Below are 49,257 nucleotides of genomic sequence, written 5' to 3'. Positions count from 1 at the left end.
TTTGGGTTTGGGTTTGGGTTTGGGTTTGGGTTTGGGTTTGGGTTTGGGTTTGGGTTTGGGTTTGGGTTTGGGTTTGGGTTTGGGTTTGGGTTTGGGTTTTATTTCGAATTAAGATTTTAGTCTTTTAGGTTTTGGCCTGGGTGTTGACCTTGAGGAGGCATCACAAACGCCGAGGCAAAAGCGTTTTCCAGGGCGAGCCGCAGGGATGCGGCGAGAGGGCGCGCTGAGCCGGGAGCGAATCGCGTCCGGTCCGTCAGGAAAACGCTTTTGCTGAGGGAACCCGCCTTTGGCGGGCGGTTGTGTTTGCCGGATAGCGCGGGTGCAGGGCCGGGGCGACTGCCGGCCCTGCTCGGGCTGCCTTCAGGCAGAACGAAATGGCCTTTGACCTGGCCTTTGACCTGGCCTTTGACCTGGCCTTTGACCTGGCCTTTAAGCGGCCTGCCTGCAAGGCAGAACGAAATGGCATTTGACCTGGCCTCTAAGCGGCCTGCCTGCAAGGCAAAACGAAATAGCCGTTGACCTCAAGACATTGACCTTAAGAAGCCGCCTGCAAGGCTAAAAGCCGCCCGCTTCCGGGCAAATCCCCCGCGGAATTTCTTCCGCGATTCCCCCTTCTTCTGTGCTACATCAATGAACCGGCATTTAGCGTAAAAACCACTACATCCAGGTACAAAATATTCATTACCCTCTACATATTGATATTCTCTGAGGGAACAACATGATCAGCGTGGTAATTAAACGCGACGGCTGCCGGGTGCCTTTTGATGCGCAGCGTATTGTGCAGGCGGTGAATGCGGCGGCGCAGGCGGCGGCGGTGAATGACAACGATTATGCACAGCAACTGGCGGCGCAGGTGGCAACGACGATCGCGCAACAGGCTGAAGTCGATATCCATGAGATTCAACGGGCGGTGGAAAATGCGCTGATGAGCGGCCCTTATCCCCAGCTGGCGCGCTGCTACATCGAATACCGCCACGACCGGGATCGCGCGCGCGAACAGCGCAGCAAGCTGAGCCAGGCGATTCGTGGGCTGGTGGAACAGAGCGATCCGGCGCTGCTCAACGAAAATGCCAACAAAGACAGCAAGGTAATCCCTACCCAGCGCGATCTGCTGGCGGGCATCGTCGCCAAACATTATGCGCAACAGCATTTGCTGCCGCCGTCGATCGTGGCCGCCCATCAGCGCGGCGAAATTCATTATCACGATCTCGACTATTCGCCCTTCTTTCCGATGTTCAACTGCATGCTGATCGATCTGAAAGGCATGCTTACGCAGGGCTTCAGGATGGGCAACGCGGATATCGCGCCGCCAAAATCGATCGCCACCGCTACGGCGGTGACTGCACAAATTATCGCGCAGGTCGCCAGCCATATTTATGGCGGCACCACGCTGAATCGCATCGACGAAGTGCTGGCGCCTTATGTCGACATCAGCCTGCAAAAACATCGTCTGACCGCACAACAGTGGCAGGTCGCGGACGTCGAAGGCTACGCGCGCGCCTGCACCGAAAAAGAGTGTTATGACGCGTTCCAGTCGCTGGAATATGAGGTCAATACGCTGCATACCGCCAACGGCCAGACGCCGTTTGTCACCTTCGGCTTCGGTCTCGGCACCAGCTGGGCGGCGCGGCTGGTCCAGCAGTCGATCCTGAAAAATCGTCTGGCCGGGCTGGGCAGTAATCACAAAACGGCGGTGTTTCCGAAGCTGGTGTTTGCCCTGCGCGACGGCGTTAATCTGCGTCCACAGGATGCTAATTACGACATCAAACAGCTGGCGTTGCAGTGTGCCAGCAGGCGCATGTATCCCGATATTCTTAACTACGATCAGGTGGTTAAGGTCACCGGTTCTTTTAAAACGCCAATGGGCTGCCGCAGCTTTCTGGGCGTGTTTGAACAGGATGGCGAGCGGGTGCACGATGGCCGTAATAATATCGGCGTGGTGAGCCTGAATCTGCCGCGCATTGCCCTTGAGGCCGCGGGCGATGAGGCGCACTTCTGGCAGGTGCTTGATGTCCGTTTGCAGGTGGCCAAACAGGCGCTGCTGACGCGCATTGCCCGGCTGGAAAACACCAAAGCGCGGGTAGCACCAATTCTGTATATGTCCGGCGCCTGTGGCGTCAGATTGCAGCCCGACGACGATATTGCGGAGATCTTCAAACATGGCCGCGCCTCGATTTCGCTGGGTTATATCGGCCTGCATGAAACCATCAATGCGCTGAGCGGCGGCAAGCACCACCTTTACGATGATGCGGCGCTGCGCGCTAAAGCGGTGGCGATCGTCAGCCGGTTACGCGAGGCGGTCGATGCGTGGAAAGCGGAAACCGGCTACGGCTTCAGCCTCTACAGCACACCGAGTGAAAACCTCTGTGACCGCTTCTGTCGGCTGGACGCGGCGGAATTTGGCGTGGTGCCGGGCGTCACGGATAAAGGGTATTACACCAATAGCTTTCATCTCGACGTCGAAAAACGGGTCAATCCCTATGACAAAATCGACTTTGAGGCCGCCTATCCGCCGATCGCCAACGGCGGCTTTATCTGTTACGGCGAATACCCGAATCTACGCCACAACCTCAAGGCACTGGAAGATGTCTGGGATTATAGCTACAGCCGCGTGCCCTATTACGGCACCAATACACCGGTGGATGAGTGTTATCTCTGCGGTTTCAGCGGCGAATTTACCTGCACCAGCAAGGGCTTTACCTGCCCGCAGTGCGGCAATCACGATGCAGCGAAGGTCTCAGTGATCCGGCGCGTGTGCGGCTATCTCGGCAGCCCGGATGCGCGACCTTTTAACGCCGGTAAGCAGGAAGAAGTGCGGCGTCGGGTGAAACATCTCTGATGAATATTCACGCTTATTACGACGTGGATGTGGTCAACGGACCGGGCACGCGTTGCACGCTGTTTGTTGCCGGTTGCGAGCATCAGTGTCCCGGCTGCTACAACCAGCGCACCTGGCGGCTGGATAGCGGCCAGCCGTGGAATGCGCAGTGGGAGCAGCGCGTTATCGACGACCTGCTGGATACGCGCATTTGCCGTCAGGGATTATCGCTCTCCGGCGGCGATCCGCTGCATCCGGCCAACGTCGCATCGGTGCTGGCGCTGGTGCGGCGGGTGCGCGCTGAATGCACGGGCAAAGATATCTGGCTGTGGACCGGCTACCGGCTGGCGGAGCTAAATTCCGCTCAGCGCGAGGTTGCCGCCGAGCTGGATGTGCTGATTGACGGCAAGTTTGTCGCGGCGGAAAAAGATGCCACGCTGATCTGGCGCGGCAGTGGAAATCAGATCATTCACTATCTGCGCTGATCGCGCGGGATCTGTGCCGATTCCACCACCGTAACCGGTTCTGTAGCGGGCGTGAACGCCTGTTGCCACATTGCCCGCGCCACATCTCGCGCGGCGACGGCTCGCCAGTTGCCGGGCAGCAGAGAAAACAGGGGTGCCATCAGCGATTCACCGCGCCGCTGCTCGTCGCGCTCGCCTAACAGCAGCGATGGCCGGATCAACGTCAGTCGTGGCCAGCCCTGCTGACGCAGGCTGTTTTCCATTTCACCTTTCACCCGGTTATAGAAAAATGGCGATCGGCTGTTGGCCAGATGCGCGCTGACCACCAGCATGTGCGTGGCTCCCAGCCGCCGACCGGTCAGCGCCGTATCGACCACCAGCGTGTAATCCACATGCACAAACGCGGGCTTGCTGCCGGCCCGCTTCAGCGTGGTGCCCAGACAGCAAAACACCTGATCCAGCGGTTGGTCCAGCGGCCGCAGCACGTCGGTTAAGTCCGCTTCGACCGGATTGGTCACCTTGCGCATCACTGGTAATGGGCGGCGCGTGGGCGCAATAATTTCGCTGATACGCGGATCGTCAATCAGCAGGCGCAGCAGCTCGCCGCCGACCAGCCCGGTTGCTCCGGTGAGTAACACTCGACTCATCATTTTCCTCTTTTGCCGCGTGATTTGCGTGCGTCATCAACATGTTAACAATCTGTAAATAAGCGTTTTTACAGGTAATTTCTGCCGGTTCCCTTGATTTTTCAGCATGCTCTACCAGAATTGATCCGGTATCCCACATTTTGAAGGAGGAAAAAATGAGCAAGAAAATAGCGGTCTTAATCACCGATGAATTTGAAGACTCAGAATTTACCTCACCTGCTGAAGCCTATACCAAAGCAGGCCATGAAGTGGTAACGATTGAAATGCAGGCCGGTAAAACCGTGACCGGCAAACAGGGCAAAGCAGAAGTGAAAATCGATAAAGATATCGATCACGTCAGCGTCGATGAGTTTGATGCGCTGCTGTTGCCAGGCGGTCATTCACCGGACAGCCTGCGTGGCGACGATCGCTTTGTTGATTTCACCAAAGACTTTATCGCCAGCGGCAAGCCGATTTTCGCGATTTGTCATGGCCCCCAGCTGTTGATCAGCGCGGGCGGCGTGCGCGGTCGTAAGATGACCAGCGTGAAGGCGATTGCGGTGGATCTGCGCAATGCCGGTGCCGATTTCTATGATAAAGAGGTGGTGGTCGATAAGGAGACGCTGGTTACCAGCCGTACCCCGGATGACCTGCCCGCATTTAATCGCGAATCACTGCGCATTCTCAGCGCGGTGTAACCGCTTCAGCGCATGCCGGGTTCGCCCGGCATCGCTACTCAATCGCCCTCTCGCTTTCCTCGCGTTGCCAGGCAATTTTACTGCCGAATCCCAACTTGTTATCGGTCATTTTCAGTTCCCGCAGCCGGATCTCCCACAGCGGTGCAGAGGCTTTGCGTGCCACCGGAAAACGCTGGCAATAGGCTTCACGCGCGGCAATTTCCGCCTCGCCGCTGAGCAGCGCGATATCGCCGGTGTACTGAATCCCTTTGATCAGCAGCACGCTTTTCGGCTGGCCGTTAATGGTGCCGGCGACGCGCGGCTGTTGCAGCAGCATCGCGCCGTGACGCGTATGCGTTTCGGTCATCAGCCACAGCGCCATGGTTGGCTCGTTGAACACATAAAAGCAGTTGGCGCACCAGAGATCGTCGTCGGTAGCGCAGCACAGCGACAACACATGCTGTTTTTTCAGATAGCGTGCAAGATGAGCAAAATCGGACACAATTTTTTCCACTGGTTGTAAGAAGCGCTTTGCCAGCCTGCGCCGCCGCTCGTTAGAATGGCGGCGACTTAACAGGGAAGCGATGATGGACAAAGCCTGGCATCTTTATATTGTGCAAACCGCTCGCGGTGCGCTTTACACCGGCATCACGGTGGATGTGCCGCGTCGGGTACAGCAGCATCAAAACGGCACCGGTGCGCGCGCGCTACGCGGCAAGGGGCCGCTGACGCTGGTTTTTCATGGCGAAGCGGGCGATCGCGCCAGCGCCTCGCGGCTGGAATATCGGGTGAAACAACTGACGCGTCCGCAGAAGATGGCGCTGGTCAACAGCCAGCCAGCCGATCTGCCCGCCTGGCTTATGCAATTCGGTTAAAGGGTGCGGCGTACTCGACTAAGCCGCCCTGTCCGGCAAACGGATCATCGGCAATTTTGCGTACCTGAAACGTCGCTTCGGTGCCGGGCCAGCGGCAGTGCAGCTGATAGCGCGCCGCCGGTTCAAAACCATAACGACCAAACCATGCCGGATCGCCGAGTACCACCACCGCGTTGTAGCTAAAGTCACTGAGGGTATCCAGCCCTTCAAACAGCATTTGCTTACCCCAGCCCTGGCGACGAACGCTTTCATCTACCGCCAGCGGCGCGAGGCCAACCCAGTTGAGATCTTCACCACCGAGCGTCACCGGGCTGAAGGCAGCGTAGCCCATCACCTGCCCTTCATCATCCGTCGCCACTACGCCAAGCGTCAGCAGACCATCCTCACGCAGCTGCTGCACCAGCTCAGCCTCAGCTGACGTGGCAAAACAGCGACGCAGCAGGCTGTCGATTCCGGCAGCGTCAACACCAATTTCGGTACGAATTAACATGAGTTACCTGCGCGAGCCATACCGGCGTTCGCGTCCTCTGTCAAAGCGGTTTTATTACGTCCTGCCAAAACAAGATGCTTGCCATGCGGCAGCGCATCCACATCAGTGGCATCCATCCCAGGTTTACCATAAAGCCGACGCCGGTAGGGGGTTGAATTACCGGACGCCGTTGAAAGAATAGCGTATTTGGGTCAGCTTTTCGCGTTGCAATAAGATCGGCATAGCAGCAGCATGAGCCAGCCGCCATTTTTACAATACGGTGAACGATGTGCCCGACGGGTTGTATATTTTGCCATATTACCGGAGAGTAAATGGCTGCTGGATCAACAAAACGGTGATTTCCCAGCTATCTGGAGGAGTGATGGAGAGTTCGCAGAGTCGTTATTCAAAGAAGCTGGCGGCGCTGGGCTGGCTGGAGCACGCTTTTCTGCCTGCCGGAACGCCGCCGCCTGAGGCCTGCGCGTTCGCTCATCAGCGCCACAGCGCGGTTGCCGTAGAGGCTGAGCAGGCTTTTCCGCCTAAATCGGTGGACGCTGATGCGATTATCAGCCGTAGCGAACGGGCGGTAGCGGTCTATACCGCTGATTGTTTACCGGTGCTGATTGCCGATAATCGTCATCATCAGGTGGCGGCGGTGCATGCCGGATTGCAGGGCGCGCTGGCAGGCGTGCTGTTCAGCGCGGTAGAGGATTTACTCAGCCAGGGTTCCCGACCAGAAGATTTATGGGTGGCGATCGGTCCGGCAATCTTACCCTGCTGTTACGAGCTGGGTGAAGATCGGCTAGCGGTGATTCAGGCCAATCCGCGTTTGCAACAGCCTGTGCGCTGGCATCGTGACCGCCCGCTGAATGCGCTGGCGGTGCGTCCACAGGCGGCGCCGCAGCAGCAGGGCATCTGGTTTGATCTGCCGCATCTGGGCAAACAGATGCTGGAGCAGCAGGGCATTCTTGCAGCACAGATCGATCTGCTCGACGTCTGCACCTACTGCATGGCCGAACCGCGCTCGAGCTACCGGTACAACAGCCATCACGGCACCGGTTACACCTCGCGCTACGCCTGGATTCGCCGCAAATCCTGACGCGTTATACGCCTGGCATCAGATCGTTACTGTATTTAAACAGCTCGGAATCGGAGCGCAGGCCAAGCTTCTTCAGCGCAGATTGCTTCTGACCGCTGACCGTTTTACGACTGCGCTTAAACTTGATGGCAATCTGCGACACGCTTAGCCCATCCAGATAACAGCGCACCACTTCCACTTCGCGCGGGCTGAGCAGCTTGACCTTTTCATACATCATGCCGCTGGTTTTTACCCCCAGCGTTTCATGAATGGCATCCTCATTGACCACGTAGAGGTTTTCAATTTCGTAGGCCAGGCCCGGCGACAGAAAAATGCGGCCGTTTGCTACCTGACGAATCGCCTGGAAAATATCGGCCATATTATGGCTTTTGCCAATAAATCCGCTGACACCGGCGCTGAGCACCATTTTAACGATCGCCGGGCTTTCCAGCGACGACGAAATTAATATGCGCAGCCGCGGATAATGGCTGCGCAGCTGTTTAATCAGCGCCAGGCCATCCAGCTCTTTTTCACCTAATAAAAAGTCCAGCACTAATACATCGACCGGCTCTTTTTTTAATTCCGCAAACAGTTCTACGCTTGATCCCCATGCGCCCATTAATTCCATATCGGGTTCGGCTTTAATACAAATATCGAACGCGGTACGAATCATTGGATGATCGTCTAACAATGCAATGCGCAATGGATTATTAAGTACTCGTTTCATCAGTACTTCCTTTTCAGTCCTTGATGTTGATTCATCACATAAGATAATGACCTGATATATTGCAATTTCTTGCAATAACAGCCTGTATTACTTATTTTCTTTTTTATATCGAGCTACCGGCGAGCCACGGAATTAACTGACCGGCGGAAGCATTGCCACGGAAAATAGCGGCATAGCCGTCGTAGCGATTGCTGACTTCACTGATCCGGTTATTGTGGTAATCCGTTTCAGCACCCAACACATCCAGTAGTGTACGGCGTCCCAGGTGATACCACTGGTCGAAAAAGTCGAGTCGGATCCGATCCGATTCCACGGTTAAATTGCTGTACAGCTCGGCGCGATCGAGCATGGCATGCGCATCCTGATCGGCTTTGCGAATGCGGTTTTCATACTCCAGCCGCATCTCGCGCATCTGCTGCAGGCTGGTTTCAGCACGCTGCACCGCCGCCCGTTCTGACGCGCGGTTTGAACCGCCGCGGAACAGCGGCCAGCTGACGTTCAGACCGGTCTGCCACGCCTGCTGATTGCCCAGCTGATCTTCCTGCGTGCTTTTGGAAACCGTCCAGTTGAGCTTCGGCATTGCTGAGGCTTTTACCGCATCGATCTCCTTCTGCGCGGCACGTGCTTCGGCCTGCGCGCGCTGAATCGCCGGGTGATCTTCCAGACGTTGCAGCAGGCGCGCCAGATTGGCGGGCTGTAAATTCCAGCGCGGCGTTTGCGGCAAAGGCACCTGCGTTTCGCCCAGCAGGCGATGCAGGGTTATTTCCGCATCGCGCGCCCGCGATACGGCGCTGTCGAGCAGACTCTGCGCCTGTAACAGTCTGCTGCGCGCCTGCGTCAGCTCGCTGCGTCGGCCCTGGTCCGCCTTTACAATGCCGCTGAGCATGGTGGCCAGCTCGTTCATGCGCGCCACATAGCTTTTGCTCAACTCAATAACCTGACGTTCTTTGGTCAATGTAATCAGTGCGTTACTCACCTGCAATGCCACATCTTCCTGCTGGGCGATGATCGCCTGCTGGCTGGCGGTTAACGTCTCCTGACGGCTGGCAATGGTGCTGGCGGTCTGACCAAAGTCATACAGGTTGGTTGCCATATTGATGCCAAATGCCGGCATGCTCGACTGCTTGCTGCGCTGCCCATCACCGAACTGCAAAGAAGGCGACTGGGCATTCACATCCAGCTGCGGCCAGCGCTGGCCTTTGGCTTCATCCACGTTGGCTTCCGCCATCGAACTTTGCGCTTTAACCGCCATCAACTGCGGGTTAATGCTCCACGCCTGACGCACCGCGCGCATAAAAATCTGCTGCAGCTGAGCTTCAGACGGCCCCGCCACCGTGCGGCCCGGCGTCGGCAGCGTGGCCGGGAGCGCGGCGTAATCGGTTAACGTTGGCTCACGACGATACGGTGTGACACTTTGCTGGCCTGTGGTGGGTAGCGTTTTCGTGCTCTGCGGTTCCACCTTGCGGAAAACAATGACCTCTTCGTCGTTGTTTTCCTGCTGCAGAAAGCCGCCGCGCGTCGCCGCCGGTGCGCTACGGGTCAGATAACCGGCATTATTGTTGCTGGCTGTCTTGCGGCGAGGCAGCAGATGCGGCGCGGTTGTCGTACCGCTTAGCGCACGTTCGCCGCCTGTGCGCGCCACGGGTGCCGATGCGCGGCCAAACGGCTGAGGCTGCGGTGGCACCGTGGCCTTCACTGCCGGCGGCGGTATGATAGCAGCCGGCTGCGGTACCCTGGCAAATGACGTTGCAGGCTGACGGGCAGGCTGAGTGCGCACTGGCGCAACGGCCGGATTAGCCACCGCCCGCGTACGCGGCACGGCCCTCGGTGCGGGTGAAGCGAGTGTCGGACGACTCTTTTCACTCGCCATCTGACTGAATAAGTAGAGCTCCTCATCGCTGGCATAAAGCGGCGCGCTGTGCCCGCTCATCGCCAGTAAAATAATTAACGCTAGTTTTTTAGGTCGCCTGGTAAAAGAAACAGCAAATTGACTATTACGCATTATTATTATCGCTCACGAAAGGCTTCTTTAGCTTTCAACACGGGTTTCAATAGATAATCGAGAATGGTTTTTTCTCCGGTTCGTATTTCTACTGACGCCACCATGCCGGGAATAATAGGTAGCTCTTTCCCGCCCGCATTAAGCGTGCTGCTGTCAGTGAGAATTAATACGCGATAATACGTATCGTCCGGTCTGCCCGCCGCTGACTTTTGATCGTCCTTCAGCGTATCCGGACTAATATGCTCAACCGTGCCGTGCAGGCCACCATATATGGCATAGTCATAGGCGGTTATTTTTACCGTTGCCGGTAAGCCCGGATGTAAAAAAGCCACATCGGAAGGCCGGATTTTCCCTTCAACCAGCAGCTGATCCTCCAGCGGCACAATTTCCAGAATATGTTCGCCCGGCTGAATAACACCGCCGATGGTATTCACGCGTACGTTTTTAACCGTGCCCCGTACCGGTGCGGTCATGGTGGTACGCTCAACGATATCCAGACGTCCGGCCAGGTTTTCCACCGTTTGCGACAGCTCCAGCTCCAGCCGTAACAGCTCTGAGTTGGCTTCGCTCTGATAGCGGTTTTTACGCTCGACAATCTGTGACTGAATGTCGTTGGCCTGACGGCGCATGCGCAGCATTTCTACTTCGGAGAGCAAACCTTTCGCCGCCAGCGGTTCAGCGAGGCGAATCTCACTCATTGAGAGCGCATAGCTGCGTTCCAGTGAGCGCACGCTGTCATTCAATGCGCTGAGCCGCGACTTCCATGCCCGCGTCTCCTGCTCAACCAGCGCCGGATCGGCCTGTACTTCTTCATCAAATACCAATGGCTGACCATAGGATTCGGCACGCAGACGCGTAATGGTCGCCTTCAGACCCTGCACTTTACTGAACACTTCGCGGTAGCTCGACTGCGCGCGGGTCGGATCGATTTTCAGCAGCACGTCGCCGCGATTAACCACCGAACCTTCACGCACGTTCATCTCGGCCAGAATACCGCCTTCCAGACTCTGAATAATCTGTTCGCGGCTCTTGGAGATGATCTTGGCATCGCCTTTGGTAATCTCTTCCACGCGGGCAAATTTAGCCCAGGTTAAGCCACCGACAATCACCGCAATGATCAGCCAGATCACCAGTTTTGAACCGGGCGTCGACTGTGCCATCAGCGACGCCTGAACGTCATTCATAAACTCTGCATCGCTGGCAGAAAGACCAGGCTTTTTGTTACGTCGAAAAAGAGCCGCGATCATTTTTCCTCCTCGGCGAGGGTCGCCTGTGCCGTTGGTGCTGGTGCTCGTTTTGCGATCGCCGCCGCAGCCGTTTGTTGGTCAGGCGACGTTGTCGCGCTGTGGGTTGTAGATGGTTCAGCCCCTGGTTGGGCCGTTTTCTTCAGTCTGGGCGGCGCTTTTGCCGGTATCGGCGCTGAAGGTCCCTGCTGAGCTGCGGCCTCCGGCTGCTGTTGCTCGGGTTGCTGCTGTTGCTGTTGCTGCTGCTGCTGCTGCTGCTGCTGCAGACGCTCGGCTTTCTCTTTGGCCTGCAAAGACGCCATTACCTGCTCTTTCGAGCCGTCGGCTGCGACTTTGCCTTCATCAATAATGATGACGCGTTCAACCAGTGCCAGCAGCGAAGGACGGTGTGTCACCACGACCAGCGTATGGCCCTCAACGGCGCGGCGCAGATGCTGCAGGAAAAGCGTTTCTGTCTGGCTATCCATCGCGCTGGTCGGCTCATCGAGCAGCAGCACTTTTGGACGGGCCAGCAGCGTACGTGCCAGAGAAACCAGTTGGCGCTGGCCGCCTGACAGCCCTTCCCCCATCTCACCAATCATCATATTGATGCCGCTGGGATGACGGGCGGCGATCTGATCCAGACCGGTTAGTCTCAGCACGCGCAGCAGTTCATTGGCGGTGGCATTCGGCGATCCGATCATCACGTTTTCACGCAGCGTGCCGTAGAACAGGCGGGCTTCCTGGCCGACGTAGCCCACGCTTTTGCGCCAGTCGGCGGGATCGATCTGGTTAACGTCCAGCCCGCTACTGAACATCTGGCCGTTTACCGGCTGATAAAGCCGTGCCATCACACGCAGCAGCGTAGATTTGCCGCTGCCGATGCGTCCGAGGATCGCCACGCGATCGCCGGCAGCGATGTCCAGCGAGATGCCGGTCAGCACCGGTGGGTTAGGCTTCATCGGCGGAGCAGGATAGGAAAAGTTAATATCTTTCAGGCTGAGCTGGCCATCCAGCGGCGGATTTGCCAGGTATTCGCGAGTACTGTCGCGATCAACCGGCATCTCCATCAGCTTGGTTAATGAACTCATCGCCGCTTTCGCCTGCTGATAACGCACGGCAAGGCCAATGACCTGCCCCAGTGGCGCCGTGGCACGGCCAGCCAGCATCACGGTGGCGATCATCGCCCCCATGGTGAAGGTGCCCGCATCAATCAGGTACACGCCTACGACAATCAATATCACGGTCTGAAACTGCTGAAGGAAGGTCACTACGCCGGTTGCCAGCGTCGAATAACGCTTCGATTTCATTGAGTTGGCAGATTGCAGGGCGCTGAAATTTTCCCAGCGGCGCTGCATATAGGACTCGCCGCCCACTGCCTTCAGCGTTTCCATGCCTTCGATCGATTCAATCAGCACGCCTTGCTTTAACGAGGCATCACGCAAGTTTTCCTTCATGATCTTCGCCAGCGGCCACTGGATCGCGGCGCTGACCAGAATGATCAGCGGGATCATCAGTAACGGCACAATGGCCAGCGGACCACCAATAAAGTAGATGACAAAAACGAACATCAGGATGAAAGGCAGATCGGAGATGACCGCCAACGTGGCCGAGGCGACAAAGTCGCGCACCGATTCAAACTCGCGCAGCTGGTTAGCAAAGGTACCTGATGACGCAGGCTTGTGCTCCATCTGTACCGACAGTGCCTGGCGGAATAGCATGGCACCTAATACCAGGTCCGCTTTTTTACCGGCCATATCAAGCAGATGTGCACGGGTAAAACGGGTAATGGCTTCAAAAATCATGGCGATAGTCACGCCGATAGCCAGTGACCATAGCGTGACAAACGCCTGGTTCGGCACCACGCGATCGTAGACGTTCATGGTAAAAAAGATGCTCGCCAGCGCCAGCACGTTAATCAGTACCGCCGCAATAGCGGCGCTGCGATAATAGCTGCGGTAACGCCATAACGTACTGAACAGCCAATGCCCTTTGGTCTCCGGCAGCGTTGCGCTCATGCGCGCATCGACCTTAGCCTGTGGTTTCGCCATGATGGCAAATCCGGCATAGATTTCGCTAAGTTGCGCGTGATCCATCTCCACTGCTTCCATGCTGATTTCCGGCATGACCAGTTGATAACGAAGCTCGCGTTTATTTTCCTCATTGGTGTGAATACGCCGTGACAGCAAAATGCAGCCACCGCCGCCTTTGCGCAGCAGAATGACAGGCATCAGCTGTTCAGGCAGTTCGTTACTGCGACGTTCAACCATTCCACCGACAATACCGGCATTTTCCAGCGCCTTTAATGCCAGTGAAGGCGAGAGCAGCATTGCGGTTGGCAATCCTGCAATCAGCGAGTCAGGTGAACGGCTTAGTTTATAGTGCTCACATATCCAGACCACGCTTTGCAGCAGCGTGTCGTCTATTTTGGTATCTGCTCGAGCAACACTGCGCGCATCCAGCTCATTGGCCAGAATGGCTTCTTCCGTGTTCATTTACACTTTTCCTCTGGTGAGACAGATTGTTCTAATTAGAATTCGTTACAGGGTGATAGAACTTCTGAGAAAATTCTGACAGGCGAGGATGCAAGACCGAACAAGACTTGTCTCGAAAAGGGGTTTTATTAGCGGAAGCCAACGGGGCTAAATAATTAAGCGAGAAAAAAATAAAAGTTCAGAAAGGAATAAAAATTACTCGTCATTTTATTGTAAAAAGGATTAACCAGGCACAACTGTGGCAGCATGATTATTTTTAACTCGCTGTTTTGCAAAAGCATGCAGCCGCACCAGTTTTTTATGCGGCTGCCTGGCGTCAGTACCTCAATTTATCTGTAGCACTATTTTTCTGTGAGTAGCACAACGTCCATCTAATGCTTTATCGGCAGCACAGTCTGACCGCTGATTATTATTACCGCGTTTATATTCAATATAAATAATATCCTCAGCAAAAGCGCTATCAATTAACGCGCGTTTCAGCGAAGCCACCTGAGTACGCTCTACAGCTGCACGCTCTTTTATTGCTTGCCCGGCGGAATAATTCAACAGCGTCAGCCGATGGATCTGCATATTGTCACGCCGGATAGCGATCAGCATTTCACGCAATGCTTCACGCCCTGCAGTAGTGATTTCATTTTGCCAGTTGCTGTCATAATAAAAGAGATCCCGTAAATTCAGCGTCACATAACGGGTTTTTAACGCCTCTTCATCCTGGTAGATGCAGGGCACCACGGCAGAAGCGCGAGAAAGCAGATGCCGCTGCTGTCGTTTATTGCCACTGTCCTGTTCGCCCTTTTGTTGCCGCACGGCCACAGGCATTTCACTGTCTGGCGTGGCCTGCAGAAAATAACGTTGTCCACCGCGAAAATCCGCCTCGAACAGCAGATGCCTCTTTCCCTCATAGGCTGCATTATTATGGAAATAATCACTCAGCGTATGTGTACCAGGTCGCAGGCAGAATTGCGTAAAGCCTCCGGGCAGCAGCCGGGTATGAAATTCACCGTCAATATAGATATAAGCTCCCTGAGCAGTGTTATCATTATCTTCGCGATAATAGACAACCTGAGTGAGCTGTGGAACAACCGGTGGACGATGCTGATAGCGCTCGGCGCTATTTATTGCAGAGGACGATGCTTCGCTGCCAGCAGCGAGAGCCGGAATAAACAGACACCCTAAAAAAATCCGCTTTATGATTAACATAGCCTGCTGCCCTCTCCATTTGATTGCGCTTAGGTACACATCCAGGTGATGCTGAAGGCCAGGGGCGATGTTGAAGGGTGGCGCGCAGCAACGCAGCGTTACTCTTGCGTACTGCACTCTTCTACTGAGGATGCCCTCGACAACATACGCCGCTGCTGCTGAAGATAAGGCAGCTCCTGCTCGGCGGCTGGCCGATTTAATACTTCAGGTTCGCCGCTATAGCCATCTAACATGCGCAGAAACTGGGTTTCACCCCGGCCCAGCCAGATCTTAAAATCGGTCAGAGGCATGCCATGATAGTAACTGGCATTTTTCACCAACGCCGCCAGACGGTGCTCACCGGGCGCAAGGCAAAAAGCCGTAAAGCTGCCGGGTAATAATGAGATATGAAACTCACCGTTAATATAAATATGTGCCGCACCTTCTTCATCATCAAAACTCCGGAAAAATATGATGCGCGACTGTGACAAGGGCAGTGCAGACAGTGACTGGTAATATTCGGGTAATGCATTATTTTGCTGAGTGTTCGCCTGCGCAGAGGCGACTGCCATTAAATAAAAGGCAGAGAAAATAGCTATTCGCATTAGTAAAAGTCTTTTCAGGAGGGAGAGTCCCTCTTTCATCAGGCATAGTGGTTAAGCATCCACTATCAGAGTAGAAAATTAAACCCGCTCTGGCTTAGGCGTCTGTTGTCCTGCATTGACGCCATGTTGAAATTCAATCTGCGGTGATGCTTTGCTTAATCACTATTATCATAATGCCATACAGAGACGTTGATATAGCGCAATAAATGACGTGCGGCCGCCACCTCCTTTTTCTTGTGCTATGAATAACAGGATAAAAGCGTGCGGCCTGATGAAGACAATTTTTCATGCGGCGACATGTCGCGACTTCACGATAAAAACGATGCGCCTCTCTTTCGATCATGGAACACGCTGTTACGTAGAAAAAATAGAGGTTATGACTCAAAGTACATACAAGATTTGTCTCAATAACGCCCCTGCCGCAGAAAAATCGGGCTAAACATCACGAAGGATAATGCGCTTTTATCACTCTAAAGCGTAACGAAAAACCGTAATTGCAAGGCGTTACGAGAAATAAAGACATCCGTACATCCTCTCTTTTAAATAACGAGACTTGTCCCAAATTTTTAGGCCTGGATAAAAAATCATAGTGGAGAAATAGCGCCAGTAATATGATACTGGCGGCCAACAGGAAAAAATAACAACTCAGGCAATTTCCCACGTCGTTTGCCAAAAGCCTCATTCAATAACAGGGATGTTTAGCGTGCGCTACTTATTAACAATGCTAATTTTGACGTTTAGCGTTTCACTGAATGCTGCGGTTAAGGAGCTTAATTTACTGGTTCGCACCGATATAGTTGTGCCTGATGTAGTAATGAATAGCGAGCGTAACACGCTCTCTGAGAATGACGTGTTGCGTGTGGGTATTTGGGGCGCCGCACAACCGCCGCTCTATATTGACAATGACCACCACGCTTTCGAAGGGCTTACCGCTGATTATCTCGGTGCGGTGCAGCGCATGTTAAAACTGCGCATGCAGTTAATTTATTTTCCTACGGAAGAGGCGATGGCAGCGGCCCTTGCTGCAGGTACGTTGCATATGGTGGCTATCTATAATCCTGAGACGTTAATGCTCACGCCGCCGCTTATTCGCACAACGCCCTATCTGCTGGACAGCTCGGTCATTCTGCAGAATACAAAAAACAATAATGATAAAAGCCTGACAGGAAAAATTATTGCCTGGGCGGGCCCGCAACGTATTGGCCTCAAGCTGCAGCAGGATTATCCTGAGGCTATTTTACAGCACCATCAAACCTATGCCAAAGCGCTGGCGGCCACGGCGTTTCGACAGGCTGATGCCACATGGGGAAACGCCTCAACGCAGGAATATCTGCTGCGGTACGGCTACAGCAACGAACTGACAATGTCACCCAGTCGCGCCCTTTCCAACCTCAATATCTCTTTTGGCGTCAGTCCTCGCTATCCGGAATTAGCCGAAGCGCTCAATATGGCGCTGCGCATGATTCCTCTCGCAGGGCGCCTGCGCATTGCCAATCGCTGGCAATTACAAAGCCACTACGTCATGAAAAACAATCCATTAGCGCTGACACCGCAGGAGGACAACTGGCTGCGTCTTCACCCCTTTATTCCGATTGATATCGCGGCTAACGGCGCACCGCTATTTTTCCGCGACGAAAGCGGCACGTGGCAAGGCATCGCCAAAGAGATCGTTGATTTAATCTCGGGCCGTGCAGGCGTGCTGTTTGAACCGGTGACGCCAGGCCAGCATGCGTCTGTCGACAGTACAAAAGTCCATTTTTCACCTGCCGTGCTGCTTGATGAACAGCAGCGAGCGCAACACCTGTTTTCACGGCCTTATCTTATTTCACCCTGGGTCCTGGTGCAGGCCGTCGATACCGCCAATATCCTTGAAATGGCCGGTAAAAAAAATCGCCGGGTATTCTCGTTAGAAGAGAGTCGCCTGAAGGCGTACATGGCTGAAACCTGGCCTGATATAACGCTGCAAACTCAGCTTTCACCCCAGGAGGCGCTGCTTCAGTTACTGAGTGGAAAAGCAGATGGCGTAATTATCCCCAAAGTGCATGCCGACTTTCTGCTGCGCAACTATTACCGGGATCGATTACGCATTATTCAAGTGGTTGGCGACCAGCCCGCCAAAATAGGCATGGCGGTGGATAAAGCCAATGCGCCGCTGATTGAGATCATCAATAAGGCGCTGCTTGATATTCCACCGGAAACACTGGAGCCGTTAATTTCACGCTGGCATAACCTGCCGCAGGTCAACCGCACCATCTCCTGGCATGACTATAAAGATGTGGTGCTGAAGATTGTGGCGCTGGCCAGCATCATCATTCTTATCTGCTTAATCTGGAATCGCCATTTGCAGCGGGTTATTCGCCAGCGCACCGAGGCGCAGCATGCCCTGAAGGACCAGCTCACCTTCACCAACACGCTGTTTAACGAATCGCCGGTGGTGATGTACGTCAGGGATCGTCAGGCCAGGCTGATGCATTGCAACACCGCCTATCTCGATTTTCTTGAGGTCAGCCTGGAGGAAGTCGTTGGCAAAGGCACCGATGTGTATCGCCATCTGCTGGACGACGCGTGCCTGCAACTGCTGGAGGCGGAGCACTACACCACGCTGCGCCAGGGCACCGCCTCAATGCGCGATGTGAAGATGCAGTTTCGTGGCAAAACGGTGCATGTTTTCCACTGGGCGCTGCCGTTTCGCGATCGACTGGGCGCAGTGGTTGGGGTTATTGGCGGCTGGCTTGATGTCACTGAACGCCATGAATTACTGCTGGCATTAAGCACCGCCAAAGAGGATGCCGATGCCGCCAACCGTTCCAAAAGCCAGTTTCTGGCCAGCATGAGCCACGAGATCCGTACGCCACTGCACGCCATTATCGGTCTGCTGGAGATGGAAACCCGTCAGAAACCGGCGCGTGAAATCAGCAATAACGTGCTGGTTGCCTATGAATCTGCCAATGCATTGCTGTCGCTGATTGGCGATATTCTCGATTTGTCGCGCATTGAGTCAGGCATCCATCAGCCAAAGCCCGAACCCTGCCTGCTGGCGCAGCGTGTTGAGCAGGTCATAAACCTGTTTCGCAACAAGGCAGAGAGTAAAAACATCGAGCTGCGCCATGAAATCGATATTACCTATCCTTGCGTGCTGCTTGACGCCATGATGTTCAACCAAATTTTTTCTAATCTGCTCAGCAATGCGATCAAATTCACCGATCGAGGTTATGTCAGCGTGACGCTTTACCAGGGCAGCATCGATATGAACGCACAGCGCGGCGAGTTTGTGCTAGAGATCGAAGACAGCGGCTGTGGTCTTGATGAAGATCAGCAGCAGGCAATTTTTGAGCCCTTTGTACAAACGGGCGATCGCCAGCGCCAGCAGCTTGGCACCGGATTGGGGTTGAGTATTTGTCGCAAGCTGGCCGAACTGATGGGCGGCGAAATTGATGTCGAAAGCCAGCCAGGCGAGGGCGCGGTGTTCCGCTTTCATTTTTATGCGCCGCTGGTCGATGAACAGCAGGTACAGCAACAACAGGCTGAAAACGTTCCCGCTCAGGGGCGACTGCGCATTATGGTGATTGACGATCACGCACCGAACCGCCTGCTGTTGGGCCAGCAGCTGGAATATGCCGGCCATCAGGCGATGCTGATCGAGAGTGCGATACAGGCACTGGTTATCTGGCAGCAGGATCCAGACGCCTTTGATCTCATTATCAGCGACTGCAATATGCCCGACATGGATGGCTTTACGTTTGCGCGCCAGCTGCGTGCGCTGGAGCAACAGATACAGCGTCCGCGGATGTTGATTTTTGGGCTTACCGCTTCCGCTGAGCGCTCTATCATTCAGCGCTGTCTGGATGCGGGCATGGATGATTGTCTGTTTAAGCCGCTTAGCGTCGATACGCTGACGCGTCATCTCAGCAACACCACGCGCCATCTTTCTCCGCCTGCGCCTGCAACAGCGCAACAGCGTCCGCAGAGCGCCCTGCCAGCGCCCTGCCCGTTGTTGCAGGAGCTGGCCGAACGCGATATGGCTGGCTGCTTCGCCTTTATTGACAGCATTATTGTCAGCAACGATGAGATTTTGGCGGAAATCAATGCGGCACACGACAGCGCACAGCTGTCGCAACTGGGTCACAAAATGAAAGGAGGTGCGCGTTTAATCAATGCCACCGACGTTGAACGGCTGGCTAAACAGCTGGAAGATAAACCACCAGCAGAAGCCGTAATGGCGATTAAATCCGGTTTGGCACACGCGATTGCAGAGCTTGAAAAGGTGCTGTTAGCATTCAAAAATAGCCTGAAACACTAGCATCATCGCCTGAATTATATTTTACGGTCCAATCAAGACGGTTCCTGGATAACTTTACGCACTGGATTATCATAATGAACATCTAATTAATTAATGATATTAGCTGCCGCTTTATTAATATTTAAAGGTCACGTTATGCATAATGCGAAAATTATCATTGTCGACGAACATAAGATTGTTTCATCCGGAATTCAATCACTGCTATTAATGAACGGCTTTTGTCATATCTCAGTTGCAAATACGATCAGGGACGCTATTGATGCAATATTAGTCCGACACTATGACATCATGATTTTTGATCCTGAATTTGCCGACAACAGCGGTATCGGCTTCTTACGCGATCTGGTCAGAAGCAAAGCCAACCTGAAGACAATCATCATCAGCGAAAGCAAAAACAACCATTTAATCATGCAGTCGATTAGCATTGGTACTAATGGATACGTCTCAAAAAAAGAAAATGTCAGCACACTCATTTCAGCCATCGGCTGTGTCTATAACAGCGTCGATTATTTACCCGGCGAACTGGTGCGCCGTTCGCACGATTATTGCGATGAACAGCGTAGGCTGGCGCTGCTGACTGAGCGTGAAATGCTGATCCTGAAAAAACTGGCGAAAGGAAAGTCAAATAAGTTGATTGCCGACGAGCTGGGACTGAATAATAAAACCGTCAGCACCTACAAAACCAAAATATTTCAGAAGCTCGACGTTAATAATATTGTTGATGTTGTCGAAATGGCAAAACGTAACGCCGTTGCCTAAAACGTTACACGTTTCCATACGCCTTACATTGCGTTCTCGTTATGTAAAATGTAGAGCCATATACTGGCCACTATTGCGTTGCCGTTGCAAAGTTTACAGGTCACTTTCCGTTACTGCGCGAGGTACCCCCCACCTCGTGTGCCGCCTGTAAACTTTGCTTTTTTTTATGATGCCCTTCACAGCCTGTCGGCAAACATTTTCACTTCACGATGACACTCGCTACAGTCAACTCATCCGACCACTATCGAAGATACTGCGATGACGCCGCTGCCAACACCTTCACTCTTTGCCCCGCTGGATTTGGGTTTTACTCGTTTAAAAAATCGCGTGCTGATGGGATCGATGCACACCGGCCTGGAAGAACATCCTGGCGGCACCGAGCGGCTGGCCGCCTTCTATGCTGAACGCGCCCGTGCTGACGTAGCGTTGATTGTTACCGGCGGTATCGCTCCCAATGCGCAAGGCGTGGTTGCCAGGGGCGGCGCGGTGCTGGATCGAACAGAACAGTGTCCGCAACATCGGATAGTGACCGATGCAGTGCATGAGGCTGGCGGCAAAATTGCGCTGCAAATCCTTCATGCCGGCCGATACAGCTATCAACGCGATCTGGTCGCGCCCTCAGCGCTTCAGGCGCCGATCAATCCGTTTATGCCGCAGGCGATGGATGAGCAACAGATTCTGCGCACCATTGCTGATTTTGCACGCTGTGCGCAACTGGCACAGGCCGCGGGCTATGATGGCGTCGAGATCATGGGTTCAGAAGGCTATCTGATTAACCAGTTCCTCGCCTCACGCACCAATCAGCGGCAGGACAACTGGGGTGGCAGCAGCGAAAATCGTCAGCGTTTTGCCATCGCCATTGTTAAGGCGGTACGGGCGGCGGTGGGCCGCGATTTTATTATTATTTACCGCCTGTCGATGCTTGATCTGGTGGAAGGCGGCAATACCTTTGATGAAACCATTATGCTGGCAAAAGCGATTGAACAGGCGGGGGCCACGCTGATCAATAGCGGCATCGGCTGGCATGAAGCGCGCATTCCTACTATTGCCACCGCCGTTCCGCGTGGCGCATTTGGCTGGGTAACGCAACAATTACGCCAGCATGTCTCGCTGCCGCTGATCGCCACCAACCGCATTAATCATCCCGCCACCGCGCAGCAATTACTGGATGAAGGCTGTGCCGATATGATCTCCATGGCGCGACCTTTTTTGGCGGACGCTGAATGGGTACGCAAAGCGGCCACGCAGCGGGAAGATGAGATTAACAGCTGCATCGGCTGCAATCAGGCGTGCCTCGATCAGATCTTTGCCGGGCAGATTACCTCCTGCCTGGTCAATCCACGTGCCTGCCATGAAACGCTGATGCCCATTGCGTCGGCACCGCATATCAAGCAGCTCGCGGTGGTGGGTGCCGGGCCGGCAGGCATGGCATTTGCCCTCAATGCCGCACAGCGCGGGCATCGGGTAACCTTATTCGACGCGGCAATAGCCATCGGCGGGCAATTCGCTATCGCCCAACAGATTCCGGGTAAAAGCGAGTTTGCTGAAACGCTGCGCTATTTTGATCGTCAGTTAACACTGGCGGGCGTGACGCGGCAGCTGGGACGCAGGGTCGATGCGGCGGCGCTCACGGCGTTTGATGAGGTGATTCTGGCCACCGGCATTACGCCGCGCCAGCCTGAAATTAACGGTATCGATCACCCTTCGGTGCTGAGTTATTTGCAGGTATTGCGTGATAAGCATCCGGTAGGTCGCCGCGTCGCCATTATTGGTGCCGGCGGCATCGGTTTCGACAGCGCCATGTACTTAAGCCAGCCGCCCGCGGCTGGTGACGCTATCGGGGCTTTTTGTCAGGAATGGGGTATCGATCGCACCCTGCAGCAGCCAGGCGGCGTGGTGCCGCCACAGCCGGAGAAGAGCCCGCGTGACATCTGGCTGCTTCAGCGCAAACCGGGTAAGCCCGGCGGCAGCCTCGGCAAGACCACCGGCTGGATCCATCGCAGCAGTCTGTTAGCGCGCGGGGTCAACATGTGGGGGAACGTGCAGTATCAGCGGATTGACGACAACGGCCTGCACATCTTACGTGATGGCGAGCCGCTGACGCTGGCGGTGGATAATGTGATTATCTGCGCCGGTCAGGAGCCAAATCGTCAGCTTGTCGCTGCGCTGACCTCACTCGGCAAACCGCTGCATCTGATTGGCGGCGCCGACGTGGCGCTGGAGCTGGATGCCCGACGCGCTATCGCCCAGGCAACCGAACTGGCGCTGGTTATCTGAGGATTAGCGCAGTTTTACCGCACGCAGTACCACAAACTTAGCGCTGGAGGCCACCAGCGTGCAGTTGCCGAAAATCTTTTTCAGCTTGCGATGGTAATCAAGATGGCGATTGCCCACGATGCGCAGCTCGCCGCCATACTGCAGGCAGCGGCGGGCATCATGGAACATCTGCCAGGCGATCTCATCGGTTAACGCATGCTGCTGATGGAATGGCGGATTACACAGCACCGCGTGCAGCCGGTCAGCAGGAAAGCCGCTTAAGCCATTGTTAACGCTGAAGTGGGAGCGCGCCAGATCCTGCGGGCGATTTACCTCAACGTTCAGCTGGCTTGATGCCACTGCCATCCAGGATTCATCGACAAAATGCACATCCGCCAGCGGATTCTTCTCCAGCGCCATCAGGCCAATGATGCCGTTACCGCAGCCGAGGTCAGCAATTTCACCGTCAATGTGACCAGGCAGATGCTGCATAAACAGCCGTGCGCCGATATCGAGTCCGTTGCGGGAAAAGACATTCGCGTGATTGTGGATCTGATAATCGGTACCTTCCAGCGGCCAAACGCGGGTCGGCACCGGCTTGCCGACCGCAGGCGCGGTGAAGCGGCAGAACACCAGACGGGCTTTTTTCCACGCCAGTGAGGTTTTGGTTTCGCCCAGCATACGTTCGAACAGCTGCAGCGTAGAGGTGTGGATCTCTTTGGCGCGGGCAGCAGCGATGATCAGCGTATCGGCAGAGACCACTTCACGCAGCGCGCGCAGTTGGTGCTCCAACAGCGCCACGGTTTTCGGGATTTTAATCAGCACGCAGGCCGGATTGGCTGGCAGCGGCGACATGCTGTCGAGAAAAGTGACCGCGCTGTCATCGAGACCGTTCAGACGCAGGTTTTGCCTGGTCGCCTGCTGGCTAAGCCATGAGTCGCTTACGCTGACCACTTCACGCGGATTCAACGCCGCGGCCAGCGTGCCGAAGGTGTCATTGAATACGATCACCGGCCCTTCCGGCAACGCCTGCTGGAGCAGGTATTCATCAGCGGCATCCCAGGCTTGCAGCGGGTTCTCTTCGTTTACTTGTGGAAAGCGATGCAGCGTCAGCGTGCGGTCGCCCAGTTCTAATTGGCTCATTGATTCTCCGGCGTGGTACTCTTTGCGCGTTTTTCGCCCTGAAAGCGGGGGCGCAGTATATACCCAAATCCGGCCGGGTGGCAGTAAAGCGCACGACCGGATGTATTCAGGACCAACGATGTCATCACTTATCTATCTTCAGGGCTATCCCGAATCGGTGTTGCAGCAGGTGCAACAGCTGATCGACAAACAGCAGCTGGCCCGAGTGCTGCAACAGCGCTATCCCGACGGGCATACGATTAACAGCGATAAAGCGCTGTATGACTTCACCCAGGATATCCGCCAGCGTTACCTGCGGAATGCGCAGCCGCTGAGCAAGGTGCTGTATGACAGCAAAATCCGCGTCATGAAACATGCGCTCGGCCTGCATACCGCGATTTCGCGCGTGCAGGGCGGCAAAATGAAGGCCAAGGCGGAGATCCGCGTAGCGACGCTGTTTCGCCAGGCACCGGAACCCTTTTTGCGCATGATCGTGGTGCATGAGCTGGCACACCTGCGCGAAAAAGATCACAACAAGGCGTTTTACCAGCTCTGCTGCCACATGGAGCCGAACTACCACCAGTTTGAGTTCGATACCCGCCTGTGGCTGACGCAACAGCATCTCGAAGGGCGCGAGGGTTAAAGAAACTCTTTGGCTTTCTGAATCAGGCTGGTCTTTGTGAGCGCGCCCAGAAACAGACGATCCTGCGGATTACTCAGCACCGGCAGACGCTCCAGCGTGACGCGGGCAAACGCCTCCCAGCCTTCACGCACGCTCTGATTCTGATAGACGCAGGGAAAATTATCGTCCATCACCGTCAGCACCGGCGACTCCAGCGTAATCTCCTGATCGAGAATTTTTCGCGAAATATCGTGAATCGATACCACGCCAAGAAACTGCTGGCGATCGTTGATCACGTAAACAAAACGTTCGCGTTTCAGTGAGCTGACCGCTAAAGCCTGACCCACCGATTCATGGGGCTGTAGCGCGGCACCGGGAATAATCAGCTGTGAAATAACGCTGTTATCAAAATCGAATTTGGCATCGGCGCGGTTGAGATGGCGGCCTACCACCGGATAGGTGCTGGCGGCATGCAGCTGATAAACCACCATAGTCGCCAGCACGGTGGCGATCATTACCGGAAAAAGCAGGCTGCTGTTGAGCGTCATTTCCAGCACCATCAACATCGCCATCAGCGGAGCCTGGCTAACCGCCGCCAGCACCGCGGCCATGCCAATCGCCGCATAAATTAATGGATTCTCTATCGGCAACCCCAGTTGTCTGGCAACGGTGGCCAGCGCCACGCCGAGCAGTGCGCCAATCAGCAGCGACGGCGTGAACAAACCACCCACTGCGTTGGACCCTACCGACAATGCGGTAGCGGCCATTTTCAGCACCAGCAGCAGCAGGATGCCCGGCAGCAGATAGTGCCCCGCCATCAACTGCACGATAATTTCATAGCCGTTGCCGAGAATATCGGTCGTCGCAATCGCCAGTAAGCCCACCGCCACGCCACCCAATCCCAGCCGCAACGGCAGCGCACGAATGTGCGAGAACAGCTTTTTCGAGCGGGCAATCAGTGCCAACAACAGCCAGCCTGTGGGTCCGGCCAGCAGTGCGATCAGCACGGTCAGCGTCAGCGAGCTGGGATCCATGGTGAAATTGACCTCGGCCAGCGGATAAAGCGCTGAGCGAAAGCCCAGCGACCACATGGTCATCACCGCGGTCGCCGCAGCGATAATCAGCGGTATCAGCCGCTGCAGTGCAGAGATACCGAAGGCGATTTCAGCAACAAAAATCGCCGAAGCGAGCGGTGCGTGATAGACCGACGCCAGCCCCGCCGCCGCCGCCATCGCGACCACATCGCTGTTACGCAACGCCAGCGAGGCGGGAATACAGCGGCCCAGCAGGCTGCCGCACAGCGCCGAGAGCTGCACCATCGGCCCCTCTTTACCGATCGACGCGCCGCTGCCAATACTGGCAATCGACGAAAGCGCACGAAACAGTGAGGTTTTTCCCGGCACTGCATCCAGCCGGGCGTTGATCACTTCAAGATAATCAGTATTGACCGTTTCGCGCTTTTCAATGTCTACCGCAAAGCGCAGAAACCAGCCGGCGATCAGGCCACCACCGCCGACAATCAATGGCCAGACGTACCACGGCCACACCCGCATCGCCTGGGTAATTTCATCGCCCGAGTTAAACAGCAGCTGATTGATTAATTCGATCAGGCCGCGAAAGGCCAGCGTCACCAGCGAGGCGGCACAGCCAACCGGTATCGCCACCAGCACCGCCGCCCAGCTCAGAACATGCTTATTACTGCTCACCTGTCATCCTTTCGTCTGTCCGTAATGGGTCATCATATTGGAATGCGGATCGCACTATCAAATGCGCGTCGCGGCTGCACATTGCGCCGGTCATTGTGCGTGTTACCCTGCCGGTTCGACTCACCAAAAGGGAAGATTGCCCGGCTATGATTCGTTTCGCCATTATCGGTACTAACTGGATAACCCGCCAGTTCGTTGACGCCGCCCATGAGAGCGGCCGTATGAAACTGAGCGCGATTTACTCCCGCCAGCTGGAGCAGGCCAGGGCGTTCAACGCGGATTACGACGTCGAGTTGCTGTTCGACTCGCTGGAGGCGCTGGCGCAATCGACTGCCATTGATGCCGTCTATATTGCCAGCCCCAACGCCCTGCACTGCGAGCAGGCATTGCTTTTTCTGCAACACAAAAAACACGTTATCTGCGAAAAGCCGCTCGCCTCACACGACCGCGAAGCTGAAGCGATGATCGCTGCCGCCCGACAGAACCAGGTGGTGCTGTTTGAGGCCTTTAAAACCGCCAGCCTGCCTAACTTTTTGGCGCTGCGCGATGCGCTGCCGAAGGTGGGTAAGATCCGTAAGGTATTGCTGAATTACTGCCAGTATTCATCACGTTATCAGCGCTACCTGGACGGCGAGAATCCCAACACCTTTAATCCTGCCTGGTCAAATGGCTCGATCATGGATATCGGCTATTACTGTCTCGCCACCGCCATCAGCCTGTGGGGCGAGCCGCAACGGGTGCAGGCGCAGGCGTCGCTGCTGCCGAGCGGCGTCGATGCGCACGGCACGGTGGTGATGACGTACGGCGACTTTGAGGTGACGCTGCGCCACTCTAAAGTCAGCAACTCGCACCTCGCCAGCGAAATTCAGGGCGAAGCGGGTACGCTGGTCATTGAGAAAGTGGCGGAGTGCCAGAGCGTGATGTTTTACCCCCGCGAAGGCCAGCGTCAGGATTTCAGCAAACCGCAGCATATCAACACCATGCTGTATGAAGCAGAGCGTTTTGCCACGCTGGTGGCGGCACAACAGGTTGAACATGACGGGCTGGCACTGTCGCTGGCCACCGCGCGTCTGCTTACCGAGATACGTCGGCAGACCGGCGTCTGTTTTCCCGCCGATTCGTCAATTGCGACAAAGGTTGTGTAAATATTTCTAAATATGAATGGCGACCATTGATAAAGGCGCAGCGCTGACATAACTTACGCTGCAGCAAAGGGGAGTAACTTGTCATCCAATGGGCCGTCATTACGGTGCTCTGCACCCGGTCGTTGGGCAACAGGAATAGCGTGCTATTTCGGTTGTGAGTGAGACCTTGCCGAAAGGCGAGGTCTGCTTGAAAAATTTAAGCGGCTGCAGTCTTTCGATAGCAGCCGTTTTTATTTGATACAGGATAAGATTATGAACTCAGTCGGCACACCCCTGTTGTGGGGCAGTTTTGCTGTCGTCGTCATCATCATGCTGGCGATTGACCTTCTTTTGCAGGGACGGCGCGGTGCCCAGACCATGACCTTTAAACAGGCAGCGGTGTGGTCACTGATTTGGGTTTCCGTTTCTCTGCTGTTCAGTGCGGTTTTCTGGTGGTATCTCGACGGCTCTGCTGGTCGCGAAATCGCCAATACGCAAACCCTCGCCTTCCTTACCGGTTACGTGCTGGAAAAATCACTTGCCGTTGATAACGTCTTCGTCTGGCTGATGCTGTTCAGCTACTTTAGCGTGCCGGCCAATCTGCAGCGCCGCGTGCTGATTTACGGCGTGCTGGGCGCTATCGTGCTGCGCACCATCATGATCTTCGCGGGCAGCTGGCTGGTTACGCAGTTCAGCTGGATCCTCTATATCTTCGGCGCATTCCTGCTGTTTACCGGCGTGAAAATGGCGATGGCACACAATGAAGATGCCTCTGCCGTCGGTGATAAACCAGTGGTGCGCTGGCTGCGCAGCCACCTGCGCATGACTGACACGCTGGAAGGTGAAAAATTCTTTACCCGTCGCAACGGCGTGCTGTTTGCCACCCCGCTGCTGCTGGTACTGATCATGGTGGAACTGAGCGACGTTATTTTTGCCGTCGACAGCATTCCCGCTATTTTCGCCGTCACCACCGATCCCTTTATCGTGCTGACCTCGAACCTGTTCGCCATTCTCGGCCTGCGCGCCATGTACTTCCTGCTCGCTAACGTGGCAGAACGCTTCTCAATGCTGAAGTATGGCCTGGCGCTGGTGCTGATTTTTATCGGTATCAAGATGTTAATCGTCGAGTTCTATCACATCCCGATAGCGGTTTCGCTGGGCGTGGTAGGCGGTATTCTGGCGGTAACGTTGCTGATCAATGCCTGGGTAAACCGTAAAAATGACCGCAAAGGGCTAACCAAATAATCTGTTGAAGGGGCGCGCGTCGCCCCTGTTTTATTTTGCCTTGTCCGCGCTTTACCCCGTCATATAGTGTCACGGCGTTTTCACACAGAAGATTGCCGCATCGCCGCACCGTCACCCGACACAATTTATCCTTTCCCTGCTATCGCATTTCCTTATACTTCCCCCGCAAATGCACTGAGCTTCCCACGTTTCTGGCCGGTTAATGCTGAAACGGGGAACCCAAAAACGGTAATCGTGATGAATAAAAAGGAATCCGGGCCGGCTCGTCGTCTGCTGACAATGAGCCTGGTTCAACAAATCGTTATTGGCCTATTTGCCGGTATCATTCTGGCCGGCGTGTCGCGTGACGCAGCGCTGGCAGTGGGCCTGCTGGGCGAACTGTTTGTTAACGCGCTGAAAGCGGTGGCGCCGCTGCTGGTGTTAGTGCTGGTGATCTCATCGATTGCCAACCATCAGCAGGGACAGAAAAGCAACATCAAGCCGATTATCATGCTCTATCTGCTCAGCACCTTTTTTGCTGCGGTGATCGCGGTGACCTTTAGCCATCTGATTCCGCAAACGCTGATTCTGTCGGTGGAAAAAAGCACCATCACGCCGCCTTCCGGCATTACGGAAGTGCTGCGCAGTCTGCTGATGAGCATGGTAGCAAACCCGATTACTGCGCTGATGGAAGCAAACTACATCGGTATTCTGGTCTGGGCGATTGGTCTGGGGCTGGCGTTTCGTCACAGCCGTGAAAGCACCCGCGCCTTTTTAAATGACGCCTCCGATGCGGCTACCTGGCTGGTGCGCTGTGTGATTCGCTGTGCGCCGATCGGTATTTTTGGTCTGGTGGCCTCGGTGCTCGCCTCATCAGGCTTTGGCGCGCTGTGGCAATATGCGCACCTGCTGGCGCTGCTGCTCGGCTGTATGATCTTCATGGCGCTAGTGATTAACCCACTGCTGGTGTTCAGCAAAATTCGCCGTAACCCTTATCCGCTGGTGTTTACCTGTCTGCGCGAAAGCGGCGTCACCGCCTTTTTCACCCGCAGTTCTGCCGCCAATATTCCGGTGAACATGGCGCTGGCAAAACGTCTGGGCCTGGATGAGGACACCTATTCGGTGTCGATTCCGCTGGGCGCGACCATCAGCATGGCAGGTGCGTCAATCACCATCACCGTGCTGACGCTGGCGGCGGTCAATACGCTGGGTATCGCTATCGACGTGCCGACGGCGATTCTGCTGAGCCTGGTGGCATCACTCTGCGCCTGCGGTGCATCTGGCGTGGCCGGGGGTTCGCTGCTGCTGATCCCGGTGGCCTGCAACATGTTTGGCATTCCCAATGACGTGGCGATGCAGGTGGTTGCGGTGGGCTTTGTGATTGGCGTGCTGCAGGATTCCGCGGAAACCGCGTTAAACTCCTCCACGGATATTCTGTTTACCGCCGCCGTCTGTCAGGCGGATGCGGAACGCGCATAAAAAAGGCGGCCAGCAATGGCCGCCTTTTTTTATCATCGTGCTTTACAGCGTTACGCCGCTTTTGAAAATTGCCAGCTCGCGGAAATCATTGATTTCGTTTTTAGCCGGTTCACCATTGGCAATCGCCACGATGGTATCGACAAAATCCTCCAGCATCGCCTCCATGCTCAGACCGTTAATCAAACGACCGGCATCAAAATCGATCCAGTGCGGTTTTTTCTCCGCCAGCGGTGAGTTGGTGGCAATTTTTACTGTCGGCACAAAGCCGCCATAGGGCGTGCCGCGACCGGTGCTGAACAGCACCATATGGCAGCCCGCGCCCGCCAGCGCGCTGGTCGCCACTGCATCATTACCGGGCGCACTGAGCAGATTCAGCCCGTGCTGTTTTAATCGCTCGCCATATTTCAGCACGTCCACCACCTGGCTCTGCCCCGCTTTCTGCGTGCAGCCCAGTGACTTCTCTTCCAGCGTGGTAATGCCGCCCGCTTTGTTGCCCGGCGACGGGTTTTCATAGATAGGCTGCTCATGGGCAATGAAGTAGCGTTTGAAATCGTTAATCATCGCCACGGTTTTTTCAAAGGTCGCCTCATCGCGACAGCGGCTCATCAGAATACGTTCGGCGCCAAACATTTCCGGCACTTCGGTCAGCACGGTGGTGCCGCCGTTGGCGATCATCTGATCGGAGAAACGACCGAGCAGCGGATTGGCCGTAATCCCCGAGAGACCATCGGAGCCGCCGCACTCCAGGCCAAACTTCAGCTCGCTGAGCTTGCCCGCTTCGCGCCGGTCATTACGCATCGCCGCATACAGACGATGCAGCTGTTCCAGCCCCGCTTCCACTTCATCATCCTGCTGCTGGCAGATCATAAAGCTGACGCGCTCGCTGTCATACTCGCCGAGCGTTTGTTGAAACACATCGACCTGATTATTTTCGCACCCCAGGCCAATCACCAGCACCGCGCCAGCATTCGGATGTCGCACCATATTTTGCAGCATGGTACGGGTGTTTTCATGATCCTGGCCGAGCTGAGAGCAGCCAAACGGATGACTGAACAGATAAACGCCATCAATGCCTTCGGCGTCGTGGGTCTCTTTCAGAAACCGCTGCAGGATTTGCCGGGCGATGCCGTTCACGCAGCCAACGGTGGGTAAAATCCACAGCTCGTTGCGAATGCCGACTTCACCGTTCTGGCGGCGATAGAGCTGCACGTCGCGATCCCCTGCCTGCGGCGGCAGCGTCACGAAGTCCGGCTGATACTGATACTCATCAAGATCGCTGAGGTTGGTGCGCGCATTGCTGGAATGAATGATTTCACCGGCGGCAATCGGCTGCGTCGCGTGCGCAATCGGCAGGCCATATTTGATCACCAGCGCATCGGTGGCGATCGGCGTGAGCGCAAACTTATGCCCACGCGCCACCGCCTGCGGCAGGGTCAGCGTGTGGTCGTCGAGCGTAAGCGCTGTGCCTGGGTCGAGATCGCAGAGCGCAACGGCGACATTATCGCGCGGGCTAATTTGGATAACTTGTTGCATAGGGTTTACCTCAGTTGCGCCACGGCGGCACGCATTCCCTGCGTGACAATAGCTTGTAAGTGCTCACTAACGGCTTCTGTTAAGCCTGGCATCTGTGACAGATCGCTGCCCCAGTGCGCCGACTGGCTCAGCACCTGCGCCACCAGAGCCGGTAAATCATCGCCATATTCCGGCCACCACTGAGCAAAGCGCGTCAGCCAGATCTCATCGTCCTGCAACGGATAGTGCTCGCTGTTACGCTGACCACGATAAAAAGCGATCAATGCCGCCAGCGCAAAGGTCAGGCGCACCGGCCAGATACCGTGCTGCTGATGCGAGGCCAGCAACTGCGGCAGTAAACGGGTGCGGAACTTGGTCATGCCATTTAGCGCAATGGCAAGCAGCGCATGCTGAATAAAAGGGTTACGGAAGCGTCGCTGTACCGCATCAGCAAAGGCGTGCAGCTCGTTTTCCGGCAGATTAAGCGTGGGAATAATCTCCTCACGTAACGTGCGATCGACGAAATCCGCTATCTCCGCATCCGCCATCGCTTCACCAACGTGATCCAGCCCGGCCAGAAAGGCGACCGGCACCAGCGCGGTGTGGGCACCATTGAGAATCGCCACCTTCTGCTCTTTCCACGGTTTGATATCGCTGACCAGCCGCACGGACGGCGCTAAATGCGCCAGCTTCAGTTCGTCCGCTACCTGCTGCGGGCCCTGAATCACAAACTGGTAATAGACTTCACCCGCCACCAGATAGCGATCCTGATAGCCCAACTGCTGTTCAAGCGTTGCGGCATCCTGCGGATAACCGGTGACGATGCGATCCACCAGCGTGTTGCAGAAAATATTGTGCTCCCTGACCCACGCGCTGAACGCCTCTGGCAATTGCCATTGCGTTGCGTAACGCAGCACCAGCTCACGTAGCGTGGTGCCATTGTCGTCAATCAGTTCACAGGGCAAAACGATCCAGCCGCGAGCAGCATCGCCAGCAAAATGCTGGAAACGCGCCCACAGCAGCTGCGTCAGCTTGCCAGGAAAGCTGCTGGCGGGACGGTCATCAAGCGTATCCTGCTCAGCAAAGGCGATGCCTGCTTCCGTGGTGTTGGAGAACACAAAACGCATATTGGGATCCTGCGCCAGCGCGATAAAGGCCGCGTACTGCGTGAACGGCTGAATCTCCCGCTTCACCGAGCGAATCAGGCGAGAGGTATTCACCACCTCACCGCGCTCATCAAGGCCGCGGATCAGCGTGGTATACAGGCCATCCTGCTCATTCAGCGTGCGTTCGCCCGCCCGGTTGCGCGGCCTGACCACCACAATGCCCGCATCCAGATCGTGCTGCTCGTTGAGCACGTCGATCTGCCAGTCGATAAAGGCGCGCAAAAAATTGCCCTCACCAAACTGGATAATGCGATCCGTAGGCTGGCGGCCCGGAAAATCGTTACGATTCAGCCTGTTCATTTTACTCTCCGAGCTCAATGCCAAAATAATCGCGGGCATTATTGAAGCAGATGTTCTGCACCATGCTGCCCAACAGCGCGATATCGTCCGGCGCTTCGCCGCGCTCTACCCAGCGTCCAATCATTTGGCACAGCAGACGACGGAAATATTCGTGTCGCGTATAGGAGAGGAAGCTACGGCTGTCGGTGAGCATGCCAACAAAGCGGCTGAGCAGGCCAATCTGCGCCAGCTGCGTCATCTGCCGCTCCATGCCATCAAGCTGATCGTTGAACCACCAGGCGGAACCAAACTGCATTTTTCCCGGCTCGCCTTCGCCCTGAAAGTTACCGGCCATGGTGGCCAGCACTTCGTTATCGCGTGGGTTCAGGCAGTAAAGAATGGTTTTCGGCAGCGCGTTCTGGCGGTTTTGCGCATCCAGCAGGCGCGACAGCGGCTCCGCCAGCGGCCGATCGTTGATGGAGTCGAAGCCCACGTCGGGGCCCAACAGGCCAAACTGCCGCTGGTTGGTGTTACGTAGCGCACCGATGTGATACTGCTGCACCCAGCCGCGGCGCGCATATTCGCTGCCCAGCCAGACCAGCACCGCCGTTTTAAACTGGGCAATCTCATGCGCCTCCGGTGCTGAACCGCTCAGGCGACGGGCGAGAATGGCATCCAGCTGCGCGTCATCAGCTTCGGCAAACAGCACGACGTCTAACGCGTGATCGGAGACCTTACAGCCATGGGCGGCAAAATGGTCAAGACGCACGCCTAACGCACGGCGCAGATCGTCAAACCGCTGAATGGCCACATCCGCGGTTTCTGCCAGCTTGCCGATGTAACTGACAAAAGTTTCTGCTTCGATATTGAAAGCTTTATCGGGACGCCAGCTCGGCAGCACTTTGACGTCGAAGGTTTTATCCTGCGCCAGAGCGTGATGATGCTGCAGATCGTCGATGGGATCGTCAGTGGTACCGACCATTTTCACCTTCATCTGCTGCATGATGCCGCGCGCGGTGAAGTTATCCTGCGCCAGCAGCGCATTGCACTCATCCCAGATCGCATCCGCGGTTTTTTCCGACAGCAGCTTACCGGTAATGCCAAATGGCCGACGCAGTTCAAGGTGCGTCCAGTGATAAAGCGGGTTGCCGATGGTATGCGGCACGGTGCGCGCCCAGGCATCAAATTTCTCGCGATCGCTGGCGTTGCCGGTGCAGTAGGCTTCTGCCACGCCATTGGCGCGCATCGCTCGCCATTTATAGTGATCGCCTTTCAGCCAGATGTCGTACAGGTTGTTGAAGCGGTAATTTTCGGCGATCTGCTGCGGCGGCAGATGGCAGTGGTAATCGAAGATCGGCTGATCGGCGGCGTAGTCGTGATAAAGCCGCCGGGCATACTCACTATCCAGTAAGAAATCTTCGCTCATAAAACGTGACATATCGCTGCTTCCTCTGTGATGGCTCACTTCGTCAATATCCACAAAAGTTATCATACCAATTACCCGCCCTGCAGCGTTACTTTTGCGAGTCTCTTCACATTAATGATCTTAAATTCACCGTGATAAATCGCAAAACGGGCCGCCGAGCCGCGCCACAGGCGGTTCATGACCGAACTTTACCTTTCCATACAAAAGCAGTGGCTTTTGTGATGGTCTTCAACTTTTAAATTTGTATGACAAGTTAATGTCTTTGCGCCGCCCCGATGGGTTGGCCATAACAACAAGAAACAGGGAGCACGGGCGTTTGCTGATGGTTACCAGAAGCGGATTCACGCCACCAACAGCGCGGCTAGCCGCACTATGACAAACTGGAAGAGGTTAAAAGATGCGTAAGATCAAAGGGCTTCGCTGGTACATGATTGGGCTGGTCACCATCGGCACGATTCTCGGCTATCTGACCCGCAACGCGATTGCCGTGGCGGCGCCCACGCTGGAATCCCAGCTGCACATAACCACTCAACAATATTCCTATATCGTTGCCGCCTATTCAGCCTGTTATACCGTGATGCAGCCGGTGGCAGGCTATGTGCTGGATATTCTCGGCACCAAGATTGGCTATGCGGTGTTTGCTATCGCCTGGGCCCTGTTCTGTGCGGCGACGGCACTGGCCGGCAGCTGGGGCGGACTGGCACTGGCTCGCGGCGCGGTAGGTGCGGCCGAAGCGGCCATGATTCCGGCGGGGCTGAAGGCCAGCAGCGAATGGTTTCCAGCAAAAGAACGCTCGATTGCCGTGGGCTACTTCAACGTCGGCTCATCAATTGGCGCGATGCTGGCGCCGCCGCTGGTGGTCTGGGCCATCGTTGCGCACAGCTGGGAGATGGCGTTTATCATCACCGGCGTGTTGAGCATGATCTGGGCCATCTGCTGGCTAATTTTTTACAAGCATCCGAAAAAGCAGCCGCATCTGAGCAATGATGAACGTGATTACATTCTGGCTGGTCAGGAAGCGCACCATCAGCTCGGCAATGCTAAAAAGATGTCCGCCCGGCAGATTCTTCGTAATCGCCAGTTTTGGGGCATCGCCCTGCCGCGTTTTCTGGCTGAACCCGCCTGGGGCACCTTTAACGCATGGATCCCGCTGTTTATGTTCAAGGTTTACGGTTTTAACCTGAAGGAGATTGCACTGTTTGCGTGGATGCCGATGCTGTTTGCCGATCTCGGCTGCATCGTTGGCGGTTATCTGCCACCGCTGTTTCAGCGCTGGTTCGGTGTTAACCTGATTGTCTCACGTAAATTAGTGGTCACTATGGGCGCGGTACTGATGATTGCACCAGGCACTATCGGCTTATTCACCAGTCCTTATATGGCAATCGGCCTGCTGTGCGTCGGCGGCTTTGCTCATCAGGCGCTGTCAGGCTCGCTAATTACCCTCTCTTCTGATGTGTTTGGCCGTAATGAAGTGGCTACCGCCAATGGGCTGACCGGGATGGCGGCATGGACCGCCAGCACGATGTTCGCTCTGGTGGTTGGTGCCCTCGCCGATACACTGGGCTTCAGCCCGCTGTTTGCCGCGCTGGCGGTGTTTGATCTGCTGGGTGCCGTGGCGATCTGGACCATACTGCAAAACAAAACCGCGACCGAACTGGCCGCTGAAGAAAAGCCCCTCAACGCTGCCCCGCTGCAAAGCTAATCTTTTACGGGCCAGAACGCCTGGCCCGTTTCCCTCTTTTGCCCGAAGTGGTATAACAACTCCCGTCACGGTCATTACGGGAACGGTGCTATGGAACTGAACGAATCAAGACGTCTTTATCAGCAGCTCGCCGCTGAGCTTAAGCGCCGCCTTGAAACCGGCGTTTATCAAATTGGTGAAAAGCTGCCTGCTGAGCGCCTGATCGCTGATGAAATGGCCGTGAGCCGCACCGTTGTCCGTGAAGCAATTATTATGCTGGAAGTGGAAGGCTACGTTGAAGTGCGCAAAGGCTCCGGCATTCACGTGGTTGCCACGCAGCAGCAAAACCGCATTACCACCTCCAGCCAGTTAGAGTTTGCCACTTTTGGTCCGTTTGAATTGCTACAGGCGCGTCAGCTGATCGAAAGCAACGTGGCTGAATTTGCCGCTACGCAGATTACCCGTCAGGATATTATGCAACTGATTGATATTCAGGAGCAGGCGCGCAAAGAAGACCACTTTCGCGATTCCGAATGGGATATGCAGTTTCATGTCAAAATCGCCCTTTCGACGCAAAATACCGCGCTGGCCGCTATTGTGGAAAAAATGTGGCTGCATCGCCTGCATAATCCCTACTGGTTAAAACTGCATGAGCACATCGATGATCGCTCTATTCTGAGCTGGTGCGGAGATCACGACCAGATACTTAAAGCGCTGATGCGTAAAGATCCCGCCGCCAGCAAACTGGCGATGTGGCAGCACCTGGAAAACACCAAGCAGATGCTGTTTAACGCCACCGCAGACGACTTCGAGTTTAATGTTGATCGTTACATGTTTGCCGAAAATCCGGTGATCCTGCTCGATAAAATGCCGGAAAATCGCTGAAACATTCAGCGTGAAAGGGTCAAACTGTCTTAAATAGTGTCAGCCTGTGTAAAGCTCCTTTCCCCCTGGGACGACTCAGAGTAAAACTCCGATTCCGTCCTGTTTAATTCTGTCTCAGGCCGCTGTTTTTTGTTACAGTTGCCACCCTTTTCTTACCCTTTGCGACAGAATAAGAAAAGTAACGCGTTTTATGTTCATTTCAGGACGGAACCTGAAAAGCCCGTCGGGTGTTTGAGCTCCTATAATGACAACTAACCCTCAACGCCCGCTGCCGCCCGTTTCCGGGCAAAGTAAACAATGACGTTCAGGATAAGTTCATGGATATTTTAAAAGCATTGCTGCATGCGCTCTGGCAGCAGGATTTTGAGACCCTGGCTGACCCTCATCTGGTCTGGGCCATCTATGGCGTGCTGTTTATGATCCTGTTCCTTGAGAACGGATTGTTGCCCGCCGCGTTTTTACCTGGCGACAGCCTGCTGATTCTGGTGGGCGTACTGATCGCCAAAGGCACGATGAATTTTCCCCTTACCCTGTTTATCCTCACTACCGCCGCCAGTCTTGGCTGCTGGGTCAGTTATATACAAGGGCGATGGCTCGGCAACACGCCGACGGTGCAAAAATGGTTATCCCATCTGCCCGCTCAATATCATCAGCGGGCACACAGCCTGTTTCATCGCCATGGCCTTTCGGCGCTGTTAATGGGCCGTTTTATCGCCTTTGTCCGCACCTTATTACCCACCATTGCTGGCCTTTCCGGCCTGAGCAACGCGCGTTTTCAGTTCTTTAACTGGGTTAGCGCCTTTCTCTGGGTGCTGATTTTAACCGTTTTAGGCTTCGCGCTGGGCAAAACGCCTATTTTTCGTCGTTACGAAGATGAGCTGATGTTTTGCCTGATGCTGCTGCCGCTGGTGTTGTTGGTGGTGGGACTGGTGGGCTCTCTGGTCGTTCTGTGGCGCAAAAAGTATGGAACGCGCAATGAGAAAGGAAAGTCCTGATGAACCCGCTTCGCTCTTCCCGCCGCCGCTGGCTGCCGTGGATGCTGGCCGCCCTGCTGGCGGTGCTGACCATCAGCGTGCTTACCCCGCTGATGCACAGTGAAAGCGGCCTGCAAATTCGTGTAGCCCGCCAGAATGGTACCTTGCCGGATGGTTTTTACCTTTATCAGCAGCTGAATGCCCAGGGAATTCAGATTAAAAGCATCACGCCCGATCGCGATGCGCTGATCATCAAATTTGATTCCGCCGAACAGAGTCTGGCCGCGCAAAAAGTGTTGCGCCAGCTGCTGCCGGGCGGCTTTACCGTTGCTCATCTGCATGATGGCGAGACAGCCCATCAGCTTGCGCTGTTGAGCCGGACTGATTCCGATTCATCGCTGAGTTAGCGTCTGTTTTCCGGCATCTGTGCCGGAAAGCTTCTGCAACGCCTCTTCTTCCGCATCGCGCTTTGAGCTTTTCTCAATCCCTGTCTATGCTTACACAATAATTCTGTTTCGCTTGTGATGAACCGTCGTCAGCGTTATGCGGAACTGGAGATTGGGTATATTTAGCAAAGGAAGGTTACATCCAATGAAACTCCGCTATATTTTTTGTGCTGGCCTGCTCGCGATCTCAGCCTCATCTCAGGCAGCGGAAACGCTGTGTCAGCAGAAAGAGCAGAACATCAAACGTGAGATCGACATGGCGCGTAAGCACGATAATCAGCGTCGCGTCAACGGACTGGAGCGAGCGCTCACAGAAGTCCAGGCTAACTGTTCAGACAGCCAGCTACACGCCGCTCACCAGGAGCGCATCAAAGCCCAGCAGGATAAAGTGGCCGAGCGCGAACGTGAGTTGAAAGAAGAGCAGGACGACGGCAAAGATCAGAAAAAAATAGCAAAACGCCAGCAAAAACTGGATGAAGCCCGGCAGGAGCTTACTACCCTGCAAGCTGAACCTTATTAAAAAACCCGGACCTTATTACCGATGCAAAAGGAGTTTCCCATGTCTAAAGATACTACTTCAGAACATTTGCGCGCTGAGTTGAAAAACCTGGCCGATACGCTGGAAGAAGTGCTGAGCAGTTCAACGGATAAATCAAAAACTGAACTGGATAAGCTGCGTACCAAAGCCCGTGCGGCGCTGGAAGATTCACGTCTGCGTCTGGGCGATACCGGTGAGAAATTGGCACAGACCACGCGTGAAGCAGCCGGTCGTGCAGATGAATATGTACAAGATAACCCGTGGCATGGTGTCGGCATTGGTGCCGCGCTGGGTGTCGCACTGGGTATCCTGATCGCGCGTCGCTGATTATGCCTGATAACCAGCAAAGCCACGGCCCGGGCAAAGGGGTTATAAACATCGGACAGCGCGTCATCACTACGCTGGTCGGCATGGTTGAGACTCGTGTACGACTGGCAGTGGTCGAACTGGAAGAGGAGAAAGCAAACCTCATTCAGATGTTGATCATGATCGGCCTGACAATGCTGTTCACCGCGTTTGGATTAATGAGCCTGATGGTGCTGATTATCTGGGCGGTGGATGCGCAATATCGGCTGATGGCGATTGGTATCACCACTGGGGTTCTGCTGCTGCTGGCGCTGATATTTGGTCTCTGGACGCTGCGCAAATCGCGCCAGTCAACGCTGCTTAGCGCGACGCGCAAAGAGCTGCACAGCGACCGTCAGGTGCTGGAGGATCGTCATTCATGAGTAGCCGCCGTGATCGTGAAGCGCGAAAGGCGCGATTGCTGAACGAGATTCAGCAAGAGCGTCTTGACCTGAGCGCCGCGCGTCGCGACTGGCTGATGGCTACCGCACAGTACGACCGCAGCTGGCTGACTCTGGTTAGCATGCGTCGTTATCTGGCGATAGGCAGCAGCATTCTGGCTATCTGGACGGTGCGCAAGCCGCGCAAATCGCATTTCCTGCTGCGCTGGACCAAACGTGGGTTCGGCCTCTGGAGTAGCTGGCGTCTCGTTCGGAAAAATCTGCCACAGCGCTAACGCTCATCTCCCACGCCAGGCTATCCCAGCCTGGCGTTCTTTTATCAATTAAACTGAACGACTTCGACAGTTTATCTTGCTTACAAAGCCTCTCACCGCTAGCTATTATCTGCCTCAACAACAACGAAGCCGCGCAACAGGCGCCAGGCTGCTGTTATTTAACGATGGCGCACTCGTCGCCAGCCATAATTCTTATTGGGGTAGATGATGAAAAAATTAGAAGATATCGGTTTTCTGGTGGCGCGTGTTTTGATGCCAATCCTGTTTATCAGCGCAGGCTGGGGCAAAATCACCGGTTATGAAGGTACCGCACAGTATATGCAATCGGCTGGCGTGCCTGCGTTCATGCTGCCGCTGGTCATTCTGCTGGAATTTGGCGGCGGCCTGGCGATTCTGTTTGGTTTCCTGACCCGTTTTACCGCCCTGTCGACGGCGGTGTTCACCATTCTGACTGCCTTCCTGTTCCACAGCCACTTTGAAGTGGCAGGCAACGAGATCAACTTTATGAAAAACCTGTCTATTGCCGGTGGCTACCTGCTGCTGGGTATTACGGGTCCAGGCGCCTTCAGTATTGACCGCCTGCTCGGTAAAAAGTGGTAAAAGCCGCGCTATACTCTGCTACAGGGCGAGGATTTTTCCTCGCCCGTTTTTATTCTGGAGAGGACAATGGGACAATTAATAGACGGTGTCTGGCACGATAACTGGTATGACACCAAAACCACCGGTGGCCGTTTTCAACGTTCCGAGTCGGTATTCCGTAACTGGGTTACCGCTGACGGCAGTGCCGGTCCGCACGGCAAAGCGGGTTTTCGCGCCGAGCGCGATCGTTATCATCTCTACGTTTCCCTTGCGTGTCCCTGGGCGCATCGCACCCTGCTGCTGCGCACGTTAAAAGGGTTGGAAGAGATGATCCCGGTTTCCGTGGTGCACCCGCTGATGCTGGAAAATGGCTGGACCTTTGACGACAGCTTTCCGGCTGCAACCGGCGATCGCCTTTACCAGAACGAATTTCTCTACCAGCTCTATCTGCACGCCAAACCCGATTACACCGGCCGCGTTACCGTGCCGGTGTTGTGGGATAAACAGCAAAACTCCATCGTCAGTAATGAATCTGCCGACATTATCCGTATGTTTAACAGCGCCTTTGATGGCGTTGGTGCACGCGCGGGCGACTATTATCCGCCGGCGTTGCAGAGCAGCATTGATGAGATCAACGGCTGGGTTTATGACAGTGTGAACAACGGGGTGTACAAGGCGGGCTTTGCCACTTCGCAGCAAGCTTATGATGATGCGGTGACGCCGCTGTTTCAGGCGCTGGCACGACTGGAGCAGATACTCGGTCAGCATCGCTATCTTACCGGCGACACGCTCACCGAGGCAGATTTACGCCTGTGGACCACGCTGATTCGCTTTGATGCGGTCTATGTGACCCACTTTAAATGCGATCGTCAGCGCATCAGTGATTATCTGAACCTCAGCGGTTTCCTGCGCGACATCTATCAGATGCCGGGCGTTGCGGAAACGGTGGACCTTGCGCATATCCGCCATCACTATTACCGCAGCCATAAGACCATCAATCCAGCTGGCGTGATCTCTGTCGGTCCCGAGCTGAACTGGGATGAACCCCACGGCCGCGACACGCGTTTTCGCTGATAAACGGGCGCCAGACGGCGCCTTTTTTTAGCTTTTTTTCGCCAGCAGGCGAGGTATTTCGCGCAGGCACCACGACTTCGCTTCGCCCATGCTGTCACGCCGCCAGGCCATGATGATATCGACTTCACGCGTATATTCCGGGCTGACCACGCGCAGGCGTCCTTCAGCGATATCCTGCTCCACCAGCGGATAAGGCATCGTCGCGACGCCAAGGCCCGCCAGCAACGCCTGGCGCTTCTCTTCAATGGAACTCACCGTCAGGCGCTGCTGTTTATCAAGCAGCGTGACGGTTAATACCGGGCGATCGCGGGCGGTATCGGCCACCGCAATCCCGCGATATTTAACGCGCGTCACCTCAGAAAGCGGCTCCGGCTCAAGATGAATCGGGTGATCCGGGCTGGCGACATAGACGCTGAGCATGCTGTAGAGCTTGCGGGTATTGATTTCGGTAGAGGCGCGAAAGTGCATATCGGGCGCGATAACGATGTCGGCACGGCCCTGCTCCAGCCGTTCCCAGGCACCGGCCAGCACCTCGGTCATCAGCGAAATCTGCGTGTTGGCCTTGGCCGCCAGCTTCTCAACCAGCGGAAACAGCTGGTAAGTCGGTACCAGCGCTTCCACCACGATGGTCAAATGCGTTTCCCAGCCGCGTGCCAGCGCTTCAGCATCGGTGGTCAGCTTATCCGCTGCTTCCAGCAACACGCGGCCGCGCTCCAGCAGCATACGGCCAACGTTGGTAAATTTCGTGCGATGGCCGGAGCGGTCAAAGAGCACCACGTCCAGCTCCTCTTCCAGCTTCTGCATGGTATAGCTGAGCGCCGAGGGCACGCGGCCTAGCTCATCCGCCGCCGCAGCAAAGCTGCCGCGCCGATCGATGGCATCCATTACCCGTAGTGCTTCCAGCGTTAACGCCCGATCTTTCGCCATGCGGTTTCTCTGTCAGGAAATTTGAATATGCTCGGCAGATTAACTGGCTAACAATCTGTCGTCCAGATATTTACCATAAGTGATAGCCTTACTGCCGGTCAGACAAGGCCTCTGGAGGAATACCATGATTACTACCCGCGCCGCAAAAGAGTGCGGTCAGGCTGATTACGGCTGGTTACAGGCTCGCTACAGCTTCTCATTTGGCCACTATTTTGATCCAAAATTACTCGGTTACGCGTCGTTGCGCGTATTGAACCAGGAAGTGCTGGCGCCCGGTGCGTCACTGCAACCGCGCGCCTATCCGCGCGTGGACGTGCTGAACATTATTTTGCAGGGCCAGGCGGAATATCGCGACAGCGAAGGCAATCACATCAGCGCACGCAGCGGTGAAGCGCTGCTGCTGTCGACCCAGCCCGGCGTCACCTGGAGCGAGCTTAACAGCAGCAAAGATACACCGCTGACACGGCTACAGCTCTGGCTCAACGCCTGCCCGGAGCGGGAAAATCCGTTGCTGCAGCGCGCCGCCCTGCCCACTGAGGCCATATGCAGCCTGCTGGCCTCGCCGGACGGTGAAAAGGCCAGCCTGCAGCTGCGCCAGCAAGTATGGATTTATCACGTTCAGCTTGAGCCGGGTGAGAGCCACAGCCTGCCGCTGCGCGGTGCGCGCGCCTATTTGCAGTCGATTCACGGCTCGCTGTTTGCCGGTGACGAAGAGGCGCAACAGGCCAAACTTGGCTGCGGCGACGGGGCGTTTGTTGATGGCGAGAGTTTGCTGCGATTAACGGCGAGAACGCCGCTGCGGGCGCTGGTGATTGATCTGCCCGCCTGACGCGAAAACGGGCAGCAAATGCTGCCCGACAGGCACTATTGCAGAATAGTAAACGCGGTGGTGACGTGCTTAACGCCGCTTACCCGGCTGGCAACATCCGCAGCGGCTTTCGCCTCAGATGGCGTGACCAGGCCCAGCAGGAAAACCTCGCCGTTTTCGGTAGTGACTTTCACGTTAGACGATTTCACCTGATCGCTGCCCAGCAGCTGCGAACGAATTTTGGTGGTGATCCAGGTATCGGAAGATGAGGTACCAAACGTCACTTTCTCGCCGGTGCGCAGCTCGTTGTAGACTTCGGTTGCGCCATCCACGCCGGCCGCGATCTGTTTCGCCCGGCTGGCGATATCCGCTGACGGCGCCTGGCCGGTCAACAGCACTTTGCCCTGATAAGCGGTGGCGACAACGCGCGCCTGGGTCTTAATCTGTTCATCTTTAGCCAGCGCATTGGAGACGCGCAGCTCCAGCGTGCTGTCATCAACCTGAGTACCGACGGTGCGCGGATCGGTAGCCGATTTGGTGGCCATCGCGGCGCTGCCCACGACCACGGCCGCACAGCCCTGTAACATCAGTGCGGCAAGTATCAGTGCTACTGCAGAGAATGCCTTCATTGTTGCTCCTTCGATTATTCCTGGTGTGGAAATAAGGTGTTATCGATCAGATCGCACAGGCAGTTAACCGTTAACATGTGCATTTCCTGAATCCGTGAGCTGCGGTGAGACGGAATGCGGATCTCCACATCGTGTGGCCCCAGCAAGCCCGCCAGTTCACCGCCGTCATAGCCGGTCAGCGCCACAATGGTCATATCACGCGTGACCGCAGCTTCAACGGCCTTAACGATGTCGCGGCTGTTGCCACGGGTTGAAATAGCCAGCAGAACATCGCCTGTCTGGCCAACCGCACGCACCTGTTTGGCATAAATTTCATCATGCAGGCGATCGTTGCCGATGGCGGTAATCAGAACATTATCCGCACTCAGGCAGAGCGCGGGCAGGCTTGGACGTTCGGTCTCGAAGCGATTGATCATCGCCGCGGCGAAGTGTTGAGCGTTAGCCGCCGATGTGCCGTTACCACAGCTCAGGATTTTGTTACCGTTAAGCAGTGACTGAACCAGCGTCATCGCCGCGCGCGAAATGGCATCGGGCAGCGCTTCCGCAGCAGCAATCTGAGTCTGAATACTTTCGGTAAAACACGCTTTAATTCTCTCCTGCACTGATCCACCTGATATTAACTTTCTGCATTAAACGCATCAGGCAGCCAGCTAATCTGGCTGCCGGTGAACGCAACGACGTCGAAGCGGCAGTTTACCGTATCAAAGCTGGCGTTTTTCGCCGCCAGCCACAGTGCTGCCGCCCGCAGCAGCTTTTGCTGCTTGTGTCGGGTTACGCTGGCGGCCGCGCCGCCAAAACGATCGTTTCGTCGATACCGTACCTCAACAAATACCCAGCAGTCGCCATCCTGCATGATGAGATCCGTTTCGCCGCCGCGTATGCGTACGTTACAGGCCACAAAACGCAGCCCTTGCTGTTCCAGATAGCGACGCGCCTGCGCTTCATGCTCGGCGCCCGCCTGCTGCCGGTCTACTGCACCGGTACGATTTGTCCCTGACGATACTGGCTCCATGCTAACTTCCTGTTGATCACGCAGTCCGGACTGGCACTCAATGTACCGGTTTTACCTTCCAGCTGGAATCCCGGCGTCTGACGCATTTCATTGAAATGATTCGCCAGTGCCCAGGCATCGATGCCCATTGCGTAGAGGCGCACCAACGAATAATCGTTGTTAAAGGTGCGTGCCGCCTGCTGCATTAGCGCCGGATTACGGCCCGCGAGCAGCGGAATATCGCTGAACTGCAGCCCTTCCATCTCTAAACGCGAATCGGGACCGGTGCCCGCCTGGAAGCTGCGTGAGCTGGCATACAGCGCGATATTATTGCGGCTGCTGAGACGCATAGCGATCATCGGCTTGATCAGCTGCAACTCATCCTGCGTAGCCACAATGTAAACTGCATCGACGCCGCCGCCAGAGGCCGCTGCAGGTGTCTCGCTCTGCGGCGCTGGAATATTCAGCCCGGCAATAGAGATACCCTGCGGCTGCTCCGGCTGCGGTGCGCTGATCGGCGTACCGGTCAGACTGATTCCCGCGCCGCTGTTTATGCCCTGCTTCAGCTCACCCTTAGATCCAAACTGCTGCTGCAATACCGTGGCACCACCCAGCTTCTGCCACTCCTGCGCAAAAGCTTTACTGACGCGATCGCCGAGATTGCTGCGTGGCAGCAACAGCAGCGGCGAACGCTTGCCCTGATCCCACATATGATGCGCAGCATCACGCGCTTCGTCTTCAGGAGAAAGCGCAAAGTAGCAGAGATTCGGATGGTTCTGGATTTGGCTCGGCTCGTTGAGCGCCAGGATATTCAGCGGCGACGAGCTGTTAGCCAGCGTTTCCACTTCGTTTTTCAGCAGCGGGCCCACAATCAGCGTCGCGCCATCCTGCTGCGCCTGGGTCATCAGCTGAGCCAGCGGCTGGGCGCTGGTGTCATAGACTTTGACCTCTGCTGTGCTGGCGGGAGCCGCGGCGGCTTGTGGTTGCGCGCCGTTTTCTGCCTGGCCATCAATGGCCGCCGGGCTAATCGCCTCGGCCGGTGCGGCGGTTTCGGTTGTGGCCGCCGCCTCGCCATTGGCTGGCGCAGAGGCGACCGGAGCCGCAGACGGAGCAGGCTGAGCCAGCGTGCCGTTTTTCGCGTCGTTGAAGCCTTGCTGAATCGCATTGGCAAACACTTTTGCCTGGCCATTCAGCGGCAGCATCAGCGCGATATGACTGGCAGAAGCGTGCTGATAATTTTGTATCTGGCTCAGGCTGGTCGGCAACATTTTGGTGGCCGGATGCTGCGGATACCGCGTTTGCCAGTCGGCTACCGCCGATTTCAGCATCTCTGCATCGCCACTGTTGGCGCGCCAGACGCTCAGCAGATCGATCCAGCCCTGCAGCGTATTTTCATCGGCATTAATCACCAGCCGGTTGACCTGATCCTGCGTCATGCCGGTCAACGCCTGCCAGGTGGCATCAATGTTCTTTTGCTTATCTGCGCCGCTGAGCAGCGGCTCCTGCGCCACGTAGGCACGAAGCAGATCCAGCGACGGCGCGCCCTGATTGGCGGCGATCAGCAGGCCGTAATAGCGTGACTTCTGGTCAGCCGACAATGCGCCGGTATCAAGGCTGGCTAACAGCCGACGCGCACCGTTTACATCCTGCGAGCCAAGGCGCAGCTGCGCATTGAGCAATTGCAGTTCAAGCCGTTGCTTATCAGACAGTTGCTGAGGCAGCTGGGTGATTTGTTGGTTAGCCTGAGGATACTTGCCTTCATTAAGCAGTGCACGGATGGCGAGTAATTGCCAGTCAGCCTTGCTATTATCTGCGCTCTGTTGCACCTGCTGCAAATAGTAGTCGGATGACCCTGTGGCGGGCCCCTGGATATTGACAGAGGAAGTTTGCGGGCTCTGGCTGGAACACGCGGCTAAAATTAGCGCGGCCAGCAAAACAGGGACAAAGCGTCCTGCTTTATTACGAACGACTATTGAAGGAAGCATACTGTATCCAGTGATGTTTTTCTCAAGGTGCTCAATATTAAATCGGCAATTCGGATCAAACAATGAAACAACACGATCGGACAGAGATTTCTGCCAGCACGCTCTATATCGTGCCCACGCCAATCGGCAATCTGGGCGACATCACCCAACGGGCCCTGTTGGTGCTAGCAAGCGTCGATCTGATCGCAGCGGAAGATACACGTCATACCGGGCTGTTGCTACAACAATTCGCCATCAACGCCCGGCTGTTTGCCCTGCATGACCACAATGAGCAGCAAAAAGCAGAACAGCTGCTGATCAGGCTGCAGGAGGGGCAAAGTATAGCGCTGGTCTCCGATGCCGGTACGCCGCTGATTAATGACCCGGGTTATCATCTGGTTCGCCGCTGTCGTGAAGCGGGCATTCGCGTGGTGCCCCTGCCCGGCCCATGCGCGGCAATCGCCGCCCTCAGCGCAGCTGGCCTGCCCTCCGATCGTTTCTGTTACGAAGGATTTCTTCCGGCCAAAACCAAAGGCCGTTGCGATGCGCTGCGCGCCGTTGCCGAGGAGCCGCGCACGCTGATTTTTTACGAATCGACCCATCGCCTGCTCGACAGCCTGCAGGATATGGTCAGCGAGCTGGGCGGCGATCGCTACGTGGTGCTGGCTCGTGAGATCACTAAAACCTGGGAAAGCATCCACGGCGCGCCGGTGGCCGAGCTGCTCGCGTGGGTGCGTGAGGACGAAAACCGCCGCAAAGGCGAGATGGTGCTGATCGTTGAAGGCTTCCATCCACAGGAAGAGAGCCTGCCCGGCGAGGCGCTGCGCACGCTGAGCCTGCTGCAAAAAGAGCTGCCGTTAAAAAAGGCGGCGGCGCTGACGGCGGAGATTCACGGTGTGAAAAAGAATGCGTTGTATAAATATGCCCTCGAACAGCAAGAGGGTGACAAGCAGGACTAAATGTCCTATCATCCGCGCCGAAGCTGACCAGGCAGTCGCCGCTTTGTCGTCGTCCTTTTCGGAGGAGACAGGCAGAGGGGAGGAAAGTCCGGGCTCCACAGGGCAGGGTGCCAGGTAACGCCTGGGGGGCGCAAGCCCACGACCAGTGCAACAGAGAGCAAACCGCCGATGGCCCGCAAGGGATCAGGTAAGGGTGAAAGGGTGCGGTAAGAGCGCACCGCGCGGCTGGTAACAGTTCGTGGCACGGTAAACTCCACCCGGAGCAAGGCCAAATAGGGGTTCACATGGTACGGCCCGTACTGAACCCGGGTAGGCTGCTTGAGCCAGTGAGCGATTGCTGGCCTAGATGAATGACTGTCCACGACAGAACCCGGCTTAACGGTCAGCTTCAATTTTTTACAGAAACCCCGCCTCGGCGGGGTTTTTTGTTTAGCCCAGTAAGGGGGTTTTAAGGTCCAGGACCCTTCTGTTCTGCCTTGCAGGCAGCTTTTAAGGTCAATGTCTTAAGGTCAATGTCTTAGGGTCAATGTCTTAGGGTCAAAGGCCATTTCGTTCTGCCTGAAGGCAGCCCGAGCAGGGCCGGCAGTCGCCCCGGCCCTGCACCCGCGCTATCCGGCAAACACAACCGCCCACTTCGTGGGTGCCCTCAGCAAAAGCCTTTTCCTGACGGACCAGGCGCGATTCGCTCCTGCTCAACGCACCCTCTCGCCGCCTCCCTGCGGCTCGCCCTGGAAAACGCTTTTCCCTCGGCGTTTGTGATGCCTCCTCAAGGTCAAAACCCAAGTCAAAATCGAAAAGATTAAATTCTAAAAAAAAAGCAAAAGCCAAAGCCAAAGCCAAAGCCAAAGCCAATTCAATTCAATTCAATTCAATTCAATTCAATTCAATTCAATTTTCCAGGTTTTGGGTTTTGGGTTTTGGGTTTTGGGTTTTGGGTTTTGCCTTGAGGTTTGGGTTTTGACCTGGGTGTTGACCTTGAGGAGGCATCACCACCGCTGAGGAGGTGAACATTTCAGGATGGCCCGCCATGGATGGCGGGACAAGGGAGCGTTGAGCGGGGAGCGAATCGCGAGCGGTCCGTGAAGAAATGTGAACCGACGAGGGTACCCGCTTCAGCGGGCGGTTGTGCTTGCCGGATAGCCGGGGTGCAGGGGCGGGGCGACTGCCGCCCCTGCTCGGGCGGCCCGAAGGGCAGAACGAAATGGCCGTTGACCTTAAAGACCTTGACCTTAAAAGCCCATCTGCAAGGCAGAACGAAATAGCATTTGACCTTAAAGACCTTGACCTTAAAGACGTTGACCTTAAAGGCCGCCTGCAAGGCAAAAGCCACCTGCTTACAGGCAAGCCCACCCGCTTTCGGGCCCCCTACCGCCCAAGACACTCCATGGCAACCGCTTTAAAACTGGCAAAATCCTGGCTCTCGCGCAGTCTCGGCATTGCGCGTTCGCGCAGAAAAGTCACAAAAAGATCGTAAATGCCCATCGCTTCTTCGTAGTCGTCCTTGCTAATAGCGAGCAGAAAAATGACCCAGGCCGTTTCATCGCCCCAGGCGATGCCCTGCGGTGCCA

General features: G+C 55.6%; 44 protein-coding genes and 1 other RNA gene (1 of these 45 cut by a window edge). 25 read left to right on the top strand and 20 right to left on the bottom strand.

All coding sequences use genetic code 11. From position 1 onward, the window contains the following. Positions 1 to 718 precede the first annotated feature (718 nt). Positions 719 to 2,839 carry an anaerobic ribonucleoside-triphosphate reductase gene (gene nrdD / locus ACJY2L_RS16545; protein WP_439214116.1) on the top strand — a complete coding sequence of 707 codons (2,121 nt, stop codon included), beginning with the start codon at positions 719 to 721 and terminating at the stop codon, positions 2,837 to 2,839. Next, positions 2,839 to 3,303, top strand: a complete 465-nt coding sequence (gene nrdG / locus ACJY2L_RS16540) for an anaerobic ribonucleoside-triphosphate reductase-activating protein (RefSeq protein ID WP_439214115.1) — start codon at positions 2,839 to 2,841, stop codon at positions 3,301 to 3,303. Before nrdD ends, nrdG begins: the two co-directional genes overlap by 1 nt. Here nrdG and ACJY2L_RS16535 read toward each other — a convergent pair. Further along, positions 3,291 to 3,929, bottom strand: coding sequence for a hypothetical protein (locus ACJY2L_RS16535; RefSeq protein WP_439214114.1), 639 nt, complete (start codon positions 3,927 to 3,929; stop codon positions 3,291 to 3,293). The two genes, nrdG and ACJY2L_RS16535, sit on opposite strands and share 13 nt — an antisense overlap. Positions 3,930 to 4,084: 155 nt before the next feature. On the opposite strand from ACJY2L_RS16535, the gene ACJY2L_RS16530 reads away from it, so the two are divergent. Then, positions 4,085 to 4,606 carry a type 1 glutamine amidotransferase domain-containing protein gene (locus tag ACJY2L_RS16530; RefSeq protein WP_187486538.1) on the top strand — a complete coding sequence of 174 codons (522 nt, stop codon included), beginning with the start codon at positions 4,085 to 4,087 and terminating at the stop codon, positions 4,604 to 4,606. Positions 4,607 to 4,640: 34 nt separating this feature from the next. On the opposite strand, the gene ACJY2L_RS16525 is transcribed toward ACJY2L_RS16530, so the two are convergent. Next, positions 4,641 to 5,087 (bottom strand): YhbP family protein, encoded by a 447-nt coding sequence (locus tag ACJY2L_RS16525; protein ID WP_439214113.1) that lies wholly within the window; start codon positions 5,085 to 5,087, stop codon positions 4,641 to 4,643. Positions 5,088 to 5,172: 85 nt separating this feature from the next. Between ACJY2L_RS16525 and ACJY2L_RS16520 the strand changes: the two genes are divergently transcribed. After that, positions 5,173 to 5,460: a GIY-YIG nuclease family protein gene (locus ACJY2L_RS16520; RefSeq protein WP_439214121.1), complete on the top strand. Its 288-nt coding sequence runs from the start codon at positions 5,173 to 5,175 to the stop codon at positions 5,458 to 5,460. Here the strand turns inward: ACJY2L_RS16520 and ACJY2L_RS16515 are convergent. After that, complete coding sequence (locus ACJY2L_RS16515) at positions 5,444 to 5,950, bottom strand: GNAT family N-acetyltransferase (protein WP_209501250.1); 507 nt, start codon at positions 5,948 to 5,950, stop codon at positions 5,444 to 5,446. The two genes, ACJY2L_RS16520 and ACJY2L_RS16515, sit on opposite strands and share 17 nt — an antisense overlap. Before the next feature lie 361 nt (positions 5,951 to 6,311). On the opposite strand from ACJY2L_RS16515, the gene ACJY2L_RS16510 reads away from it, so the two are divergent. After that, entirely contained in the window at positions 6,312 to 7,028 is a 717-nt protein-coding gene (locus tag ACJY2L_RS16510) for a polyphenol oxidase family protein (protein ID WP_439214112.1), read from the top strand. Positions 7,029 to 7,032: 4 nt separating this feature from the next. Here ACJY2L_RS16510 and ACJY2L_RS16505 read toward each other — a convergent pair whose 3' ends face one another. From ACJY2L_RS16505 to ACJY2L_RS16480, 6 genes are all read right to left on the bottom strand, one after another. Next, a complete protein-coding gene (locus tag ACJY2L_RS16505) occupies positions 7,033 to 7,734 on the bottom strand; it encodes a response regulator transcription factor (RefSeq protein WP_187488256.1) in 702 nt (233 codons plus the stop codon). Between the two features lie 103 nt (positions 7,735 to 7,837). Continuing rightward, positions 7,838 to 9,736: a TolC family protein gene (locus ACJY2L_RS16500; protein WP_439214111.1), complete on the bottom strand. Its 1,899-nt coding sequence runs from the start codon at positions 9,734 to 9,736 to the stop codon at positions 7,838 to 7,840. A gap of 5 nt (positions 9,737 to 9,741) precedes the next feature. After that, a complete protein-coding gene (locus tag ACJY2L_RS16495) occupies positions 9,742 to 10,983 on the bottom strand; it encodes an HlyD family type I secretion periplasmic adaptor subunit (protein WP_187486536.1) in 1,242 nt (413 codons plus the stop codon). Then, on the bottom strand, positions 10,980 to 13,454 hold the full coding sequence (locus ACJY2L_RS16490; RefSeq protein WP_439214110.1) for a type I secretion system permease/ATPase: 2,475 nt from the start codon (positions 13,452 to 13,454) through the stop codon (positions 10,980 to 10,982). The genes ACJY2L_RS16495 and ACJY2L_RS16490 overlap by 4 nt, the downstream gene beginning before the upstream one ends. Positions 13,455 to 13,778: 324 nt before the next feature. Then, positions 13,779 to 14,654 (bottom strand): hypothetical protein, encoded by an 876-nt coding sequence (locus ACJY2L_RS16485; protein WP_439214109.1) that lies wholly within the window; start codon positions 14,652 to 14,654, stop codon positions 13,779 to 13,781. A gap of 98 nt (positions 14,655 to 14,752) precedes the next feature. Further along, positions 14,753 to 15,277, bottom strand: coding sequence for a hypothetical protein (locus ACJY2L_RS16480; RefSeq protein WP_439214108.1), 525 nt, complete (start codon positions 15,275 to 15,277; stop codon positions 14,753 to 14,755). 775 nt (positions 15,278 to 16,052) lie between these two features. Between ACJY2L_RS16480 and ACJY2L_RS16475 the strand changes: the two genes are divergently transcribed. The 3 genes from ACJY2L_RS16475 to ACJY2L_RS16465 all read left to right on the top strand — a co-directional run bounded on the left by ACJY2L_RS16475 (position 16,053) and on the right by ACJY2L_RS16465 (position 22,574). After that, the gene (locus tag ACJY2L_RS16475; protein WP_439214107.1) at positions 16,053 to 19,538 is read left to right on the top strand and encodes an ATP-binding protein; all 3,486 of its coding nucleotides are present in this window, start codon (positions 16,053 to 16,055) and stop codon (positions 19,536 to 19,538) included. Between the two features lie 135 nt (positions 19,539 to 19,673). Further along, complete coding sequence (locus tag ACJY2L_RS16470; RefSeq protein ID WP_439214106.1) at positions 19,674 to 20,297, top strand: LuxR C-terminal-related transcriptional regulator; 624 nt, start codon at positions 19,674 to 19,676, stop codon at positions 20,295 to 20,297. 258 nt (positions 20,298 to 20,555) lie between these two features. Then, on the top strand, positions 20,556 to 22,574 hold the full coding sequence (locus ACJY2L_RS16465) for an oxidoreductase (RefSeq protein ID WP_439214105.1): 2,019 nt from the start codon (positions 20,556 to 20,558) through the stop codon (positions 22,572 to 22,574). A 3-nt stretch (positions 22,575 to 22,577) separates the two neighbouring features. Here the strand turns inward: ACJY2L_RS16465 and rlmG are convergent, their stop codons facing one another. Next, entirely contained in the window at positions 22,578 to 23,696 is a 1,119-nt protein-coding gene (gene rlmG, locus ACJY2L_RS16460) for a 23S rRNA (guanine(1835)-N(2))-methyltransferase RlmG (RefSeq protein WP_439214104.1), read from the bottom strand. A 118-nt stretch (positions 23,697 to 23,814) separates the two neighbouring features. Here rlmG and ACJY2L_RS16455 point away from each other — a divergent pair, with 118 nt between their 5' ends. Further along, positions 23,815 to 24,318: a M48 metallopeptidase family protein gene (locus ACJY2L_RS16455; RefSeq protein WP_187488264.1), complete on the top strand. Its 504-nt coding sequence runs from the start codon at positions 23,815 to 23,817 to the stop codon at positions 24,316 to 24,318. Here ACJY2L_RS16455 and ACJY2L_RS16450 read toward each other — a convergent pair. Continuing rightward, positions 24,315 to 26,003 carry a chloride channel protein gene (locus ACJY2L_RS16450; protein ID WP_209501238.1) on the bottom strand — a complete coding sequence of 563 codons (1,689 nt, stop codon included), beginning with the start codon at positions 26,001 to 26,003 and terminating at the stop codon, positions 24,315 to 24,317. The genes ACJY2L_RS16455 and ACJY2L_RS16450 overlap by 4 nt on opposite strands. A 146-nt stretch (positions 26,004 to 26,149) precedes the next feature. Between ACJY2L_RS16450 and ACJY2L_RS16445 the strand changes: the two genes are divergently transcribed. The 3 genes from ACJY2L_RS16445 (at position 26,150) to sstT (ending at position 29,830) form a co-directional block, all read left to right on the top strand. Next, positions 26,150 to 27,148 carry a Gfo/Idh/MocA family protein gene (locus ACJY2L_RS16445; RefSeq protein WP_439214103.1) on the top strand — a complete coding sequence of 333 codons (999 nt, stop codon included), beginning with the start codon at positions 26,150 to 26,152 and terminating at the stop codon, positions 27,146 to 27,148. Positions 27,149 to 27,400: 252 nt separating this feature from the next. Continuing rightward, a complete protein-coding gene (locus ACJY2L_RS16440; RefSeq protein WP_067433802.1) occupies positions 27,401 to 28,372 on the top strand; it encodes a TerC family protein in 972 nt (323 codons plus the stop codon). A 237-nt stretch (positions 28,373 to 28,609) separates the two neighbouring features. After that, on the top strand, positions 28,610 to 29,830 hold the full coding sequence (sstT, locus tag ACJY2L_RS16435) for a serine/threonine transporter SstT (RefSeq protein ID WP_439214102.1): 1,221 nt from the start codon (positions 28,610 to 28,612) through the stop codon (positions 29,828 to 29,830). Positions 29,831 to 29,872: 42 nt separating this feature from the next. On the opposite strand, the gene ACJY2L_RS16430 is transcribed toward sstT, so the two are convergent. The 3 genes from ACJY2L_RS16430 to uxaC are packed head-to-tail and all read right to left on the bottom strand — an operon-like array spanning position 29,873 to position 34,225. Continuing rightward, positions 29,873 to 31,363 (bottom strand): UxaA family hydrolase, encoded by a 1,491-nt coding sequence (locus tag ACJY2L_RS16430; RefSeq protein ID WP_439214101.1) that lies wholly within the window; start codon positions 31,361 to 31,363, stop codon positions 29,873 to 29,875. Between the two features lie 5 nt (positions 31,364 to 31,368). Continuing rightward, entirely contained in the window at positions 31,369 to 32,808 is a 1,440-nt protein-coding gene (locus ACJY2L_RS16425) for a tagaturonate reductase (RefSeq protein WP_439214100.1), read from the bottom strand. A 1-nt stretch (position 32,809) separates the two neighbouring features. Beyond that, positions 32,810 to 34,225, bottom strand: a complete 1,416-nt coding sequence (gene uxaC / locus ACJY2L_RS16420; protein ID WP_439214099.1) for a glucuronate isomerase — start codon at positions 34,223 to 34,225, stop codon at positions 32,810 to 32,812. Positions 34,226 to 34,610: 385 nt separating this feature from the next. Here uxaC and ACJY2L_RS16415 point away from each other — a divergent pair, with 385 nt between their 5' ends. The 10 genes from ACJY2L_RS16415 to ACJY2L_RS16370 all read left to right on the top strand — a co-directional run bounded on the left by ACJY2L_RS16415 (position 34,611) and on the right by ACJY2L_RS16370 (position 41,411). Then, the gene (locus tag ACJY2L_RS16415) at positions 34,611 to 35,915 is read left to right on the top strand and encodes an MFS transporter (protein WP_439214098.1); all 1,305 of its coding nucleotides are present in this window, start codon (positions 34,611 to 34,613) and stop codon (positions 35,913 to 35,915) included. Between the two features lie 90 nt (positions 35,916 to 36,005). Next, positions 36,006 to 36,779 (top strand): transcriptional regulator ExuR, encoded by a 774-nt coding sequence (gene exuR / locus ACJY2L_RS16410; protein ID WP_067433818.1) that lies wholly within the window; start codon positions 36,006 to 36,008, stop codon positions 36,777 to 36,779. Between the two features lie 317 nt (positions 36,780 to 37,096). Then, positions 37,097 to 37,774: a DedA family protein gene (locus ACJY2L_RS16405; protein WP_439214097.1), complete on the top strand. Its 678-nt coding sequence runs from the start codon at positions 37,097 to 37,099 to the stop codon at positions 37,772 to 37,774. Then, positions 37,774 to 38,160 (top strand): EnvZ/OmpR regulon moderator MzrA, encoded by a 387-nt coding sequence (gene mzrA, locus ACJY2L_RS16400; RefSeq protein ID WP_439214096.1) that lies wholly within the window; start codon positions 37,774 to 37,776, stop codon positions 38,158 to 38,160. The genes ACJY2L_RS16405 and mzrA overlap by 1 nt, the downstream gene beginning before the upstream one ends. Before the next feature lie 184 nt (positions 38,161 to 38,344). Then, positions 38,345 to 38,719 (top strand): DUF1090 domain-containing protein, encoded by a 375-nt coding sequence (locus ACJY2L_RS16395; protein ID WP_439214095.1) that lies wholly within the window; start codon positions 38,345 to 38,347, stop codon positions 38,717 to 38,719. Positions 38,720 to 38,758: 39 nt separating this feature from the next. After that, the gene (locus ACJY2L_RS16390) at positions 38,759 to 39,064 is read left to right on the top strand and encodes a DUF883 family protein (protein WP_439214094.1); all 306 of its coding nucleotides are present in this window, start codon (positions 38,759 to 38,761) and stop codon (positions 39,062 to 39,064) included. A gap of 2 nt (positions 39,065 to 39,066) precedes the next feature. Further along, complete coding sequence (locus ACJY2L_RS16385) at positions 39,067 to 39,465, top strand: phage holin family protein (RefSeq protein WP_439214093.1); 399 nt, start codon at positions 39,067 to 39,069, stop codon at positions 39,463 to 39,465. Next, complete coding sequence (locus ACJY2L_RS16380; protein ID WP_439214092.1) at positions 39,462 to 39,758, top strand: YqjK-like family protein; 297 nt, start codon at positions 39,462 to 39,464, stop codon at positions 39,756 to 39,758. The genes ACJY2L_RS16385 and ACJY2L_RS16380 overlap by 4 nt, the downstream gene beginning before the upstream one ends. 207 nt (positions 39,759 to 39,965) lie before the next feature. Further along, complete coding sequence (locus tag ACJY2L_RS16375; protein WP_157883927.1) at positions 39,966 to 40,358, top strand: DoxX family protein; 393 nt, start codon at positions 39,966 to 39,968, stop codon at positions 40,356 to 40,358. A 66-nt stretch (positions 40,359 to 40,424) separates the two neighbouring features. Next, complete coding sequence (locus ACJY2L_RS16370) at positions 40,425 to 41,411, top strand: glutathione S-transferase family protein (protein WP_439214091.1); 987 nt, start codon at positions 40,425 to 40,427, stop codon at positions 41,409 to 41,411. Between the two features lie 27 nt (positions 41,412 to 41,438). On the opposite strand, the gene ACJY2L_RS16365 is transcribed toward ACJY2L_RS16370, so the two are convergent. Continuing rightward, entirely contained in the window at positions 41,439 to 42,338 is a 900-nt protein-coding gene (locus ACJY2L_RS16365) for a LysR family transcriptional regulator (RefSeq protein WP_067433845.1), read from the bottom strand. A 124-nt stretch (positions 42,339 to 42,462) separates the two neighbouring features. Here ACJY2L_RS16365 and ACJY2L_RS16360 point away from each other — a divergent pair, with 124 nt between their 5' ends. Then, on the top strand, positions 42,463 to 43,167 hold the full coding sequence (locus tag ACJY2L_RS16360) for a pirin family protein (protein WP_439214090.1): 705 nt from the start codon (positions 42,463 to 42,465) through the stop codon (positions 43,165 to 43,167). A gap of 35 nt (positions 43,168 to 43,202) precedes the next feature. Here the strand turns inward: ACJY2L_RS16360 and dolP are convergent, their stop codons facing one another. From dolP to ACJY2L_RS16340, 4 genes are read right to left on the bottom strand one after another with little or no spacing between them, the layout of a single operon-like run. Further along, a complete protein-coding gene (dolP, locus tag ACJY2L_RS16355) occupies positions 43,203 to 43,775 on the bottom strand; it encodes a division/outer membrane stress-associated lipid-binding lipoprotein (RefSeq protein ID WP_439214089.1) in 573 nt (190 codons plus the stop codon). A gap of 14 nt (positions 43,776 to 43,789) precedes the next feature. Beyond that, positions 43,790 to 44,377, bottom strand: coding sequence for a DnaA initiator-associating protein DiaA (gene diaA / locus ACJY2L_RS16350; RefSeq protein ID WP_067433854.1), 588 nt, complete (start codon positions 44,375 to 44,377; stop codon positions 43,790 to 43,792). Between the two features lie 14 nt (positions 44,378 to 44,391). Further along, complete coding sequence (locus tag ACJY2L_RS16345; protein ID WP_439214088.1) at positions 44,392 to 44,787, bottom strand: YraN family protein; 396 nt, start codon at positions 44,785 to 44,787, stop codon at positions 44,392 to 44,394. After that, positions 44,745 to 46,751 (bottom strand): penicillin-binding protein activator, encoded by a 2,007-nt coding sequence (locus ACJY2L_RS16340; RefSeq protein WP_439214087.1) that lies wholly within the window; start codon positions 46,749 to 46,751, stop codon positions 44,745 to 44,747. Before ACJY2L_RS16340 ends, ACJY2L_RS16345 begins: the two co-directional genes overlap by 43 nt. A 62-nt stretch (positions 46,752 to 46,813) precedes the next feature. Here ACJY2L_RS16340 and rsmI point away from each other — a divergent pair, with 62 nt between their 5' ends. Further along, on the top strand, positions 46,814 to 47,689 hold the full coding sequence (rsmI, locus tag ACJY2L_RS16335) for a 16S rRNA (cytidine(1402)-2'-O)-methyltransferase (RefSeq protein ID WP_439214086.1): 876 nt from the start codon (positions 46,814 to 46,816) through the stop codon (positions 47,687 to 47,689). Between the two features lie 19 nt (positions 47,690 to 47,708). After that, an RNA gene (gene rnpB / locus ACJY2L_RS16330) (RNase P RNA component class A) lies at positions 47,709 to 48,083 on the top strand. A gap of 971 nt (positions 48,084 to 49,054) precedes the next feature. Here the strand turns inward: rnpB and ACJY2L_RS16325 are convergent. Beyond that, positions 49,055 to 49,257: the end of a BglG family transcription antiterminator gene (locus ACJY2L_RS16325; protein WP_439214120.1), read on the bottom strand. 1,705 nt of this gene lie beyond the right edge of the window; only the last 203 of its 1,908 coding nucleotides appear in the window; its start codon lies beyond the right edge, outside the window; its stop codon occupies positions 49,055 to 49,057.

The organism is Duffyella sp. Ts4 (assembly GCF_051851875.1).
Classification (GTDB): Bacteria; Pseudomonadota; Gammaproteobacteria; order Enterobacterales; family Enterobacteriaceae; genus Duffyella; species Duffyella gerundensis.
The sequence above is the reverse complement of the archived record's forward strand: the minus strand, read 5'-3'. Positions and strand labels throughout refer to the sequence as shown.

Coding starts and splice junctions, on each gene's coding strand:
- ACJY2L_RS16485 (WP_439214109.1), bottom strand. CDS start 14,654: ATGTTAATCATAAAGCGGATTTTTTTAGGGTGTCTGTTTATTCCGGCT.
- rlmG (WP_439214104.1), bottom strand. CDS start 23,696: ATGAGCCAATTAGAACTGGGCGACCGCACGCTGACGCTGCATCGCTTT.
- uxaC (WP_439214099.1), bottom strand. CDS start 34,225: ATGTCACGTTTTATGAGCGAAGATTTCTTACTGGATAGTGAGTATGCC.
- nrdG (WP_439214115.1), top strand. CDS start 2,839: ATGAATATTCACGCTTATTACGACGTGGATGTGGTCAACGGACCGGGC.
- ACJY2L_RS16395 (WP_439214095.1), top strand. CDS start 38,345: ATGAAACTCCGCTATATTTTTTGTGCTGGCCTGCTCGCGATCTCAGCC.
- ACJY2L_RS16405 (WP_439214097.1), top strand. CDS start 37,097: ATGGATATTTTAAAAGCATTGCTGCATGCGCTCTGGCAGCAGGATTTT.
- ACJY2L_RS16440 (WP_067433802.1), top strand. CDS start 27,401: ATGAACTCAGTCGGCACACCCCTGTTGTGGGGCAGTTTTGCTGTCGTC.
- ACJY2L_RS16505 (WP_187488256.1), bottom strand. CDS start 7,734: ATGAAACGAGTACTTAATAATCCATTGCGCATTGCATTGTTAGACGAT.
- ACJY2L_RS16520 (WP_439214121.1), top strand. CDS start 5,173: ATGGACAAAGCCTGGCATCTTTATATTGTGCAAACCGCTCGCGGTGCG.
- sstT (WP_439214102.1), top strand. CDS start 28,610: ATGAATAAAAAGGAATCCGGGCCGGCTCGTCGTCTGCTGACAATGAGC.
- ACJY2L_RS16345 (WP_439214088.1), bottom strand. CDS start 44,787: ATGGAGCCAGTATCGTCAGGGACAAATCGTACCGGTGCAGTAGACCGG.
- ACJY2L_RS16475 (WP_439214107.1), top strand. CDS start 16,053: ATGAATAGCGAGCGTAACACGCTCTCTGAGAATGACGTGTTGCGTGTG.
- ACJY2L_RS16385 (WP_439214093.1), top strand. CDS start 39,067: ATGCCTGATAACCAGCAAAGCCACGGCCCGGGCAAAGGGGTTATAAAC.
- ACJY2L_RS16515 (WP_209501250.1), bottom strand. CDS start 5,950: ATGTTAATTCGTACCGAAATTGGTGTTGACGCTGCCGGAATCGACAGC.
- mzrA (WP_439214096.1), top strand. CDS start 37,774: ATGAACCCGCTTCGCTCTTCCCGCCGCCGCTGGCTGCCGTGGATGCTG.
- ACJY2L_RS16425 (WP_439214100.1), bottom strand. CDS start 32,808: ATGAACAGGCTGAATCGTAACGATTTTCCGGGCCGCCAGCCTACGGAT.
- ACJY2L_RS16415 (WP_439214098.1), top strand. CDS start 34,611: ATGCGTAAGATCAAAGGGCTTCGCTGGTACATGATTGGGCTGGTCACC.
- ACJY2L_RS16495 (WP_187486536.1), bottom strand. CDS start 10,983: ATGATCGCGGCTCTTTTTCGACGTAACAAAAAGCCTGGTCTTTCTGCC.
- ACJY2L_RS16500 (WP_439214111.1), bottom strand. CDS start 9,736: ATGCGTAATAGTCAATTTGCTGTTTCTTTTACCAGGCGACCTAAAAAA.
- ACJY2L_RS16510 (WP_439214112.1), top strand. CDS start 6,312: ATGGAGAGTTCGCAGAGTCGTTATTCAAAGAAGCTGGCGGCGCTGGGC.
- ACJY2L_RS16390 (WP_439214094.1), top strand. CDS start 38,759: ATGTCTAAAGATACTACTTCAGAACATTTGCGCGCTGAGTTGAAAAAC.
- ACJY2L_RS16480 (WP_439214108.1), bottom strand. CDS start 15,277: ATGAAAGAGGGACTCTCCCTCCTGAAAAGACTTTTACTAATGCGAATA.
- ACJY2L_RS16465 (WP_439214105.1), top strand. CDS start 20,556: ATGACGCCGCTGCCAACACCTTCACTCTTTGCCCCGCTGGATTTGGGT.
- ACJY2L_RS16470 (WP_439214106.1), top strand. CDS start 19,674: ATGCATAATGCGAAAATTATCATTGTCGACGAACATAAGATTGTTTCA.
- rsmI (WP_439214086.1), top strand. CDS start 46,814: ATGAAACAACACGATCGGACAGAGATTTCTGCCAGCACGCTCTATATC.
- ACJY2L_RS16365 (WP_067433845.1), bottom strand. CDS start 42,338: ATGGCGAAAGATCGGGCGTTAACGCTGGAAGCACTACGGGTAATGGAT.
- ACJY2L_RS16430 (WP_439214101.1), bottom strand. CDS start 31,363: ATGCAACAAGTTATCCAAATTAGCCCGCGCGATAATGTCGCCGTTGCG.
- ACJY2L_RS16490 (WP_439214110.1), bottom strand. CDS start 13,454: ATGAACACGGAAGAAGCCATTCTGGCCAATGAGCTGGATGCGCGCAGT.
- dolP (WP_439214089.1), bottom strand. CDS start 43,775: ATGAAGGCATTCTCTGCAGTAGCACTGATACTTGCCGCACTGATGTTA.
- ACJY2L_RS16340 (WP_439214087.1), bottom strand. CDS start 46,751: ATGCTTCCTTCAATAGTCGTTCGTAATAAAGCAGGACGCTTTGTCCCT.
- ACJY2L_RS16360 (WP_439214090.1), top strand. CDS start 42,463: ATGATTACTACCCGCGCCGCAAAAGAGTGCGGTCAGGCTGATTACGGC.
- nrdD (WP_439214116.1), top strand. CDS start 719: ATGATCAGCGTGGTAATTAAACGCGACGGCTGCCGGGTGCCTTTTGAT.
- ACJY2L_RS16535 (WP_439214114.1), bottom strand. CDS start 3,929: ATGAGTCGAGTGTTACTCACCGGAGCAACCGGGCTGGTCGGCGGCGAG.
- ACJY2L_RS16455 (WP_187488264.1), top strand. CDS start 23,815: ATGTCATCACTTATCTATCTTCAGGGCTATCCCGAATCGGTGTTGCAG.
- ACJY2L_RS16375 (WP_157883927.1), top strand. CDS start 39,966: ATGAAAAAATTAGAAGATATCGGTTTTCTGGTGGCGCGTGTTTTGATG.
- ACJY2L_RS16380 (WP_439214092.1), top strand. CDS start 39,462: ATGAGTAGCCGCCGTGATCGTGAAGCGCGAAAGGCGCGATTGCTGAAC.
- ACJY2L_RS16530 (WP_187486538.1), top strand. CDS start 4,085: ATGAGCAAGAAAATAGCGGTCTTAATCACCGATGAATTTGAAGACTCA.
- exuR (WP_067433818.1), top strand. CDS start 36,006: ATGGAACTGAACGAATCAAGACGTCTTTATCAGCAGCTCGCCGCTGAG.
- ACJY2L_RS16370 (WP_439214091.1), top strand. CDS start 40,425: ATGGGACAATTAATAGACGGTGTCTGGCACGATAACTGGTATGACACC.
- ACJY2L_RS16445 (WP_439214103.1), top strand. CDS start 26,150: ATGATTCGTTTCGCCATTATCGGTACTAACTGGATAACCCGCCAGTTC.